Source organism: Streptomyces sp. NBC_01515 (genome assembly GCF_045040345.1).
Taxonomy (GTDB): domain Bacteria; phylum Actinomycetota; class Actinomycetes; order Streptomycetales; family Streptomycetaceae; genus Streptomyces.
Window position 1 is genome coordinate 9,762,800 of sequence record NZ_CP109416.1, and the last position, 57,671, is coordinate 9,820,470.

The following is a 57,671-nucleotide window of genomic DNA, read 5'->3' on the forward strand; positions in this document are numbered from 1 at the left end:
AGCCCCTGAAGCAGATCCACCTGGCCGCCCACTTCCCCGGTGTCAACAACACCACCGTGTGGAGCGACCCCGCGGCCGGCAGCCACATCGAGTTCAGCTCCTTCGCGAAGTTCGCCCGCACCGCCGAACGCGCCAAGTTCGACTTCCTCTTCCTCGCCGAGGGGCTGCGGCTGCGCGAACAGGGCGGAAAAATCTACGACTTGGACGTCGTCGGCCGCCCCGACACCTTCACGATCCTCGCCGCGCTCGCCGCCGTCACCGAACACCTCGGCCTGACCGGCACCATCAACTCCACGTTCAACGAGCCCTACGAGGTGGCCCGCCAGTTCGCCAGTCTCGACCACCTCTCCGACGGTCGCGCGGCCTGGAACGTCGTCACCTCCTGGGACGCGTTCACCGGCGAGAACTTCCGGCGCGGCGGCTTCCTGCCGCAGGACGAGCGCTACTCCCGCGCCAAGGAGTTCCTCGCCACCACCCAGGAACTCTTCGACTCCTGGCACGGTGACGAGATCGTCGCCGACCGGGCGAGCGGCACGTTCCTGAGCGACGCCAAGGCCGGTGCCTTCGTCCACCAGGGCCAACACTTCGACATCCAGGGCCAGTTCAACGTCCCGCGCTCCCCGCAGGGCCGCCCGGTGATCTTCCAGGCCGGCGACTCCGACGAGGGCCGTGAGTTCGCCGCGGCCGGCGCGGACGCCATCTTCAGCCGCTACAGCACCCTCGACGACGGCCAGGCCTTCTACACCGACGTCAAGTCCCGCCTCGCCAAGTACGGCCGCAGGTCGGACCAGTTGCTCATCCTCCCGGCCGCGACCTTCGTCCTCGGCGACACCGACGCCGAGGCCGAGGACCTGGCCAAGGAAGTCCGCCGCCAGCAGGTCAGCGGCGCCACGGCCATCAAGCACCTGGAGTTCGTCTGGAACCGGGACCTGTCGTCCTACGACCCGGACGGCCCGCTGCCCGACATCGACCCGGACGTCAGCGACAACCACATCTCCAAGGGACGCGCCCAAGTCCGCATGTACCGGGACCCGTTGGCGACCGCCCGGGAATGGCGCGAACGGGCGGAGGCGAACGGCTGGTCCATCCGCGACCTGGTCATCGAGACCGGCAACCGGCAGGCCTTCATCGGCTCCCCGTCCACGGTCGCGAAGACCATCAACGACTTCGTGCAGGCCGACGCCAGCGACGGCTTCATCCTCGTCCCGCACATCACGCCGACCGGCCTCGACCCGTTCGCGGACAAGGTGGTCCCGCTGCTCCAGGAACAGGGCGTCTTCCGCACCGAGTACGAGGGCCCGACCCTGCGCGACCACCTCGGCCTCACCCACCCGGACGACGTGCGCGAGGAACGGGCGGCCTCGTGAAGTTCCTCGCGATCACCCTCATCGTCCACCGCCCGGACCCGACGACCGGCATACAGAAGTCGACGCACGAACGCTTCCGCGAAGTCCTCGACAACGCCCTGCTGGCCGAGGAGTTGGGCTTCGACGGCTTCGGCGTGGGGGAGCGGCACGAGCGGCCCTTCATCTCGTCCTCGCCGACGGTGGTCCTGAGCCACATCGCCGCACTCACCCGCCGCATCCGCCTTTTCACAGCGGTCACCACCCTGAGCCTCCTCGACCCGGTCCGCGCCTACGAGGACTACGCCACGCTCGACCATCTCTCCGGCGGACGCCTGGACTTGATCATCGGCAAGGGCAACGGCACCGCCCAGCGCGAGCTGTTCCACGTCACGCCCGAGGACCAATGGGAGCGCAACGCCGAGAGTTACGAGGTGTTCCGGCAGCTCTGGCGCCAGGACAAGGTGACGGCGAAGACGCGCTTCCGTCCGGAACTGAAGGACGCGGAGGTGTGGCCGAAGCCGTACCAGCAGCCCATCCGGGTCTGGCACGGCAGTGCGACGAGCAAGGAGAGCGTCGACCTGGCCGCCCGCTACGGCGACCCGCTGTTCTCCGCGAACGTCACCAACCCCATAGAGCCCTATGCCGAGTTGATCCGCTACTACCGCGAACGCTGGGAGCACTACGGCCACAACCCGGCGGACATCGCGGTCGGCGCGGGCACGGCCGGCCTCTACGTCGCTCCGACGACCCAGGAGGCGCTCGCCGTCTACCGGCCGATCTTCGAGAGCAACCTCGCCTTCCAGAAACAGGTGGGCCTGCCCGTTGTCTTCGAGACCCTGGAGGACTACGTCGAGCGCAGCTCCGCGCTGATCGGCAGCCCGCAGCAGGTCATCGACAAGGTGCACCGCTACCACGAGCAGTTCGGCCACACGGTGCTCCATCTCCACGCGGACGCCGCCGGCTTGACGGACCGTCAGCACAAGGACTCGCTCGAACTGTTTCAGTCGGCGGTGACTCCCGTGCTGCGCAAGGACATCCCGGACCCGCCGTTCGCCTGGGGACCGGTCCTGCCCGAGCCCGTACCCGCCGACCACTGAGGAGTGAGCGAGCACATGTCCATCCCCCTCGGCGTCCTCGACCTGGTCCCGATCTCCTCCGGCTCCACAGCGCCCGAGGCTCTCCGCAACTCCATCGAACTCGCGCGCCGGGCCGAGGAGTTCGGGTACACCCGCTACTGGTTCGCCGAGCACCACCTCAACCCGGGTGTCGCGGGCACGTCCCCCGCGGTGGTCCTGGCGCTGACGGCTTCCGCCACCTCCACGATCCGGCTCGGCTCCGGCGCCGTACAACTCGGCCACCGCACCGCGCTGTCCACGGTCGAGGAGTTCGGCCTGATCGACGCGCTGCACCCCGGCCGCTTCGACCTGGGCCTGGGCCGCTCCGGCGGACGTCCGTCGCCCCCGCTGCCGGCGGCGACCCCGATCGTCGACGGCCGGGCCCCCAACGGCCTGCGCATCCCGCCCCGCTTCTCCTTCGAGCGCCTCCTCGGCTCACCCAGGATCGCCCTCCAGCACAAGCTGCTCCTGCTGCCCGATGCGAAGTCCCAGGACTACGCCGAGCAGATCGACGACGTCCTCGCCCTGCTGGCCGGCACCTACCGTTCACCGGAGGGCGTCGAGGCCCACGTCGTGCCGGGCGAGGGAGCCGACGTCGAGGTGTGGATCCTGGGCAGCAGCGGCGGCACGAGCGCCGAGGTCGCGGGCCGCAACGGCCTCCGCTTCGCGGCGAATTACCACGTCAGCCCGGCCACCGTCCTTGAGGCGGCGGACGGTTACCGCGCCGCGTTCCAGCCCTCCGACACCCTCGACAAGCCGTACGTCACCGTCTCCGCCGACATCGTCGTCGCCGAGGACGACGAGACGGCACGCGAACTCGCCACCGGCTACGGCCTGTGGGTGCGCTCCATCCGTACGGCAGAGGGCGCCATCCAGTTCCCGGCACCGCAGGAGGCCCGCGCCCACGTCTGGACCGACGAGGACCGCGAGCTGGTCCAGGACCGCGTCGACACCCAGTTCGTCGGATCGCCCGGCCATGTCGCCGACCAACTGGAACAACTCCAAGAGGCCACGGACGCCGACGAGTTGCTCATCACGACCATCACCCACGACCACACGGACCGGGTGCGGTCTTACGAGCTGCTTGCCCAGGAATGGAGCCGGCGGGGTCACTCCTCCCAGTCGAGCTGATGCTCCGGGGTCCCCACCGACCGCTTCGGCGCGGCCCGCTCCATGGCCGGGCCGGAGCGGACCTGCTCTCTGCCATGATCGATGCCATGGACGTCCGTATCGAACCCGCCGATGTCACCGACCTCCACCAGGTCCTGGAGGACCACGCACGCTACTGGGGAGAGCGGGACCTTCGCGCCCTCCATCTCACCGCGCTGGTGCAGGAGTTCGGGTCCACCTGTCTGGTCGCCCGTGCCGACGACGGCATCCGTGGATACCTCTTCGGGTTCGTCACGCCCGACCACACCGGATACGTCCACCTGGTGGCGACCCGGGACGACGCGCGCGGCACCGGTCTCGGACGGAGTCTCTACTCGGCCTTTATCGAGGCCGCCGCACGGCAGGGCGCGGTCCGCCTGAAGGCCATCACCTCGGTCACCAACGGGGGTTCGATCGCCTTCCATCGCTCGCTCGGTTTCGACGCGCGCATCGTGGAGGACTACGACGGTCCGGGCAGGCCCCGCGTCGTCTTCACCCGTGAGCTGCCGCCCCGCTAGCGCCGCACAGGTCCAGCAGGCGCCGTCCGCTCTCCCCGGCGAACCACTCCGCGTGGCCCACGTAGTACTCGTACGCCAGCCGGGTGTTCTCCGCCGACCGCGTCACGCCGTGGAAGTAGCCCAGCTCGGAGAGCGCGAACTCGGCGTGGACCAGGGGGAGCAGAGCCGGGAGCGCCTTCGACTCGGTGGGGCTGAGCGGGCGTACCGACCGATAGCCGTCCAGCAGTGCGAGCGCGTCCGTCTCGCAGACCGGGAAGCCGGGCTGGAGCCACTGGACGGTGTTGCGCTCGATGGCCGTGGCCAGGTCGTGCACGGCGGTTGTGCGGTCGCTCATGCCGAAGTCGAGGGCCGTCGCGACCGAACCGTCCTCGTTCCAGAGGAGGTTGGAGGCGTGCCAGTCGTTGTGGGTCCAGAGAGGGGTGAGGCCCGGGAGGTGCGGCGCCAGTTCCTCGTAGAGCGGGAGCAGGGCGCGGCGGGTGTCCTCCCGCCAGGGGAAGTCCGCGAGTCCCTTTGCCAGTTGGGGGCGTTCCTCGACGTAGCGTTCCAGCTCCGCCTGTGGGTCGTCCGAGGCGAACACCGTGAACGACGCGACCAGCGGCTGTACTTGGCGGCGCGGTGCGTCGAAGCCCTCCGCCGCCAGGTGTAGGCGGGCCAGTGCCTCGCCGGCCGCCCTCGCGTGGGCGGGGGAGCGGAACGGGGACCAGGACAGGGCGTCGCGGTAGAGGTCGGTGCCGACTCCGGCGGAGTGCACCTCGTACGTCCACTCGCCGCGCGTCGTCGCGTCCAACACCTCGACGACCGGGGCGCCGTGCCGCCGCAGGTGTCGTAGGAAGGCGTGTTCCTCGGCCAGGCCCTCCGGCGTGCGGACGGAGGTGTGGTGGCGTTTCACGAAGAGGCGGCGGTTGGACCGTTCCACGACGGCCGCCGCGGACAGGGGGCGCGGGCTGCGCCACACCACCCGGGCCGGGCCCACGATGTCGGTGACCTCGGTGTCCGTCAGGGGTGGCCAGTCGGGTTCGACCGGGTCGTTGCCCAGACCGTGGGAGAGGTGTGAACTCACGCTGTCCGCACCGCCGTTGTGCCGCGCAGGGCGTCCAGGACGCGGCGTTCGGTCGTGGCGAAGTCCGGGTTCGTGAAGTCGTCGGCGCCGCGCGGGCGGGCCAGCGGGACCTCGACGCGGTCGACGATCGTGGCCGGGCGCGGGGACAGGACGTGCACGGTGTCCGCGAGCAGGACCGCCTCGCGGATGTCGTGGGTGACCAGGACCACGGTCCAGCGGTGGCGTTGCCACATGCCGGCCAGCCACAGCTGCATCTCGGTCCGGGTGAGGGAGTCGAGCGCGCCGAAGGGTTCGTCGAGCAGCAGGACCGGTCGCTCCAGAACCACCGTACGGAGCAGGGCCGCTCGTTGCCGCATGCCGCCGCTGAGCTGGGACGGGTACGCCTTCTGGAAGCCGTCGAGACCGAAGTCCGGGAACAGGGCGTCGGCCCGGCGCCGTGCCTCCTTCTTCCCAACTCCCTGTGCCTCAAGGCCCAGTGCCGTGTTGTCCAGCACGGTCCGCCAGGGGAACAACAGGTCCTTCTGCGGCATGTACGCCACCTTGCCGGACTCGACCCCGGCCGGTTCGCCCTCCACCAGGACCCGGCCCGTCGTGGGGCGGTCCAGCCCGGAGACCAGGTTGAACAGGGTGCTCTTGCCGCTGCCGCTCGGGCCGATGACGGCCGCGAACTCGCCGGGTTCCACGGCCAGTTGGAGGTCCCGGAGAACCTCCAACTGCCCGAAGGACTTGCCGACGCCCTCGATACGCAGACTGCTCATGACGACGTGTCCTCCTTCAACGCCCGCTCCCACGGGAGTACCAGCCGTTGCAGCAGATAGGTCGCCCCGAACAGGGCGATGCTCAGCGCCGCCGTCACCGCGACCGCCGCGAACACCAAGTCGGTGCGGAACGCGCTCTTCTGCGCCTGCATGTAGATCCCGAGACCCGCCTCCGCGCCCGCGTACTCGGCGAACACGGCGCCGACGACGGCGTAGGTGATGCTCACGCGCAGCCCGGCGAAGAAGTACGGCATCGCGCTCGGGACCCGGACCAGCCGGAACGTCCGCCAGCGGCCCGCGCCCAGCGAGCGCAGCAGCCGCATCGCCTCGCGGTCGGTCGCCGCGAAGCCGGCGGCGAGGTTGGCGGCGAGCGGGAAGAACGTCGTCAGGGTCACCACCAGCATCTTCGGCAGCAGTCCGAAGCCGAACCAGATGATCAACAGCGGTGCCACGGCCACGATCGGGATGGTCTGCGAGGCGACGAGCAGCGGGTACAGGCCCCGGCGGGCCGCCGAGGAGAAGTCGAGGAGGACGGCGACCAGCCACGCCGCCGCGAACGACAGCGCGAAGCCGAGCAGCGTCTCCTGGAGGGTGGGGAGCGTCTGGTCCCACAGGTCGTGGCGGTTCAGCCAGCCCTGCTCCACGACCCGGGCGGGGGAGGGGAGCGTCGTGGGATCGACACCGGCGGCGGTGACGTACAGCTGCCAGCCGCCGAGGACCACGGTCAGGACGAGGAGCGGCGGCCACAACGACCGCAGGAGCGGCCTCACTTGGCGTCCGGGAGATAGGCGTTGGTGAAGAACGTCGACGCCTTCGGGCTCGACGTCAGCTTCTTGCCGTTCGCGTCGACCAGCAGGCCCGCCTTGTACTCGAAGTCCGCGAAGGCCTGCCAGCGTGCGGCGCTCTGCGTGCCGATCGAACCGTCCGCGCCCTTGTAGTACTCCTTGGCCAGCAGCGCCTCGCTCTCCTTCACCAGCTTGGTGTTGGTGAGGACGCTCCTGTTGGCGGAGATGAGCAAGTCGGCTGCCTGGGACGGGTGTTCGGCGGAGTAGCGGTAGCCCTTGTCGACGGCGGCGAGGAACTTCTTCGCGACCTCCGGGTTCTTCTTCAGGAACTGGTCCGAGGACGCGACGAGGGTCGAGTAGATCGCCGGGAAGCCGTAGTCGGAGAGCTGGAAGTTCTTCAGCGGCTTGCCGCTCAGCTTCGCCTCCAGGCCCTCCCAGGTCGGCATCGGCATCGCGAAGTCGGCCTGGCCCGCGTAAAGCGCCGCGTACGCCGAGGTGTTGAGGGTGACCTGCTTGAAGTCGCCCTTCCCGCCCGCGTTCTGGATCACCTTCTGCAGCAGCGGCTTCTCGTACGGGGCGCCGAAACCGGCGTACGTCTTGCCGTCCAGGTCCTTCGGCGTGGTGATGTCGTCGCGGTCGGCGCGCACGGCGATCGTCACGTCGGTCTTCTGCGTCACGGCGTAGACGGAGGTGATGTCCTGGCCCGCCGCACGGGCGGTGGTGATGCCCTCCTGGTACGAAATCCCGAAGTCCGCCTTGTGGTTGGCGATCAGCGTCTCGGGCGCCGTCGAGCCGTAGGGCACGATCTTGACGTTGATCCCGGCGGCCTTGAACCAGCCCTTGGCCTGGGCGACGTAGATCCCGGTGTGGTTGGTGTTGGGCGTCCAGTCCAGGGCGAGGGTGACGGTCGTGGTGCCGTCCTTCGTGGCGGCCGTGGAGTCGGCGGAGCAGCCGGTGACGGCGAGGAGGGTGGCCGCGGCTAGGGCGGAGAGGGCGGTACGGCGATGCATGTCGGGTCCTTCGAGGGGTGGGAGGGCTGGTGGGTCGGGCCGGTCACGGCCGACACAGCGCGCTGCCCACCCGCATGAAGTCGACGGCGAGACGCCGGGTCAGCGTCCGTGCCTGGCAGGCCAGGGCTCTCATGTGGCCACGTCCAGCAGGCCGTTGGTGAAGGACCTCGCCCAGTCGTGGTCGTCCGGGATCGCGCCGTTCTCGGCGAGCCAGTGCGCGTACGGGCCCATCCGGCCCTCGTCGATCACGCCCCAACGGCCGTCCGTGTCCGTCCAGGTGGGCGCGATCAGTGCCAGGGAACGGGCGATCAGCGGGCGCGGGAAGTACGGGATGACCCGCTCCAGCAACTCCAGCGTGGCGTCCGGCTCTTGGGTGGCGGCGGCGTAGCCGCGAGCCGTCACGGCGAGGAAGTCCCGTACGAGAGAAGGGTGTTGGGTGAGCAGGTCCTCGTTCGTGCCGAGCAGGTAGCTGTGGTAGCGCGGGGCGCCGATCTCGTCGACCGGCCAGGTCAGCCGCTGCTCCTCGGGCAGATCGCCGCGCAACGCGTCCCAGGACCAGTAGTTGCCGAAGGTCGCGTCCGCCTCGCCCGCCGCGATGTCGTCCACGGTCAGCTCGCGACTGCCCGCGTCCACGCCGATCACGGCGTCCGGGTCACCGCCGTCGGCCGCCACCAGGTGGCGCACCATGGCCCGGCCGCGCGGGGTCGGGTTGTAGGCGATACGGCGGCCGGCCAGCTCGCGGGGGCGGGTGATCCCGGTCGACGTGGTGGTCTGGATCGCCTCCAGACCCCGGTGATTGATCGCGGACACGGCGATCAGCGGCTGGCCGTGCTCCGCGCGCCGGGCGAGCAGCCGGTTCGGCGGGAAGATCCCGAAGTCCACCTCGCCCCGGGCCAGGTACTCCAGCGTGTCCCCGCGTCCCGGATCCTGGACCACCAGCTCGACATCCAGACCGGCCTCGGCGTACCAGCGGCGGGCGCGGGCGACGTACAGACCGGCTGAATTCGGCCAGGGGTGGAAATAGTCGAGCATGACCCGTATGTGCGGCATGGGGGTACTCCGGAATATGCGCAGGCGTGACGGCGCCTGAAGGGAGAGGGAGAGGTGCGCGGAGGCGGTGGATCAGTGCATGCGACGACAACAGGAGCGGCGCGCCGGGGTGTTGACCACCGGAGGCATGGGCTCGACTGTTGTAGACACGTGAACTCCTACGCGGGCGCTGAGGCGCGAGTGGTGCGGTCGGCGTCCCCATGGGGGCCGGACTCTCGACGAGCCGGTCCCAGACGCCCTCTCAGCCCAACCGGGTAGGGGCTCCCGCGTAGATGGCCGAACGATAACCGCACTACCCGGATTCTGTGCAAGCTGGGTCCGATATCTGAGACGGTCCTGCCCGAGGGGTGAGACGCCCAGTCCGCGGGCGTACGATCGGCCGCCATGACCACCTCCCTGCTGCCCGGCCCGCTGGTCGACGACACCTGGCTCGCCGCGCATCTCGACGATCCCCGGCTGGTCGTCCTCGACGCCACCGCGCTCCTGCCCTCACCCCGCGAGGACGGCGACTACCGCTCCGCGAGCGGGCACGGGACCTGGGCCGAACGGCACCTGCCCGGATCGCGACACGCCGACCTGACCGGCGACCTCTCCGACCACGAGGCGCCGTACCACTTCGCCGTGCCGTCCCCCGAGGCCCTCGCCGCCGCACTGGCCCGGCTGGGCGTGGGGGAGGGCAGCGAGGTCGTCTCCTACGACAGCGGCGGCGGCATCTGGGCGGCGCGGCTGTGGTGGATGCTGCGGGCGATCGGGGTACCGGCGGCGGTCCTGGACGGCGGTCTCGAAGCGTGGGCTGCGGCCGGCCGTCCGCTGGCATCAGGCGACGACACCGACCCGGCGACGGCTGGGCGGGCGGGGCCTTCGGTCGTGGCGTCCGCCGACGCGGCCGGGGCTCTTGGACCGGTCCCGGCCGTCCGGCCCGTGACACCCGTCGTCCGTCCGGACCTGTGGGCCGGCATCGAGGACGTGGCCGCCATCAGCCGCGGCGAACGCCCCGGCACCCTCGTGTGCGCCCTTCCCACCGGCGGCTACGACGGCTCGGCCCCGACGCGCTACAGCCGTCGCGGCCACATCCCGGCCAGCCGCAGCCTCCCGGGCCGGGGTCTCCTCGACGAGGCCGGACACGTGCTGCCCACGGACGAACTCGCCGCGCGGGTCGGCGCGGTCCTCGACACCGAGGACTCACCGGTCGTCCTGTACTGCGGCGGCGGCATCTCGGCGGCGGGCGCCGCACTCGCGCTCACCCTGCTCGGCCGTACGGACGTGTCCGTCTACGACGGTTCGCTGGAGGAGTGGTCCAAGGACCCCGCACGGCCACTGGAGTTGGGGAACCAGGGCACAAGTGCCCCGCATGCCAGGTGAGTTGGGCATGGCGGCGTGGCCGAGGTTCGTATCCCTCCCCCGAAGGCTACGAACCTCGGCCGTTTCCCCCGGCGCCGGACAGTGGTCCGTCCGTCCGCGTGCGGCTGTACCCATGCTGAGTTACCAGCACATCACCGCGGTGTCCCCCGACCCCCACGTGGAGTACAGGCGCACACGGACGAAGTAGCGGCGGCCCTTGACGAGCCTGACCTTGAGTGTTGCGTTGTGCGGCGTGCCCCCGTCGTCCTGCCCGGCGAGGAAGCGCGGTTCGCCGTCCCGTTCCTCGAAGACCACGACGACCGTGTCGCTGTCCCCGAAGGCACCGACGGCGTACTCGCGCGTCTGTGTCGGCTCGATCGCGAAGTCGGCCTGCTCGCCCGGTCCCAGACGCAACGGCGCCGACCGGAAGGGCACCAGCTCGGCCGGCCGGGGAGGGCCGGCGGGCGGGTACCAGCGCAGGACGAACTCCTTGTCGGAGGGGGAGAGGCTGCCGTGCGGGTGCAGGCCCGTGCGGTACTCCTCCGGCTCCAGGATCAGCCCCGACGCGAACGGGAACTCCATGACCGACTGCGGGTCCCAGACGGAGCCGTTGACCTCGTCCGGGTCGAGCTGGCGCAGGATGTTGAAGCGGGTCCTGTCCCGGCTCCAGAAGTTCGGCGGGCCCGCCAACTCGGTGTAGACGGCCTCGTCGTCCCAGTGGATACCCGCGAACGGGCTCTGGTGCTCGTGCAGCAGCCCCAGCGCGTGCCCGATCTCGTGCAGGGCCGTACCGCGCTGTCCCGGTGCGGTCAGGTCCCAGCCGAAGTTCATGGTGCGGTCGGACAGACCGACCGTGAGCGCGTCGCGGCCCACCGCCGACCAGGCGCCGTCACCGGGCTGGAACCCGATGCGCAGCTCCGCCTCCGAACGGTCCCCCACCTCGGCGAAGCCGACACCGATGCCGAGGCCCCGCCACTCACGGAAGCACTCGCGTACGACGTCCTGCTGCTCCTTGGCGCCGGCCCACGGCACCCGCCGCATCTCGCCCGTCCCGGGGACCGGGATGACGGAGGTGTCGGTGGCGGCCGCGTTGTCGGCGTCGAAGAAGTAGTAGTGCAGGACTGTTCCGTTGACCCACATGCGGCTTCCGCCGATGAGCGCACTGCGTCGCTCGGCGGTCAGTCCCGGTGCGAACTCCGGGGCCGACTGCTGCGCGAGGGAGCAGTAGCGGGTGGTCATGCGAACCAGATTGCCGGTGACCGCTCGCGGGCGCCTGAGTCGAGGGCTACTCAAGTCACCCTGTATCAGGGGTGAGTAGCCGGGCTCATATCTGTGTGACGACTTTCGAACAGGACGCGAAGACCCTGGAACTGCCCTGGCCGTTCACCGGCCGGGCGGACGAACTGGAGCTGATCCGCGGTTCGTTGACGGCCGGGCGGCACGGCATCGTGGTGACCGGTCCGGCCGGCCGGGGCAAGACCCGGCTGGTGACCGAGGCCGTCCGGGGCGGCGACTGCGCCAAGGTCACCGGGACGCCCGAGACCCGCTCGCTCCCCTTCGCCGCGTTCGCGCACCTGCTCCCCGAGAGCGTCACCCTGCACCGCGCGGTCCAACTCCTCTCCGGCGTCCGGCTGTTGCTCGTGGACGACGCCCATCTGCTCGACGACTCCTCGGCCGCGCTCGTCCACCAACTCGCCGTCCACGGCCGGACCCGGCTGGTGGTCGTGGTGGCCGACGGCCACCCGGTACCGGGTGCGGTGTCGCGCCTGTGGACGGGCGAGCTGCTGCCGCGCCTCGCGCTGGAGCCGCTGCCCCGCGAGGAGACGGCCCAGTTGCTGGCGCTGGGCGCCGGGGGACCGCTGGAACCCCTCACCGTGAATCGCCTGTACGGCCTCTGCCGAGGTGATCTGCGGCTGCTGCGCGACCTGTTCGGCGCGGTGCGCGAACGCGGGCTGCTGACCCGGACGGCCGACTCCGACGAGTGGGCGTGGCGCGGCCCGGTGCCGGTCACCGCGACGGTCCGCGAACGCACTGCCCAAGTCCTCGCCCACACCGGCCCCGAGGAGCGCGAGAGCCTCGAACGCCTCGCGTTCGCCGAGCCGTTGGCGTCCTCGCTGGACGACTTCGACCTCGACGTCCTCGAACGCCTGGAGACCGAGGCCCTGATCCACGTCGACGACCAGGGCGCCGTCCGCCTCGCCCACCCCCTGCACGGCCCCGCGCTGCGCGCCGCGGCCGGCCGGCTCCGGGCCCGCCGACTGGCCCGCACCCCGGACCAGTGCGTCCCGGCCCTCGCGGCCGAACGGTCCGCGCTGACCGACCGCATCGACCGCACCGACGTACGCCCGCTGCCGACGCCCGTGGGGGAGTGGCTGGTGGCGGAGGGCGCACCGGTACCGGCCGGGTACGCCGCCGTCCGCGCCCGGTTCGCGAGGCTGCGGGGCGAGCTGCGTGAGGCGGCGGCCTGGGCACGGGAGGGACTGCGGCAGGCTGCGGGCAGCCGCGCCTGCGCGGCCGAACTCGCCCTGGCCGCAGCCCAGTCGGGCGACGTACCGGCCACCGACGAGGCCCTCGCCCACCGCCCCGCGTCCGGCGACGCGGGCAGCTGGCTGGCGGCGGCACGCGGTGATGTGGAGGCGGCCCGCGAGATCGCCGACGGCAGATGGAGAGAGGGCGAGGAGCCCCGCGGCCTCACCGCCGAGGACGCCAGGCCCGCCGCGTACGTCCTCTACGACGCCGTACGCCTCGGCGCCCCCGAACGCGTCGCCGACCGGCTCGCCAAACTGCCCGGCGACGGCCCGGCCGTCCTCGCGAGGCACGCGGAGGCGCTGGTCGAGAGCGACGGCCCCGCACTGGACCGGGTAGCAGGGGAGTTGGAACAGCGCGGCTTCTTGCTCTTCGCAGCCGAGGCACACGCCCAAGCTGTCCGCGCCCACCGAGACCCCCGCGCCGCCCGCATGTCCCGCACCCGGGCGGTAGCCCTGGCCCGCCGCTGCCAGGGCGCCCGCACCCCGGCCCTGTCCGGCCTCGTCCTGGGCGAACTCACCGCCCGCCAACGCCAGATCGTCACCCTCGCCGCCGCAGGCCTCACCAACCGCCAGATCGCCGACCGCCTCACCCTCTCCATCCGCACGGTCGGCAACCACCTCTACAGTGCGTACGCCCGCCTCGGCGCGAGCGACCGCGGGGCGCTGCCGTGGCTGGTGGAACTGCCTGCGGCGCAGTCGGCGTAGGAGAGGGGACCCCTCAAGCCGCCCCGAACGCCGAGAACGCCCACCCCGTCGCCTGATGCACCGCGTCACCCGGCAACGACGCCCGCGCATCGCGCAGCGCCTCCGCCAGAGACAGGCCGGCGCGCAGGCCCTTGTGCAGGGCGAGCATCAGGGGGACGACCGCCGCGTCGTTGACCGGGGCGCTGCTCGCGATCACGCCTGCCGTGCCCAGGGGGAGCAACGCCGTTACCAGGCCTAGGAGTTCGTCCGCGCCGACCGAGGCGAGGCGGGCCGTGTCGCAGCTGGAGAGGATGATGCGGTACGGGCTGCGGGCGAGGCGTTCGAAGTCGTGGACGATGAGCGGGCCGTCGGCCATGCGGAGGGACGAGAACAGGGGGCTGTCCGCGCGGAACGTGCCGTGGGCCGCGATGTGGGCCAGGGTCGCGCCGTCCAACTCGGCCAGCACGCGCGGGACTTCGGCGTCGTCGTGCTCCAGGACCGTGGGCCTGACGTAGCGGTCGGCCAGGTCCGGGACCTCGGCGCCGCCGGTCGCGAGGCCGGGACCGCGCACCAGGACGTGCCGGCCGCCGGACGGCGGTTCGGTGTCCAGGGCGCGCAGCCAACTGCCCGCCGACGGCGACACGCTGAGCACACGGTCGCGCAGCGAGGGCAGCAACGCCCAGGGCACACGGTGGAGTCGGCCCGGCGGAACCACCACCACCGGGCCGGAGCCCAGGTGTTGAGCCGCCTCGCCGAGGAGGAGTTCCTCCAGGCGTCGGCCCGCCGCCTCCACCACCGGGAGCCTCGCCTCCGCTCCGGGATGCGCCAGACGCCGTAGACCCGCCTGTACGTGTTCCGCCTCGGCCATCGCCTCCGCGAGGAGGCCTGCCTCGAAGCGGCGGACCCGGCCGTCTCCGCAGAGCAGAGCGTGCACCTGGCCGTCCACCACGGCCAGTTCCACCAGCCGTGTCCCACCGAGGCGTGCCAGCAGGCGAGTCGGGTCGAAGCGGTCGCCCTCGCCGGGGGCGTCGCCCCGCATCCGGAGGGTGCGGGAGCGGATCTCCCGTTCCAGGCGCCGCTGTTCGCGTTCCAGGGGCGGCAGCGGGCGGCCCTTGCTGCGGGCCTCCTCCGCGCGGGCGGCGATCACGCGGAACGCCGTCAAGTCGCTGAGAAGAGCCGGATCGGCCGGTGGCCGGGCGGGTGGGGTCGACAGGGCGGTCGCCCGCCAGCGTTCGCTCCAGACCAGGAGGCGCCGCGGGCCGCCGGACGTCAGACTCGCGCGCTGGGCCAGCGCCGCCAGTTCGGCGCCCTGCGCGGTCGCCCGCGCTCTCAACTCCGAGGCGCCCAGGGTCGTACGGTGGTCGTCGAGGACGTCGAGCCCGCGTCGGCACGCCTCCAGCACCCCGCGACCGGAGCCTGCCGCCTGTGCGCGCAGCGCCTGTGCCGCCCAGCCCGTCATCCGGGCCAGCGGCGGGCCGCCGCGTCTGCTGCGGGCGGCCACCGCCAAGTGCCGTTCCGCGTCCGCCGTCCAGCCGAGGGCCAGTGCGATACGGCCCGCCAACAGCGAGGCTTCCGGTGCGGACGGCGAGCCGAACACGGTCAGTCGGTCGGCCACCGCGGCGGCGTCCGCCACCAGCCGCCCGGACGCGCGCCCGGCCGCCAACCTGGCCTCGATCAGCACCAGTTGGGCATGTGTCTCCCACCAGGTGCGCCGCTGCGCGGCGAACAGCCGTACCGCCACGGCCGCGCGCGCGATCGCCGTGGGCGGATCGTCCGCGAGCCGCGCGGCCCGGGCGGCCACGAGCAGCAACTCCGCCTTGCGGGTGGACTGTCCGCCGATCCCGTCGAGCAGCCCGATCGCCGTGTCCGCGTACGTCAGGGCCTCCCCGGCCAGGCCCGCGCTCATCAGGACCTCGCAGCGGCGGATGGTGAGCATGAACGTCGGGATGGCGAGTTTGGCGTACATCACCTCTGCCTCGTCGAGGAGTTGGAGCGCCACCGGGATGTCGCCCGACCGGAACGCCGCGAGCCCCCGGCTCTCCACCACGTCCGCCTTGTCGTGCTCCTGGCCGGTGGTCTCCCACAGCCGCTCGGCCGTCGTGAAGTCGGCGTCGGCCCGGTCCACCGCGCCCAGCGCGAGATGCACGGTCGCGCGCAGGGTGATCGCCCGCGCGATCCAGATCACGTCATCCGCCTGCCGCAGCACGGCGATCGCCCGCCGAACGTCCTCCAGCGACTCGCGGTGCCGGCCCAGCACCCACCAGACGTACGCCCGCCGGTACAGCACCCGCGCCCGGGTCTGTCCGGTGCCCCGGGCGATACCCCGCTCGAAGGCATCCAGGCCCTGCCGGGTGCGGCCCGCGTGCACCAACGCCACGCCCAGCGTGCCGAGTACGTCCGCCTCGCGGTCCGCCGAATCGGCGCGGGCCGCCAGGTCGCGGGCGCGCCGCAGATGGTGCAGGGCGAGCCGGAGATCGCCGAAGTCCCGCTGCCACATGCCGATCGCGTGGTGCGCCACCGAGGCCCGGAACGGCGTCGGATCGCCGTCGAGAACCTCCCGCGCACCGGCCAGCGCCTCGTTCGGAGCCGCGAACACCATCGGCAGCAGTTCGAGAATCGAGTCGCTTCCCGCTGTCACTTCTCCCATGCTAGTGGTCCCAGGTGCAGACCACACAGGTTTGGAGCTGTATCAAGAAGCGGCCCGGCGGCTCTGATTGACGACCGCCGCCGCAGTGGGAGGAACACGCCATGGCGCCACAGCGATTCCACGAGCAGTTCGACCAGATCCAGCGCTCGATGCCCGACGTCGTCCTGGCGATGGGGCCGGACGACTCCGCCGAGTTCTTCTACGAGAAGGGCGTCGTGCTCGCCCGCGACGGCGAGGAGGCCCGCGTCGTCGAGGACACCGTGCGTACGCACTTCACCGCGGCCACCGGCCTCAGCGCGGACGCCGTGCGCCGGGCGGGCCCCGAGACCAACCGGTCCGGCATCACCCGCATCCAGGTCGGCGACCCGGGCGTCGGCGACCGGAACGGCGACCACGCCGTGGCGAACGCGCTGCGCGCACTGCGCGAACCGGAGGGCCGCGCCGGACGGCGACTGGTCAGCCGCAACCACGTGGTGTCGATCGCGGTGAACGCCTGCCCCGGCGACGAGCCCGTGCCCGCCCCGCTCACCGAAGGCTCCAACCCCGCGCCCGCGGAAGCCGGTTACGACGCCGACACCGCCGTGGGCGTCCTCGTCATCGACACCGGTCTCATGCACGACTACCGGTCGTACCCGCTGCTCGCCCACGTCCAGGGCGACGCGCAGATCCGGGAGACCGACGACGCGGGAGTGCTCCAACAGTACGTAGGGCACGGCACGTTCATCGCCGGGCTCGTCGCGGCCGTCTCGCCCAACACCGAGGTCACGGTCCGCAACACCCTCAACGACGCCGGCGCCATCCTCGAATCCGACTTCGGCGAGGCCCTGTTCGCCGCCGTCGACCAGAACGGCTGGCCCGACGTCATCAGCCTCTCCGCCGGCACCTCGAACGGCCGCACCGACGGACTCCTCGGCGTCGAGGGCTTCATGCAGGAACTGCGCGGACAGCGCACCCTGTTGGTGGCGGCAGCCGGCAACAACGCCAGCGCCACGCCCTTCTGGCCCGCCGCCTACGCCGACCTCCCCGACTACCAGGACGTCGTCCTCTCGGTCGGCGCGCTGCGCAGCGACGGCGAGTTCGGCGCCTGCTTCAGCAACCACGGCGCCTGGGTGAAGGCCTACGCCCCCGGCGAGCGGCTCATCGGCCCCCTCACCGGCTTCGGCGCACCCACGCCGTACGCCTACCAGCACTCCACCTACGACGCCTGCCGGTTCGGCTTCACCTACAGCTGCACCTGCCAATCACCCACCCACAAGGGCGTGTTGAGCCAGGCCGGGGACACCGAGCCGGGCAGCCCGGACCAGGCGACGTTCGAGGGGCTCGCCCGCTGGAGCGGGACCTCGTTCGCCGCGCCCGTCGCCGCCGGCATGGTCGCCGCCTTCATGACGGCCAACAAGGAGACCGACGCGCGCGCCGCCCGCACCCAACTCCTCACGGGGAACACCGAGTACGCCGAAGTGCGCGGGGCGCACGTACCGGCGCTGCGCCCACCCACCTGGCGCCCGGTCCCCGTCGTACCGCTCTCCCCTCCGGCATGACGGCCGGAACCCTCCCCTCCACGGCGTACGATGACATGCCGTACACGAGGGGTGGCACCGTGGAACGTGCAGAAGTCGGCGCGCTCGTCCAGTCAGCCGTCGACGGCGACGCGGCGGCCTGGAAAGCGCTCGTCGAGGGGTTGAGCCCACTGGTCTGGTCAGTGGTGCGCGCCCACCGGCTCTCCGACGCCGACGGCCACGAGGTCTACCAGACCGTGTGGCTGCGCTTCTCCCAGCACCTTCGGCGCATCCGCGAACCCGAGAAGGCCGGCTCCTGGCTGGCGAGCACCGCACGCAACGAGTGCCTGAAGGTCATCAAGTCGCTACGGCGGCTCATGCCGACGGACGATCCCCAACTCCTCGACCGCATCAGCGAGGAGCGCACCCCCGAGCAGTCGCTGATCGACTCCGAGGAGGCCGCCTCCGACGCCGAGCGCATCCGGCGGCTGTGGCAGGAGTTCGAGCAACTGGGCGAGCGCTGCAGGCAGTTGCTGCGGGTACTGATGGCCTCGCCGCCGCCCAGCTATCTGGAGGTGTCCGCCGGCCTGGAGATCGCCGTCGGCAGCATCGGCCCGATGCGGCAGCGCTGCCTGCGCCGGCTGCGGGCCCGACTGGACGCCCGGGGGGCGCTGTGAACGGCATGCACGACGACGGTCCCGACGCGTTCGACGCCTTCGGCCAGGAGCCCTTCGACGACGAGGAGTTCACCGAGCAGGAGGATGAACAGGGCGACGGCGCCGGGGAGTTCGAGGACGCGCTCCTTGAGGAGGAGCTGCGTCAGGCCGCCGCCGTCCTGGACCCGGTCCCCGCGGACCTGCGCCAGTTCGCCATGGACGCCTACGCCTTGTACGACCTGGACGCCCGGCTCGCGGAGCTGACCTTCGACTCCCTGGTCGACGCGATCCCGGTCAGAGGGGCCATGGACGTGCCCCGCATGCTGACCTTCACCGCGGGGGAGCTCAGCATCGACGTGGAGGTGACGAGCGAGGGCCTGATGGGCCAGGTGATGCCGCCCCAGCCGGCCGGCATCGAGGTCCTGAACGGCCTCCAGGCCCTGCGCCCCACCACCCTCACGGCCGACGCCATGGGCCGCTTCACCAGCGACGCACCCCCGACCGGCCCCTTCGCGCTACGGCTGCGGGCCGGCGGCGAGGTCGTCGTCACGGAGTGGCTCCGGGCGTGAACTCCGGTGCGCGAGGCGGGTGTTGAGCAAGGCCAGGGCACCCGCCCTCGCGCACGGCGATCCACGCGCTGCGAGCTACCAGGTCACCGGCAACGTCTGCGGCCCCCGGATCATCGTCTTCCGGCGCCAGACGATCTCCTCGGCGGGGACGGCGAGTTGGAGTCCCGGGAGGCGGTCCAGCAGGGTGTCGACGAGGAGTTCGGTCTGCAGGCGGGCCAGGACGGCGCCGGTGCAGTAGTGCGAGCCGTTGCCGAGGGCCAGGTGGGGGTTGGGATCGCGGTCGACGTCGATGCGGTCCGGGTCCGGGAAGACGGCCGGGTCGCGGTTGGCGGCGAGGTAGGAGACGTAGACCGGGTCGCCCGCACTGATCCGCAGGCCGTGCAACTCGACGTCCTCCAGGGCGATCCGGGCCAGGCCCACCGAGGAGCGGTGCGGGATGTACCGCAGGAGTTCGTCCAACGCGGCCTCCCTGCACTCGGGTTGGGCACGCAGGCGTTCCAGCAGTTCCGGGCGGGTGAGCATCAGGTACAGCATCTGGCCGCAGTTGTGGGTGACCGCCTCCCCGCCGATCTGCAGCGGGCCCGCCACACCGGACGCCTCCTCCTCGCTGATCTCGCCCCGGGCCACGGCGCCGCCGAGCAGCGAGTACACGTCGGTTCCGTCGCTGTCGGCGCGGGCGCGGATCGTGTCGGTGATCCACGCGTACATGCCCTGCTTCGCACGGTCGGCGGCCTCGGCGCCACCGGACATGGAGATGATCTGCCGCGTCCAGGCGTGCACCTGCTCCCGGTCCCCGTCGGGAACCCCCATGACCTCGCTCACCACGGCGATCGGGAACGGCTCCAGGACCCGCTCGATCAGATCAGCCGGAGGCCCGTCCGCCACGACTCCGTCGACCAGCGAGTCGAGCAGTGACTGCGCCCGGGGCCGCAGCCGCTTCATCGCGCCGACCGTGAACGCGCCCGCGATCGCCTTGCGCAGCCGGTTGTGGTCCGGCTGGTCGGCGAAGGCCAGTGACCCCGGGCGGGGCTTGAAGTGCGGGGCCATGCGCGTCACTTGACGTGTGGTGACCTCCGCGCGGCCGAACCGCGGATCGTTGGTGATCATCTTCACGTCGTCGTAGCGGGTGGCCAGCCACGCCCAGCCCTCGCCGTGCGGCAGCCGGATCCGGGTCAGCGGGCCCTCGCGCATCAGCTCCACGAGGACCGGGTCGAACTCCGTCCCGGCCAGGTCGAGCGGGGGCCAGTCCCGGACGGGGGGCGGGGCCTGGCCGGTCAGCGTGGTGGTCTCCTCGGTCATGCGTCCACCCTCGTACGCCCCCGACCGCCTGTCCTGCGGGAGTGCGCCAGCCGGAGGTCGGTCGCGGGGGCGTACGTCATCCGGATACGGCGTTCACCAGCGTCGTCAGTGCGGAGGCGAGCCGGGCGACCCCCGGGCCGTCGGGCGGGCCACCGGGCTCCGTCATGTACGTGTCCCGGCGGATCTCCACCATCAGGGCGCCGACCGCGGGCTCCTTGCCGTAGAACTCCAGCGGCACGTAGGTACCGATGAACGGGCTGTCGAGCCCGATCTCCCCGCACCCCGCGAACGCCTCGCGGGCCGCCGACAGCAGTGCGGGCGGGGTGTGGAGGGTGTCCGTGCCCAGGCAGACGGCCGGGCGGGGGTCGGTGCCGTGGAGTTCGTAGGGGAGCGGGGCGGTGGGGTAGGAGTGCAGGTCGATGACGACGGCTCGGCCCGTCGCGGCCAGCCGGTCGGCGACGGCCGCCGTCATCGCGCGGGCGTACGGGCGGAAGCAGCGGTCGATCAGCGGCTCGGGGTCGTGGTCGGCGGGCCGTAGGTCGGCGTGGTGGGTGGTGCGGGTGTAGACCGCGCCCATGCCCACGGCGAGCATCTCCTCGCGCTCGTCCGGGAAGCGCTCCGGATCGACGACCAGGCGGGAGAGCCGGTTCACGAACCGCCACGGGGTGACGGCACACCCGCGTGCCGCCTCGACGGCGATCCGCGCGGTGTGGCTGTCGGTGATGTGGTCCAGTTCGCGTTCCAGCGCCGGGTCGTCCAGCAGGATGTCTGCGCGGACGTCGGCCGGTATCTCCCGCGCGGAGTGCGGCACATGGAGGATCACGGGCGAGCAGGCGGCGCCGGGCAGCAGCTCGAAGGACGGCGTGGAGGACGGCCTGGAGGTCGGCGCGGTGGGGGACACGGGCGGCTCCCGGAGGCGTTGTCAGTGGCGTGGTGCAGGATCAAGGTATCCGCACAGACGATCACGGACCGGGGGAGCACCACCATGCCCGTCAGCAACCAGCAGATCACCGAGCACGCGTTCCTGTCCGCGCTGTACCGGGACGACTACTACCCCGACCACGTCCTGGATCTCGGCAGGGCCATCCTGCTGCGCCTGTGCGAGCGCATCGAGACCGAACACCCCGCCGACCTGCCCGCGCTGTACGCCCTCACCGAGGTCGCCACCGAGGAGTTCAACGCCCTGCAGGCCGACTTCGAGGCCGCCGACAGCGAGATCGAGACCGTGGCCCGCGAGGAGATAGCCGAGGACTTCGGATTCGTGGCCGACGCGTACGGCTTCAAGGACGCGGACGTGGAGGAGCTGATCGCCGTACGGGACTGGTGACGCGGGTGGGTGCGGGCTGGTGGGGGACAGCGCCCGGGGATTGGTGAGCGCGGCGGGTCGAAGTCCTGGCCGGAACGGGCGGCGGGCAGTGGTTCTCGCGCGGGTGGCCTGCGAGCCGGTCGGGTTGCCAGCGCCTGACGTGCCGTCTCCTGCCGGGGCTCAGCACCCGCCCGCCCCACAAACACCTCCGCCCCGGCCGGAGAAGATCCCGGCCGGGGCGGAGGGGCAGGCGTCCTCCAGGCTTCGTGCGTCAGCTCAGGGAAGCCAGCGCCTCGTTCCACGTCGTCGACGGGCGCATGATCTTCGCGGCCTTGGCCGGGTCGGGCTGGTAGTAGCCGCCGATGTCGACCGGGCTGCCCTGGACCGCGCCGAGTTCCTCGATGATCTTCTCCTGGGCGCCCGCGAGGGTCTCGGCGAGCGGGGCGAAGGCCTTGGCGAGGTCCGCGTCCTCGGTCTGCGCGGCCAGCTCCTGGGCCCAGTACAGGGAGAGGAAGAAGTGGCTGCCGCGGTTGTCGATGCCGCCGACGCGACGGGTCGGGGACTTGTCCTCGTTGAGGAAGGTCGCCGTCGCGCGGTCGAGGGTGTCCGCGAGGACCTGCGCGCGGGCGTTGCCGGTGAACGTCGCGTACTGCTCCAGGGAGGGGACCAGCGCGAAGAACTCACCGAGCGAGTCCCAGCGCAGGTAGTTCTCCTTGACCAGCTGCTGCACGTGCTTCGGCGCGGAGCCGCCGGCGCCCGTCTCGAAGAGGCCGCCGCCCGCCATCAGCGGGACGACCGACAGCATCTTGGCGCTGGTGCCCAGCTCCAGGATGGGGAAGAGGTCGGTCAGGTAGTCGCGCAGCACGTTGCCGGTCACCGAGATGGTGTCCTCGCCGCGGCGGATGCGATCCACCGACAACTGGGTCGCCTCGACCGGGGCGAGGATCCGGATGTCCAGGCCCTCGATGTCGTGCTCCGGCAGGTACGCGTTGACCTTGGCGATCAGCTGCGCGTCGTGCGCGCGGGTCTCGTCGAGCCAGAACACCGCCGGGTTGCCGGTGGCGCGGGCGCGGGTGACGGCGAGCTTCACCCAGTCCTTGAGCGGGGCGTCCTTGGTCTGGCAGGCACGGAAGATGTCACCCTTGGCGACCGACTGCTCCAGGACGACGTTGCCGGCCTGGTCGACGAGGCGGACCGTGCCGGCCGCCGGGACCTCGAAGGTCTTGTCGTGCGAGCCGTACTCCTCGGCCTTCTGCGCCATCAGACCGACGTTCGGCACCGAGCCCATGGTGGACGGGTCGTAGGCGCCGTGGGCGCGGCAGTCGTCGAGGACGGCCTGGTAGACGCCGGAGTAGGAGGAGTCCGGGAGCACCGCGAGGGTGTCGGCCTCCGCGCCGTCCGGGCCCCACATGTGGCCGGAGGTGCGGATCATGGCCGGCATCGAGGCGTCGACGATGACGTCGGACGGCACGTGCAGGTTGGTGATGCCCTTGTCGGAGTCGACCATCGCGAGCGCGGGGCCCTCGGCGATCTCCGCGTCGAAGGACGCCTTGATCGCGTCGCCCTCGGGCAGCGCGGCCAGGCCCTTGAGGATGCCGCCGAGACCGTCGTTCGGGGAGAGACCGGCGGCGGCGAGCGTCGCGCCGTACTGCTCGAAGGTCTTCGGGAAGAAGGCGCGGACCACGTGGCCGAAGATGATCGGGTCGGAGACCTTCATCATCGTGGCCTTGAGGTGCACGGAGAACAGGATGTCCTCGGCCTTGGCGCGGGCGATCTGCGCGGTGAGGAACTCGCGCAGCTCGGCGACGTGCAGCACGGAGGCGTCGACGACCTCGTCCTTGAGGACGGGTACGGACTCGCGCAGCACGGTCGTGGTGCCGTCCGCGGCGACCAGCTCGATCCTCAGCGCGCCGGCCTCGGCGATCGTCACGGACTTCTCGGTGGAGCGGAAGTCGTTCTCGCCCATCGTCGCGACATTGGTCTTCGAGTCCGCCGACCAGGCGCCCATGCGGTGCGGGTGGGTCTTGGCGTACTTCTTGACCGAGGCGGGGGCGCGCCGGTCGGAGTTGCCCTCGCGCAGGACCGGGTTGACCGCCGAGCCCTTGATCTTGTCGTAGCGGGACTGGATGTCCCGCTCCTCGTCGGTCTTCGGGTCGTCCGGGTAGCTCGGCAGCGCGTAACCCTGCTCCTGCAGCTCGGCCACCGCGGCCTTGAGCTGCGGGATGGACGCCGAGACGTTCGGCAGCTTGATGATGTTGGCCTCGGGCGTCTTCGCCAGTTCGCCCAGCTCGTGCAGGGCGTCCGGGATCCGCTGGTCCTCGGTGAGATACTCCGGGAACACGGCGATGATGCGCCCGGCCAGCGAGATGTCCCGCGTGGTCACGGCGACACCCGCCTGCGAGGCGTACGCCTGGACCACCGGCAGGAAGGAATACGTCGCCAGGGCCGGGGCCTCGTCAGTGTGCGTATAGATGATGGTCGAGTCAGTCACCGGTGCTCCGCTCCACGTCTGCAACATTGCTCGACATCAAGATATCTCCTGATCCGGTCCCACTCGACAGCGGTCTGTCCGCACTGCGCGAACACACGTGCGCGGATCAAGGGCAACCCATCGCCCGATTCCGTAGTCGGTAAGGGGTGGATCACCTTCACCGACCGACGGCCGGAGCCGACCACCCGGCCGCCCGAACGAAAGCGGATCATGAGATATCGCAGCAGAGTGACGGCCCCGGTGGCCGCCCTGATCGGTACGGCCGCGGCACTGACCGCGGGTTCCCCGGCCTTCGCGGCCGGACGGGGGAACGGCGACGAGGCAACCGCACGGGGGTACGGCGACGAGGGCGGCGAGACCCTCGGCGACCCGGTCTTCCCGACCCTCGGCAACGACGGATACCGCGTCCTGTCCTACGACCTCGACCTCGCCTACGACCCGACGACCCGGCTCGTCGACGGTACGGCGACACTGGAACTCCGCACGACCGAAGCCCTGACCCGCTTCTCCCTCGACGCCCTGGGCCTCGACATCCGCACGGTGCGCGTGCAGGGCCGTAGGGCCGACTTCGAGCAGGCCGACGAGAAGCTGCGGATCACGCCCGCCGGGACGCTCCCGGCGAGGGCCCGGGTCACCGTGTGCGTGGAGTACTCCGTCGACCCGGGCCGCGCCGCCGCGCCGACCGGCGGCTGGGTCGTCACCCCCGACGGTTTCGCGGTGTGCGGTCAGCCGAACCTGGCGCACACCGTCTTCCCCTGCAACGACCACCCCAGCGACAAGGCCGACTTCACGTTCCGGATCACCGTCCCGGACGGGCTGCGCGGGGTCGCGAACGGTCAACCGGTGTGCACCGAGCGGCTGGACGGCGCCCGGACCGCGTTCAGTTACCGCTCCCGTTCACCGATGGCGACCGAGCTGGTGCAGATCACCGTCGGCGACTACGTCATCAAGGACCGGAGTGGCCCGCACGGGCTGCCGCTCCGGGACGTCGTGCCGACCGCGCGCGCCGCCGCCCTGGAACCGGCGCTCGCGCTGACCCCCGGCCTCGTCGACTGGCTCGAACAGCGCCTGGGGGCCTACCCGTTCGAGACGTACGGACTGCTGCCCTGCAACTCGGACGACCCGAACGCCTTTGACTTCACGGGACTTGAGACCCAGACCCTCACCCTGTACAAGCCGAACTTCCTGCTCCAGGCGGAGAGCAAGATCGGCTCGCACATGATGCACGAGCTGGTCCACTCCTGGTTCGGCAACAGCGTCAGCCCCGCCACCTGGGCCGACCTCTGGCTGAACGAGGGCCACGCCGACTTCTACGGACTCCTCTACCGCTACGAGCGCGGCTGGCCCGACTCCCTCGGTCTCACCACGATGGAAGCCCGCATGAAGGACACCTACGCGCGCGGCGACCAATGGCGCCACGACTCGGGACCGGTCGCCGCCCCGAACGCGGCCGACCTCTTCGACAACCAGCGCTACTTGGGCGGCGTCCTCGTCCTCTACGCGCTCCGTCAACTCATCGGCGAGGACGCCTTCCACGCCGTCGAACAGGCATTCCTCGCCCGGTACCGCGACTCCTCGGCGACGACCGAGGACTACATCGCCGTCGCCTCGAAGGTCGCCGGCCAGGACCTGTCCGGCTTCCTGCGGGACTGGCTCTACGGTACGGCGACGCCGCGCATGCCCGGTCATCCGGACTGGACGGTGACGCCGGTGAACCCGTCCCTCACCGTCCCGCACAGCCGGACCGGCGGGCACCACCGCGACAACTCCGCGACACTCTGAGGGAGTTGACCGGCCAGATCAGGTCAGATCAGGTCAGATCGGATTAGGTTGGGTCAGGTCAGTCGAGCCGGGTGGAGGGGACTTCGCCCGGCTCGTCCTCGGGGATCCGCTGTTGCGGTATGCCGACCGCCCCCTGCGGGACCAACCCTTGTGGGAGCGCCCCCTGATGGAGTGCCACCGTGCGGGTCGGTGCCGGGATGCGGATGCCCTCGGCGCGGTACCGCTTGTGCAGGCGCTTGATGAACTCGTGCTTGATGCGGAACTGGTCGCTGAACTCCCCGACCCCCAGGATCACCGTGAAGCCGATCCGGGAGTCGCCGAACGTGTGGAAGCGGATGGCCGGTTCGTGCTCCGGGAGCGCGCCGGTGATGCCGGTCATGACCTCGGCGATGACCTCCATGGTCACCTCCTCGACATGCTCCAGGTCACTGTCGTAGCCGACGCCCACCTGGACCAGGATCGTCAACTCCTGCTCCGGACGCATGAAGTTGGTCATGTTCGTCTTGGCGAGCTGGCCGTTCGGTATCACGACGAGGTTGTTGGAGAGCGCCCGTACCGTCGTCTGGCGCCAGTTGATGTCCTCGACGTACCCCTCCTCGCCACTGCTCAACTTGATGTAGTCGCCGGGCTGCACGGTCTTCGAGGCGAGGATGTGGATGCCCGCGAACAGGTTGGCGAGGGTGTCCTGAAGGGCCAGCGCCACGGCGAGACCGCCGACGCCCAGGGCGGTCAGCATCGGCGCTATCGAGATGCCCAGCGTCTGCAGCATCACCAGGAAGCCGATCGCCAGGACCAGTATCCGGGTGATGTTGACGAAGATCGTGGCCGAACCGGCCACCCCGGAGCGGGAGTTGGTGACTGCCCGGACCAGTCCCGCTATCACCCGGGCCGCCGCCACCGTCACGGCGAGGATGATCAGCACCTTCAGGGTCTGGTTGACCTGGTGCTGGACCGTGTGCGTCAACGGCAGCACCGCCCCCGCGACCGCCGCGCTGCCGATGACCGCCGACCACGGCAGGACGCTGCGCAGCGCGTCGACCATCACGTCGTCGCCGCTCCAGCGGGTGCGGTCCGCGTGCTTGCCGAGCCAGCGCAGCAGTATCCGCAGCAGGAACGCCGCCAAGAGGCCCGAGGCCAGTGCTATTCCGGCGAGCATGAAGTCGTCCAGGGTCGGCGTGCGGTTCACCGGTCACCTCCGGGGAGAGAAACGGTGGCGAAGAGCGCCGCCGACGGCCGGATGTGAAGAGTCGTCACGTTGTCCACCTGCTCGAAGTGCGGGCATTGCCGGTACTGCCGTCGCGCCGGCCGGAACGATTCCCCACACCGGCGCGACCGCTCATCCTGCCGTATCCGGACGGGGAGTTCGTACCTCGCCCGGGGCTGTGAGCACGGCTTTCGGACGATTCCCCCGGCGAGTTCGGCCTGTTCGCGGGACGGCGGCGGTCGAGGAGAGCGCGTCGGTCCGCGGTCACTGCAGGGGCGCATGTTCCGCATCACCGCTGGTTTCCCGATCGTCCCCAACTCGGCGCATATATCTGCGAGTTGACCGATGATCAGAAATGCTTGACGTGCGGTGCGGACCGGCGGCAGTCTGTCGCGCAGTGATCTACGGGAGGGGTGGTATGACGGGTCCGGTACTCGCCGTCGACCAGGGAACATCCGGCACGAAGGCCCTGGTGATCTGTCCCGAACGCGGCGTGATCGGCACCGGGTTCGTCTCGGTCGGGACCCGCCGACTGCCGGGCGGCCTGGTCGAGGCCGACCCCGAGGAACTGTACGAGTCGGTGCTCGTCGCCGGCCGCCGCGCCCTCGCCGAGGCCGACGAACCCGTGGCGGCGCTCGGCCTCGCCAACCAGGGCGAGACCGTCCTCGCCTGGGACCCCGACACCGGAATGCCGCTCACCGACGCACTCGTCCGGGAGGACCGCCGCGCCGAGAGCGTCCGCGCCGAACTCGTCGAGCACGCCGACGAGTTGCGCCGGCTGACCGGCCTGCCGCTCGACCCGCGTTTCGCCGCACCCAAGATGGCCTGGATCCGCCGCCACCTCACCCGCGACGGCATGGTCACCACCAGCGACTCCTGGCTCGTCCACCGCCTCACCGGCACCCATGTCACCGACGCGGCGACCGCGGGCCGCACCCAGCTCCTCGACCTCGACAAGGCAGCCTGGTCACCCCGCGCCCTCGACCTCCACGGCCTGTCCGGAGAACGCCTCCCCGGTGTCGTCGACTGCGCCGAACTCATCGGTACGACCACGGCGTTCGGCGCGGAGATACCCCTCACCGGCCTCGTCGTGGACCAGCAGGCAGCCCTCCTCGCCCAGCGCATCACCGCGCCCGGCGGCGCCAAGTGCACCTACGGAACAGGGGCGTTCCTCCTCGCGCACACCGGCGACACACCCCGGCGCGGGGACTCGGGACTGGTGAGCAGTGTGGCGTGGCGGCTCGGCGGGCGGACCAGTTACTGCCTCGACGGTCAGGTCTACACGGCCGCGTCCGCCGTACGGTGGCTCACCGACCTCGGCATCATCAGCGGCGCCGCCGACCTGGACCGGGTGGGCGGCGCGGTTCCGGACACGGGCGGTGTCACCTTCGTACCGGCCCTCGCCGGACTCGCCGCCCCCTGGTGGCGCGGCGACCTGCGCGGCTCGCTCACCGGGCTCGGCCTCGACACCACCTCCGGACACCTGGTCCGCGCCCTGTGCGAGGGCCTCGCCGCGCAGGTCGTCGCACTCGCCGAAGCCACCGTGACCGACCTCGGCACACCCCTGAACGTCCTGCGGGTCGACGGCGGCCTGACCCGCTCCGCCCTGCTCATGCAGACCCAGGCCGACCTCCTGCAATGCCCCGTCGAGGTCTCCGCACTGCCCGACGCGACCGCCCTCGGCGTGGGCGCACTGGCCCAACTCGGCGCCGATCCCGGCCTGTCACTCGCCGACGCCCTGCCCGACTGGAAACCCGCCGCCGTCTACGAACCGCGCATCACCCCCGACCACGCGGCCGAACGCCTCGCCGCCTTCCGCACCGAAGTGACGGCACTGCTCGACCGGACCCCTGCCTGACGAGTATCCGTATGTCCCGTGGACCTAGGCCCCGTTGAAGCGGCCGGTGCTGAAAGTCGTCCAGGATGGGCAGCGAAGTTCGGACAGCCGGGCGGTCAACTTGCCGTAATAGGGGCCCACTTCGCGCATTCCGCGCTCGCCGCGCCCTCCCGTGTCCCGATACGACGATGACCGACGCAACCGCGACAACGACCGTCCGGGCCGTTCAGGTGCGCGACCGGGCCACCTGGGCGGAGCTCTTCTTCGATCTGGTCCTCGCGTTCGGCGTGGGCCAGATCGCGCATCTGCTCGCCGGGCACGCCACCTGGCCCGTGCTGGGACAGTGTCTGCTCGTGCTCGTCCCGCTGTGGTGGGCCTGGGTGGACGTCGTCATGGCGATGAACGCCGTGCACGAGACCAGTCTGCAGCGGGTGTTCCTGATGCTGACCGCACTCGCCGTCTACGGCATGGCAGTCGCCGCGCCGCAGGCCTTGAACGACCGGGAGCAGGCCCTGCTGTACGCGGGCAGCTACCTCGCCCTGCGCCTGCTCATCGGCGAGGCCATCCGCAGGGAGTGCGCGCTCTACACCATCCACCCCTACCGGGCCGGACTCGCCTTCGCCCTCGTGCTGTTCGGCGCCGCCACGCTCCCCGCCCCCTGGCGCGAGGTGTGCTGGGCGTTCGCCGTGGTCGCCGAACTGGCGGCGCCCGTCCTGCTCAGCGGCCATCTGCGACGGCTGGCCTTCGGCGTCAACCATCTCCCGGAAAGATTCGGGCTGTTCATCATCATCGCCCTCGGCGAGAACATCTTCTCCGTGGGCGCCGGAGTCGCCAAAGGACCGCTCGACCCGGTCAGTCTGACCGCGCTCGTCCTCGCCTTCCTCATCGGCTGCGCCCTGTGGTGGCTCTACTTCCACCTCGTCGCCTCGGCCGTCGCCCACGCCCTGCGCACCCACCCGACCCCCGCGATCGTCGTACGGGACGTCCTCAGTTACGGCCATCTCGTCCTGGTGGCCGGGCTGTTGCTGGTCTCCGTCGGCGCCGTGCGGACCGTCCACGACCCGCTGCGCATCCCGCACTCCGGTGCCGCCGGACTGCTGCCCGTCGGCGCCGCCCTGATCCTGCTCACGTTCTGCTACACGCGCCGCCGGATGTTCGGCGCCGCGTCCGCCACACGTTTCTACTGCGGCCTCGTCCTGCTGGCCGCCGCCGTCGTGGCACCGCTCGTGCCCGCTCTCGCCGTGCTGGCCTTCACCGCCCTGGTGCTCCTGCTGGTCAACGCCGTGGAGCACTGGCTGATCAGCTCCGGCCGCAGCGTGCCGCTGGTACTGCGCTCACGCGCTTTCGGCAGTTCCTTCGGCACGACCTGACGTAGTGCGGGGACCGACCTCGGGCAGTGCCGGGGTCCTCCTCGCCGCGCGCGCGAGGGCCCACGGGCCGCTCCTACGGTCGCCGTATGCACCTTTCCCGCTCGGAAGAGGAGGTGGCGTGATGCCGTCCCGCACCAGCGCCTTACCGGCCTTGCTGTCACTCTCACTGGGCTACTTCAGCCTGGGGACGATCTCGCTGGCGGTCGTCGGCCTGAACGGTCCGATCGGGGACGATCTGCACGTCCAGCCCGCCTCGGTGGGCATACTCGTCACCGTCTTCGCGCTGACCTTCGCGGTCTTCGCGCCCTCGGCCCCCATCCTGCTGCGCCGCTGGAACCGCAAGCGGGTCCTCCTCGTCGGCATCGGACTGCTCACCGTGGGCGCCGCGCTCGGGGCCGTAGCCCCCAACTACGGCTTCCTGACGGCCACTCGGGTCCTCGGCGCGATGGGCGCGGCCGTCTTCGGCCCCGGCGCCTCGGCGGCCGGCGCGCTCATCGTCCCGCCGGAGCGCCGGCAGCGGGCCCTCGCCACCGTCTTCGGCGGGATGACGGCCGCCGCCGTGCTCGGGGTGCCGCTGGCCTCGTTCCTCGGCGGCAGTCTCGGCTGGCGTCCGGCGCTGCTCGGCGTGGCCGCGCTCTCCGCGATCGCCTTCGTGACGGTGTTCGTGTTCGTCCCCGAGATCCCGGCCGGCGAACCGCCCACCGTGCAGGCCTACCGCGGAGCGCTGCGCACCCCCGCCACCGTGGCCACGGTCTCGACGACCCTCCTCTTCATGGCCGCCCAGTTCACCGTCTACGGCATCGCGGGCGCCTATCTCAAGGACCGCTTCGACGCGTCGTCCGGACTGATCTCGGTGACCCTGCTCGCCTTCGGCGCGATCGGGGTCGCGGGCAACGCGTCCGCGCCCAGGATCGCCGAACGGCTGGGCGGCGAACGGACAGTGGGCCTCGCCGTCATCGGACTCGCCCTGGGCTTCGCCCTGTTGCTGGTCGCCCCGCACTCCACCGCCGGGCTCGTGTTCTTCGCGTTCTGGGCCTTCTTCAGCCAGCTCTACCAGGCCCCGCAGCAGGCCCGGCTGGTCGAACTGGTGCCCCTGCAACCGGGGTTGATCCTCGCCCTGAACGCCGCCGCGCTCTACCTCGGCATGAGCCTCGGCAGCTTCATCGGCAGCTCCCTGCTGCCGGGTGTGGGCGCCGGACCCATCCCGGCCGCTGCCCTGGGCGTCCTCGTCCTCGCCGCGCTGGCCCATCTGCTGTCCGTCCGGCAGGCGTCGGCGGCCGAGGTCGCCGAGCAGTCCGCCACACCTGTACACATCGGTTAGCCAAGGAGAACTCATGAGCAGCCACCAGGTGCACTTCGTGCGCGACTACCTGGAGACCGTCTGGAACCAGGGGCAGACCGACCTGGCCGACAAGTACCTGGCCGCGGACCTCATCCAGCACAACCCGAACCTGCCCGACGGACGCAAGCCGTTGGTCGAGTTCATCGAGGGCTTCCGCAAGCAGCTCCCCGAGGCACGGTTCGAGATCAAGCGCGCGGCGGGCTCCGGAGACCTGGTCTTCGTGCACACCCACTTCCGCGCCACCTCGACGGACCGGGGCTCGGCCGTCGTGGAGATCTTCCGGCTCGAAAACGACCTGATCGCCGAGCACTGGGACGTCCGCGACGAGATCCCGGAGACCACGGTCAGCGGACACGACGTCGTCTGACGCCGGCCCACCTCAACTCCTGCCGCCCAGAAGGCTCCTGGCCTCCTGGGCGGCAGCTTTTTCACGAAAGAAAAGGAGACAGCAGTGACACGACAGCAACCCGACTCACGCCCCGCCGCCGGCCTCACCAGGCGTGGACTCCTCGGCACCGCGACCGCCGCAGGCATCGGCGCGGCCGTGGTCCCCACCCGCGCCCTGGCCGCCGACAACACGGCCACGGACACCACCACCCCCGCAGCGGTCATCGTAGGAGCATCGGACGCCCGCTATCTCGACCTCACCTCCCGCGGCTACAACGCGAGATTCGTCGCCGCCCCCGACTCGATACGGCTCGTCCACACCACCGCGCAGGTGGTGTCCGTCGTCCAGGAGGCGGTCGACGCGGGCAAGCGCATCGGCGTACGCGGCGGCGGCCACTGCCTGGACTCGCTGGTCGACGACCCCGACGTACGGATACTCGTCGACATGTCGGAGATGGACGCGGTCCGCTACGACCCCGCCCGCCGCGCCTTCCTCGTCGAGGGCGGCGCCACCCTCGGCCACGTCTACCGCACCCTGTACCTGGAGTGGGGCGTGTCCCTGCCCGGCGGGACCTGCCCGACCGTCGGCGTCGGCGGACACGTCACCGGCGGCGGCTACGGCGCGATGTGCCGCCAGTACGGCGCCGTCGTCGACCACCTCTACGCCGTCGAGGTCGTCGTGGTCGACGCCTCCGGCACCGCCCGTGCCGTCGTCGCCACCCGCGAGCCCGACGACCCGCACCGCGACCTGTGGTGGGCCCACACGGGCGGCGGCGGTGGCACCTTCGGCATCGTCACCCGCTACTGGTTCCGCGCCCCCGACGCCACCGGCAGCGACCCCTCCATCCTCCTGCCCAGACCGCCGAAGACCCTCCTGAAGTCGACGGTCGCCATCAAGTGGACCGACCTCACGGAGGCCGCCTTCACCGCGCTGATCGCGAACCACGGCGCCTGGCACGCCCGCAACAGCGTCGCCGGCTCCTCCTACGACAGCCTCCACAGCGTCCTGATCCTCTACAACCGCGTCCAGGGCAGCCTCGTCCTCAACACCCAGATAGACGGCACCCGTTCGGACGCCCCGGCCCTCCTCGACGCCTACGTCGCCGCGGTCACCGGCGGCATCGGCGTCCCGTACACCGACGCCCGCTCCTCCTGGCCCTGGCTGAAGACCACCCTCAAAGACCCTTACGACACGGGCCTTTACAACCGCACGAAGTCCAAGGGCGCCTATCTACGCCGGGGTTGGTCCGCCGCGCAGGCCAAGACGCTCTACGGCTACCTCTCCGACGCCGCCTACGACGGGCACGCCGGCATCCTGCTCTACTCCTACGGCGGCAAGGTCAACACCGTGTCGCCCACGGCCACCGCGCTGGCCCAGCGGGACTCGGTGCTCAAGGCCAACTTCACGACGTACTGGCCGGATCCGGCACAGGACGACCGGCATGTGGCCTGGATGCGCGCCCTGTACCGCGATCTGTACGCGGACACCGGCGGGGTGCCGGTGCCGAACGACACCAACGACGGCTCCTACATCAACTACCCCGACACCGACCTCACCGACCCGGCCTGGAACACCTCCGGCGTGCCCTGGCAGACCCTGTACTTCAAGGGCAACCTCGCCAAGTTGCGGCAGGTGAAGGCCATTTGGGATCCGGGCAACGTGTTCCACCACAAGCTGTCCGTCACCGCGAACTAGCACCCGCACACCACGAAGCCCCCGCCTCGCATGCACGAGGCGGGGGCTCGGTGTTGCGGTCGACCGCTCAGCCGCTCAGGTCGGCCGGGAAGCTCACCCCGGTCAGCGACTCGCTCAGTGCGCGCAGCCGGGCGCGGTCGCGCTCGTCGTAGGCCTGGGCGCCCGCCCGGGACCGCTGGGTGCGGTTGAAGTAGGCGCCCGTGACGTCGTCGAGGGACGGGTCGGTGATCATGCGCAGGGTGCTGTGCACACCCTCCTCGACCGTGGACTGCGGGGTGAAGAGGTTCACGACCATCTTGGTCGGCATGTACGACGCCGGGTGCAGGGCGTTGGCCGTCACCCCGGTGCCGCGCAGCCGCTCGGCCAGGTCGAAGGCCAGGCTGATCTGGGCGAGCTTCGCCTGGCAGTAGGCCTGCACCCCGTCCCAGTTCCGCTCCAGCATCACGTCACGGAAGTCGATCGGCGCCTGGCCCGCGGAGCTGACGTTCACGATGCGGGCCGGGGCCGAGCGCACCAGCAGCGGCGCGAGGCGGCAGCTGAGCATGTAGGCCGCCAAGTAGTCGACCTGGAAGGTGAGTTCCAGGCCGTCCTGGCTCTCCTGGCGGGCCAGCTCGACCCCGATGCCGGCGTTGTTCACCAGCGCGTCGAGCCGGTCGTGCGTGGAGAGGACTCGGTCGGCGAGCTTGCGGATGTCCTCCAGCGAGGAGAAGTCGGCCAGCTCGTAGCTGAGTTTGTCGTTGCCGGTGGACGCGCGCAGTTCGGACAGCAGTGCCTCGCCCTTGGTCGCACTGCGGCCGTGCAGGATCAACGACGCCCCCTGCGCGGCGAGTTCACGGGCCAGCTCACGGCCCATGCCGTCGGTGGCGCCGGTGAGGAGGATGGTCTGGTCGGGGACGGGCCTCATGGTGGGGGACTCTCCTGTCAGGCGTACGTGGCCAGTTCGTCGGTGGACTGATCGGTGTATCCCTGGCTGACCTCCAGCACGATGCCGTCCGGGTCGGACACCCACACCGTCTTCCAGCCGGGGATGAAGTCGTCGAAGGTCAACGGGCCGAGCAGCGGCTCCAGTTCGCCGTCGGCGGCGGCGAGGAACGCGTCCACGTCGTCGACCTGGAAGGCGAGATGGCGTGCCGTGCCGGGGTTGTCCGGGCCGTCCTTCGCCGTGGTGAACAGGGCGTCCGCGTCGGTCGCGAACAGCTCCAGGTACACGGGGCCGTTGCGCAGGAACACCACGCGGACCCCGTCGGCCTCCACCACCCGGGCCCGGGCGAACCCGAAGTGCCGGGTGTAGAAGTCCTCCGTGGCCTTCTGGTCACGGCAGTTGAGGCCGACGTGCGACCAGCGCGGGCCGGCCGGCGCGGAAGTCGTCATCGCCGTCACGTCCCGGTGACCGGGGCGAACGGCACGCTGTCGTGGAAGTTCGCGAAGTAGGTGATGAGGCCGCCGGTGACGCGGAAGTAGTTGCACACCTTGGCCTCGACGGTGATGCCGTCGTGGGTGCGGCCCGTGATGTCGGAGACCACCGCGGCCTGCTCGCCGTCCACGACCACGTGCCGGGGGACGTTGGCGAAGGAGACGTACATCTCCGGGAAGCCCTTCATCATCTCCCGGAGCGTCTCGCGGCCCTCGACATGTCCGGCCAGCTGCTCGTCCATGGTCTGGTCGGCCGCGAACAGGTCGCACCAGGCGTCCCACTCGCCCGCGTTGGCCAGCCGGTAGTACGTGTCGACCACTTCTCGGGTGTCCATGCGCCCGTCCTTTCTGTGGCTGTCTGAGGTGCGGGAACGATCAGGGGAGGGGTACGCCGACCTGGCGCATCAGGCCCGCGGTGTCGGCCTGCACCCAGCGCTCGACGACCTTGCCGTCCTCCAGCCGGTAGACCTCCAGGCTGGTCCAGGAGACCTCCTTGCCGGTCGGCTCCTGGCCGAAGAACGGCGCGATGTGCTTGCCGTGGAAGGTGATGTGCATGATCACCTTGTCGGGCGAGGCCGGGTAGAGCGCGTCGAGGCCCACGGAGAAGTCGAGCCCGTCGTACGCGCCCTGGATGATCCCCTTCAGCTCTTCCAGGCTCTCGCAGCTCCACGCCGGGTTGTTGTCGTGGAACGTCGGCCCGAACAGGTCGTCGAGGTCGTCCAGGCGGCGATGGTTGACGGCGTCGCTGACCTGCCGGACGACGGCCAGGTTCAGGGCGTCCGAGGAGATCTGCTCGCGCAGGCCGAGCATGTCGTCCTGCGCCCAGCGCTCCACGAACAGGCCGCCCTGGACCCGCCAGATCTCGGTGGTGGACCACTCCACCTTGCGGCCCGTGGCCGGGAAGCCGAGCAGCGGCGCGAGATGCGTGCCGGTCAGTTTGACCCGGGTCAGGACCCGGTCCTCGCCGAGCGCCGACAGTTCCGCCAACTCGCCTTTCAGATCGAGGGAGTTGTACGCCCCGCGCAGCGCCTCCAGGTAGGAGTCGAGGCCGGTGATGTCGAACCCGGGGTGGTGGTCGGTGAAGTCGGCGGCGATGACCCGGGGGATCTCCGCCAGGTCGCCGGAGTTGAACGCGTCGAGGAAGCGCCGGTACAGCGCCAGGTTCTCCTGCTGGGTCTGGTCGAGGTCGGACATGCTGCATCCCCTAGCTCAAGTGGACGTCGGACAGGGACGGTTGGGAGAGAGACGGCACGGACGCCGAAGGAGCGGACCGGGACGGGCCGGCGGCCTCGCGGACGAACGCCGCCGCGCGCTCGCCGATCATCACGGCGGGCGCGTGCGTGTTGCCCGCGGTGATCGACGGCATCACCGACGCGTCCGCGATCCGCAGCCCCGCGATGCCGTGCACGCGCAGCTCCGGGTCCGTGACGGCGTCCGCGCCCGTGCCCATCCGGCAGGTGCCGGCCGGGTGCCACAGGGTGGTCGCGTTCGCGGCGACGTACCCGCGCAGCTCCTCGGGGCCTGTGATGTCCTTGCCGGGGCCCAACTCGTCGCCGCGGAACGGGTCGAAGGCCCGGGTGGCCGCCAACTCGCGGGCCAGCCGCACCCCGTGGACGAGGACGTCGACGTCGGCCGTGGAGGTGAGGTAGCCGGCGCTGACGACGGCGTTGGACTCCGGGCTGCTGTTGCGCAGCCGTATCCGGCCCCGGCTCTGCGGCCGCAGCGCGATCGGCGCGAAGGTGAACCCGGGCCCCTCCCACTGGTCGGCGGGGGCGTCGGCCGGAAGGAACTTGATGGGGCCGAACGTGAACTGGAGGTCGGGGGAGTCCTCCGGGCCCGCCTCGCGGGTGTGGGTGAACAGCCCCGCCTCGGACAGCAGCGCCCCGTCCGGGTGCTCCCGCAGCGACTGGTAGCAGATCGGCACGAACAGGTGGTCCTGGAGTCCCGCGCCGACGCCCGGCAGATCCTGGACGCAGCGGATGCCGTGCTCCCGCAGGTGCGCGGCCGGGCCGATCCCGGACAGCATGAGCAGCTTCGGCGTCTCGAACGCCCCGGCGGACACGACGACTTCACCCTCGGCGCGCAACTGGCGCCGGATGCCGTCCTGGACGTACTCGACGCCCGCGACCTGAGTCCCGTCCAGCAGCAGCCTGGTGACCAGGGTGTCGGTGAGGACGGTCAGGTTGGAGCGGTCCAAGGCCGGGCGCAGATAGGCGTCGGCGGTGCTGCACCGGTGGCCCGCGTCGTCGCGGAACGTCTGGTACAGGAAGCCGAAGCCCTCCTGCCGGACGCCGTTGTAGTCGCCGTCGGTGTCCGTGGCGTAGCCGAGTTCACCGGCGCCTTCCACGAACGCCCGCGCGATCGGGGCGGGTCGGTCGAGCCGCCGGACCCGGACGGGACCGCCCGCGCCGCGGAACGCGTCGGCGCCGCCCGAGTAGTCCTCGGCCCGGCGGAAGAACGGCAGGACGTCGTCGTAGGACCATCCGGTGGCGCCCTCGGCGACCCAGCGGGTGTAGTCGTGACGGCTGCCGCGCACCCACATCAGGGCGTTGACGGAACTGCACCCGCCGACGACCTTGCCACGGGCCACGGGGACTCGGCGGCCCTCCATGCCCGCCTCGGACTCGGTGACGTAGCCCCAGTCGATCTCGCTCCGCCACTCGGCGGTGAGCAGCGAGAGGACCGAGGCCGCGTCGGCACGGTGGATCTCGGGGCGCTCGTCCCAGCCGCCCGCCTCCAGCAGGACCACGCTCACGGACGGGTCCTCGCTCAGCCGGGCCGCGACCGCACAACCGGCCGAACCCGCGCCGACGACGATGTAATCGGCCCCTGAGGGCACCGACTTCGACGGCATGACAGCCTCCAAAAAGTGACGGGGGATCAGATGGCGGCCGGCTCGCCGACCCGGTAGTCGACGATCAGCGGACGGGCGCCCGGCGTGGAACGTTCCAACTGCCACTTCTGGTTGATCCGGAAGGACGAAACGGTGCCGTCCGTGGTCGACTTGGCGGTCCACACCACCGTGACGTCGAGGCCGACACGGGTGCCGTCCTCGTGCTGAGTCAGCTCCTCGACGGTGTGGCTCTGGTCGCTGAACGCCACGCCCACGGCCGCGTACCAGTCCACGAAGTCCGCGTGGCTGTACAGGGTCCGCTCCGGGAAGGCCATCACCAGGCCCTTGTCGGCGACGAAGGGCAGCAGCTCCTCGACCGGCGCGTGCTCGCTCAGCAGGTCGTACCAGCGCTGCACGAACTCGGCGATCTCCCGGTCGGAGCCGGTCTGTTCGCTCGGCATGAATGTCTCCGCTCATCGGGGTTCCGCTCCCGGGGTCCGGAAGCGACACACGTCCGATGACCCCACAACCGCGCCCGCCCCGGCCGCTCGCGCACGGGGACCGGCCGCACTGTGCGAAGTCGCCGCGGGAGCTGCGGCAACTCCCGGCAGGAGCCCCCGCGTTCACAGGTCGGCGACCGATGGCCAGGACATGCCGTAGTGCGTTCGGCCACTTGAGGATGTGCGGCGACCAGGGCCCCGCCGACGACCGGCGCGAACTCCGCGGACGTACACAGGAATTCGCCAGTCGGCACCGTCCCGCCGAACGGGAGGAACCCCATGAGCAAGCGCATTCTGGTCGTCCTGTCCGAATACGGTTACTGGGGTGAGGAGTTGATCGGCCCCCTGGAGACCTTCGACCAGGCCGGCTATCACCTCACCTTCGCCACCGCGACCGGCAAGCGCCCGCACGCGCTGCCGCCGAGCATGGACCCCGAGTACGTCGACCCGCCGCTCGGCCGCTCCGTCACCACGCCCGAGATCGCGGACAAGGTGCGGAAGGTCGAGGCCTCGGACCGGCTCGACAACCCCCTCGACCTGTCGTCCTGGCTGCCCGACCGGCCCTACCGGTCCAAGCCGTACTTCCTGCGCGACTGGGAGGCCTACAACACCCGCCTGGAGCAGGTGCGTTCGCAGATCGCCGACCGCTACGACGCGCTGCTGATCGTCGGCGGCAGCGGACCGATCGTCGACCTCGCCAACAACTGGCGCGTCCACGACCTGATCCTCGCCTTCCACGCCCTCGACCGGCCGATCGCCGCCGAGTGCTACGGCGTCGCCTGCCTCGCCTTCGCCCGCGACCAGGAGACCCGCGTCTCCCTCATCCGCGGCAAGCACGTCACCGGCCACTGCATCGAGTACGACTACAAGGACGGCACCGGATTCCTCGGCACCGACTTCGTGATGGGGCCGCCGCCGTACCCGCTGGAGTACATCCTGCGCGACGCCACCGCACCCGGCGGCGCGTACCACGGGAACTTCGGCAAGACGACCTCCGTCATCGTCGACTACCCGTTCATCACGGGCCGTTCGACGCCCGACTCCTACCTGACCGGACAGAAGACCGTCGAGGTCCTCGAAGAGGGCCTGCGGCAGTGGGGGTTCACGGCGACCGCCTGAGGCCGCCCGACGCCCTTTGCTCCGACGAGAGGTGAGCACGATGGACAGCAGGCCCGCGCGGATCGCGCTGCTCGAACAACTGCAGGCCGAAGGGGTCCGGTTCATGTTCGGCAACCCCGGCACGGTCGAGCAGGGGTTCCTCGACGAACTGCGCTCCTTCCCCTCGATCCAGTACATCCTGGCCCTGCAGGAGTGCACGGCCGTCGGCATGGCGGACGGCTACGCACGCGCCACCCGCACCCCGGCGGTGCTGCAACTCCACTCCGGAGTCGGGCTCGGCAACGGCATCGGCATGCTCTACCAGGCGATGCGCGGCCACGCCCCGATCGTCACCCTGGTCGGCGAGTCCGGACTGCGCTACGACAGCATGGACGCGCAGATGGCCGCCGACCTGGTCGGCATGGCGAAGCCGGTGACCAAGTGGGCCACCCGCGTGGTCGATCCCGACTCCACGCTGCGGGTGCTGCGCCGCGCCTTCAAGGTCGCCGCGACCCCGCCGTACGGTCCGGTGCTGGTCGTGCTGCCCGCCGACGTGATGGACCACGAGACCGCCGAACCGGTGGTGCCCGTGTCCTACCCGGAGACCCGCAGCCTGCCGGCCCCGGACACCGTGGCGAAGGCCGCGGCGCTGCTCGCCGACGCCCGCAAACCGCTCGTCATCGCCGGTGACGGGGTCCACTTCGCGGGCGCCCAGGCCGAGTTGGGGCGGCTGGCCGAGGTGTGGGGCGCCGACGTGTACGGCGCGGACTGGGCCGAGGTCAACCTCTCCGTCGAACACCCCGCCTACGCGGGCCAGTTGGGCCACATGTTCGGCGAGCAGAGCCGGAAGATCACCGGCGCCGCCGACGGTGTCCTCATCGTGGGCACCTATGCGCTGCCCGAGGTGTATCCGGCGCTCGACGGCGTCTTCGGGGCGGGTGTCCCGGTCGTGCACATCGACCTCGACTCCGGCGCGATCGCCAAGAACCACCCCGTCGACCTCGGCATCGTCGCCGACCCGAAGGCCACCCTGGGTCTCCTCGCGGACGCGCTGGGCCGGGAGATGGGCCTCGGGCGGCGGACCGCGGCGGTCGAGCGGCTGCGCCGGCACGCGGCGCAGCGCTCGGCCGCCCTCGCCAAGGCGGACGAACGGGCCGAGGCCGCCGCCGAGGCCGCGGAACTGCCCACCATCGCCCTCGCGCGCGAGTTCGCCCGCCGGCTGCCGTCGGACGCGATCCTCTTCGACGAGGCGCTGACGGCGTCCCCGGCGCTCTTCCGCCGGCTCCCGCCGACCGTGCCGGGCCAGTGGATGCAGACCCGCGGCGGCTCCCTCGGCGTCGGCATCCCCGGCGCACTGGGCGCCCAACTCGCCCACCCCGACCGCACGGTGGTCGGCTTCACCGGCGACGGCGGCAGCATGTACACCTTCCAGGCGCTGTGGACGGCGGCCCGCTACGGCCTCCCCACCAAGTTCGTCATCTGCAACAACGGCAGCTACCAGCTCCTTGAGGACAACATCGAGGAGTACTGGCGGGAGCAGCGCATCCCCGCCCACGAACAGCCCGAGATCTTCGACCTGAGCAGCCCGGCCGTCGACTTCGTCTCCCTCGCCGGCTCGCTCGGCGTGGCCGCCGTCCGGGTCGAGAAGCCCGGGCAGGCGGAGGAGGCGGTCGCGCAGGCGCTCGCGCACCGCGGGCCGTTCCTCATCGACCTGGTCACCGCGAAGGGGAAGGGGTAGCCGCCGTGCGACTCTCCGGTCACAAGATCGCTGTCCTGATGGAGAGCGACTTCTACGAGCCCGAGATCCTCTACTACCGCTACCGCTTCCCCGAGGAGGGAGCCGAGGTCCACTTCCTGTCCCGGCTGTGGGGCAACGAGCAGATGACCTTCCAGGGCCATGAGCACCGCATGCCCTTCGAGGTCACCGAGTCCTTCGAGGACCTCGACGAGTTCGCGCTGAAGGAGTACTCGGCGGTGATCGTCCCCTCCGGGATGGTCGCCGACCGGCTGCGCTTCACCGAGGACCCCCAACTGCTGCCGCCCGCCTCGCAGTTCCTGCGCCGTGCGTTCGCCGACCCGGCGATCCTCAAGGGCATCATCTGCCACGGCATGTGGCTGGCCGCGCCCGTGCAGGGACTGATGCAGGGCAGGCGCGCGGTGGTGCACAACAACCTGCTGGGCGATCTGCGGAACATGGGCGGCGAGTACGTCGACCAGGACGTCGTCATCCACGACGACCTGGTCACCGGCCGCACCGGCAACCACTGCCACCTCTTCGCACGGACCATCATCGACCTGCTCGCAGCCCGGACGCCGGCCCCGACCGGGCTCCGCTGACGGGATCCGAGCGGGGAGGAGTCGACCATGACACCGGTGACCGGGCGCATCCCCGTCCTCGACGTCCAACCACGCGTGCGGGACGGGGAGTTGCCCGCCAAGGCCGTGACGGGAGAACACCTCGACATCACGGCCACCGTCTTCCGCGAGGGCCACGGCGCCGTCGCCGCGGACGTCGTCCTGCACGACCCCGCGGGGCGCCCCGCCCACCGGGTCCCGATGACCCTCGTCGACGAGGACGCCGACCGCTGGCGGGCGACCGTGGTGCCCGACACGGAGGGTCCCTGGACCTTCCGCGTCGAGGCCTGGGCCGACCCGCTGGAGAGCTGGCGGCACGACGCCACGCTCAAGATCGACGCGGACGTCGACACCGAACTCACCCTGGCCGAGGGCGCGTTGCTGCACGAGCGGGCAGCGCTCGGCATCACCGCATCGGACCGCCGGGAGGCGGTCACCGCGGCCGCGGCCGCGCTCCGTGACACCCTGGGCTCCCCTCCGGCCCGGCTGTCCGCCGTCACCGCCCCCCGGGTGACGGCCGCCCTGGGGCGCTACGCGCTGCGTGACCTCGTCACCGCCTCCCGGCCCCTTCCCCTGCGCGTCGAACGCAGGCGCGCCCTCGTCGGCTCCTGGTACGAGCTGTTCCCGCGCTCGGAGGGAGCGGTGGTCCGGGCGGGCAGCCGCCCGGTCGGCGGCACACTGCGGAGTGCCGCCGAGCGGCTGCCCGCCGTCGCCGCGATGGGCTTCGACGTCGTCTATCTGCCACCCGTCCACCCCATCGGCACCACGCACCGCAAGGGCGCGAACAACACCCTCCACGCCGGCCCCGACGACGTCGGCTCGCCCTGGGCCATCGGCTCCCGGCACGGCGGCCACGACGCCATCCACCCCGACCTCGGCACCGAGGACGACTTCCGCCACTTCGTGGCCACGGCAGGGGAGTCGGGCCTCGAAGTAGCCCTGGACCTCGCCCTCCAGTGCTCACCCGACCACCCCTGGCTCACCGAGCACCCCGAGTGGTTCCACCACCGCGCCGACGGCTCCATCGCCTACGCCGAGAACCCGCCCAAGACGTACGAGGACATCCACCAACTCGACTTCGACGGCGACCCCGAGGGCCTGTACGCCGAGGCACTGCGTGTCGTACGGCACTGGATGGACCTGGGCGTGCGGATCTTCCGCGTGGACAACCCGCACACCAAACCCGTGCAGTTCTGGGAGTGGCTGATCGCCGAGATCAACGCCACCGACCCCGATGTGCTGTTCCTGGCCGAGGCGTTCACCCGGCGGGCCATGGTGCACGCGCTGGCGCAGGCCGGCTTCCAGCAGTCGTACACCTACTTCACCTGGAAGAACACCAAGGAGGAGCTGACCGCCTACCTGCCCGAACTCGCCCTGGACAGCGCCGGGTTCCTCCGGCCCAACCTGTTCGTGAACACCCCCGACATCCTGCACGCCTACCTCCAGCACGGCGGCAGACCCGCCTTCGAGGCCCGGGCCGTGCTCGCCGCGACCGCCGCGCCGAGCTGGGGCGTCTACGCCGGCTACGAACTCTGCGAGAACACCCCGCTGGCCGAGGGCGCCGAGGACTACCTCGCCTCCGAGAAGTACCAACTCCGGCCCCGGGACTGGGCGTTGGCGGAGGCCGAGGGCCGCACCATCACCCCGCTGATCACCCTCCTCAACCGGCTCCGCCGACAGCACCCGGCCCTCCAGGAGTTGCGCAACCTGCGCCTCCAGAGCACCGACTCCGACCAGATCCTCGCCTACACCAAGAGCGTCGAACTCCCGCACGGCGGCACCGACTTGGTGCTCGTGATCGTCAACCTCGATCCGCACCACGCCCACGAGGCCACCGTCACCTGCGACCCGGCCGCCCTCGGGCTGCCCGCCGACGGCACGCTCAAGCTGCGCGACGAACTCACCGGGGCGACCTACGCCTGGGGCGAGTCCACCTACGTACGCCTCGACCCGGCCCACCAGGTCGCGCACGTGCTCACACCCGCGGAGGGATCATGAGCGACGGCATCCTCGAACCCCTGCTCCCGGCCCTCGGACCCTGGCTGGAAGGCCGCCGCTGGTTCGACGCCCGCTTCACCGGCGCCCGCCTCGAAACCCGCGCGGCCTCCGTGCTCGGCGACGAACCACCCCTGCTGCTGCACGCCGTCGTCTCGGCCACCCGCCCCGACGGACAGACCCTGCACTACCAACTCCTCCTCGGCCTGCGCCCCGAACTCCCCGCCCGCCTCGAACCCGCCGCGATCACCACCGTCCCGGCCGGCCCCTGGCAGGGCTGGCGGGTCTACGACGCGCTCGCCGACGGCGCCCTCCTCGGACTGCTGCTGCGCAAACTCGCGGGCGGCGGCACGGGTACCGGCCCCCGCCTCGAACGCACCGGCCGCTACCCGCTCCCCGTCGGCCTCGTGCCCCACCCGCTCGACGGCGAGATGAGCAACACGGCGGTGGCGTACGGCGGCCAGATCCTCCTCAAGATCTTCCGCCGCCCCGAACCCGGCCCGCACACCGAGGTCGAGGCCCTGCACGCCCTCACCCGGGAACACTGCGCCCGCACCCCCCGCCTCTACGGCGCCCTGCACAGCGACGCCCCCGGCGCCGAGGGCCTGGTGCTCGGCCTCGTCGAGGAGTTCCTGCCCGACGCCCGGGACGGCTGGGAGGAAGCGGTACGGCACGCGAGCGACTGCATGGACGACGCGGGCCGCGGCGTACCGACCGGCGGCGGGTTCACCCCGCACGCCCGCAGCCTGGGCCGGGCCGTCGCCGAGGTGCACGGCGCGCTGGACAAGGCGTTCGGCCGCAGCCGGCTTGCCGCGCAGGACGTGGCCGAGGAGGCGGCGGGGATGAACATGCGGCTCAAGGAGGCCGCCGAGGAGGTCCCGGCGCTGGCCCGCTACACCACCCGGATCGGCGCCCTCTTCGACGACTACGCCCGGATCGCCGGGCGCGGCAACCCCGTCTTCGCCCAGCGCACCCACGGCGACCTCCACCTGGGCCAGGCGCTGCGCGCCCCGGACGGCTGGCGCATCGTCGACTTCGAGGGCGAACCGGCCCGCACCGCCGCCGAACGCGCCCTCCCGCAACCGGTGTTGAGGGACGTCGCCGGCATGCTGCGCTCCTTCGACTACGCGGCCCGCACCGGCCTGGCCGGCCTGGAGTCCGCCGACCCCGAGGACGGCTCGCCCGCGCGACGACTGCGCCGGCGCCGGCGGGCGTCCGCGTGGGCGGTGCGCAACCGGCGCGCGTTCATCGAGGGCTACGCGGCGGCCGGCCGGGAGGACCCGCACTGCCACCCCGTGGTGCTGCGCGCCTTCGAGGCGGACAAGGCCGTATACGAGGCGGTGTACGAATCCCGGCTCCGGCCGGACCGGCTGCCGATCCCGCTCGCGGCCGTGCACCGCTTGGCGAACACCTCCCGCTGACGGCCTGCGCCGCCGGGAATTCCCTTGCGCCGAACGGGAATTGACGACCCGGGCCGTATTCGGAATTTCCGTCGGCGGTGCGCGGCGGTAATTCGCGCGGCAGAGAGGAGCACCGCCCGGGCTGCCCTGTTCCGGCGAACGGCGCGGTAATTCGGGGGAGTTCATCGGCCGGCCGCCGGCGCCCCGACCGGAGACCCGACGAACCCCCCGGCCCGGACACTCTTCCAGGCGGGGGGTTCGGAGGGCTCTGATCCGGCCCGAAACGGAACCGGGCGACCTGCTCTGCCGGTCTGTTCGACGTCGAATGGTCCATGCCTTTACCAGGCACGACGGCGATTGGTCCATGTCTTCGCGCGGCGCCGCCAGCGAGCCGAACTCCACCTGGACGGTAGGGAACTCGGGCGGATTCGGGAATACGGCCGGGCGCTCAGGAACGGTGGTGCTCGGTGAAGATCTGGCTGGGGTCGCGGTGCGGTGCCATCCCTGCCGCCGACAGGGCCCGGTCGTACGCCTTGAGGGCCTCGGCGGTGTTTCCCTGCCGCTTCCACAGGTCGCCCAGGTAACGCCAGTTGAGCGCGACCTGGTGGGAGGGCCGGAACTGGCGCAACTGCCGGGTGGCGGCCTGGAGATACTGCGCGGCCTGGTCGAAGTTGCCGCGCATCAGCTGGATCTCCGCGAGGGTGCCCCGGGCGCCGACGGCCTGGATGCGGGACTCGGTACCGGTCAGTCCGAGAGCGCGCTCGGCGTGCGCCGCGGCCTCGTCCCACTGCCCGAGCATCGCGTCCGCGTCGGCCAGACCGATCTCGCACTGGGCCAGCTCCGGCGCGTTGCCCACCTCGGCCAGCAGTTGCTGCGCCTCCTCCAACAGCTGCTTGCCGCGCGCCGGTTCGGGCTCGTCGACCTGGAGGAGCAGTGAGCCGTAGTTCATCTTGAGCATCGCGAGATGGCGCAGGTTGTCGTCCTCGGACATCAGTGCGAGGGCCCGCTCCACCAGGGCCATGGCCTCGTTCAGCTGGCCTCGGGAGCGGGCCACCAGACCCGCGTTCCAGTACACGGCACCCCGCGCGGCCCGCGCGCCCTGCTTCTCGGCGGCGTCGAGGAGCTTGCCGCCCATGAGCTGGGCGCGGGTCAGGTCACCGCGCATGTGGTACGACGCCATGAGCGTGGCGCCGAGCTGGACGTGGTCGACCGTCACGTCCAGGCCGAGGGCGTCCAGCCGGGACATGGCCCGCTCGCCGATCTCGATGCTGAGCGTGATGTCGCCGGCGTCGCGGTAGCAGCGGCACAGGGCGACCGCGGTCTGGCACCACTCGGTGGAACCCGGGGCCAGGTCGGGGTCGCGGTACAGCTCTTCCAGGACCGCGATGGCGGCCTCGGTACGGTCCAGCTTCTCCAGCGCGGAGGCCTGGCCCATGCGGGCGCGCCGGGTCATGGAGACGTCCAGGAGGCTGGGCCTGGTCAGCAGTTCGCTGAGGGTTTGCAGTGCCTCGCCGTTGCTCCCGTTGCGCAAAGCCATCTCGCCGAAGGCCAGTCGCAGCCGTGCCTCTTCCAGCTCGTGGTCGTCCCGGCCGCTGCGCAGGTACTCCGCGGAGCAGCCGAGGCGCTCCGCGAGCGCGGCGAGCACGGACTCCGAGGGGGCGCGTTTGCCGGATTCGATCAAGGAGATGTAGCTCGCCGATATCTCGCTGGACGCCAGATCCTGCTGCTTGAGGCCACGTTTGCCGCGCAGCAGCCGGATGCGCTCGCCCAGCCCTGTCGTCGTCGTGTTTTCGAGGGGGTCCATGTGGGCTCCTTGGAGGTGGCTATGACCACCGGGATGACAGATCAACGTTACCAGTAAGTCGCCTACGATCCAATGAAGTTGGCGTGATCGATTCGCTGGCGCGAAGTGGTCTGGGCAGGCATTTTTTGAATTGACACCAATTCAGATTTCATATGGGTAAGGGCATTCCGCTTTTCGAGATCGTCTTTTGCGAGATTAATACTTGACTGATTGAGTAAGTTCTTGTTGACTCTTCTTGTCAACGTGTCATCCGTAAATGCTCGGAGAGGAGATTTTCATGAGCATCAAAGTATTCACGCTCATAGCAATCGTCGTCTTCGTCGGTGGACTTGTGACGAGCGGGCTCTGGTTGAACGGATCGGGTGCCACCACCCATCCCCTGCGCGAAGGCATCGCACAGTCCAGCGGTGCGAGCGGTGCCTGCTGCTGAGGCGAGGCCCGTACGGACAACGCACTTCAGGCTCAGTGGACCGGTGGACGGTCCGGCGGTCAGTACCCCGGCCGGCCGGACGTCCCCCGGTCTGTCCGTATGTGCTGCCAGGGCATTCCACCGTGCGGGAAATGACAGGCCACGGTGTGCGTGCCGGCGACGCTGACCTGAGTAGCCCGCGGAATCTCCTTCTCGCACCGCGTACGCCGCCCCGGCGCGAGCAGCGCGGCGACCGGACAACGGGCCAGGAACCGGCACCCCGCCGTGACCGGAACCCCGGACGGGGGGTCGCCGGGCAGCACGATCCGGCGCCGGGCACGTTCGGCGACCGGGTCCGGCAGCGGGACGGCCGACAGGAGGGCCCGCGCGTAGGGATGCCGGGGCGCGTCGAACACCTCGGCGACGGGCCCCGTCTCCACGGTCCGCCCCGCGTACATCACCGACACCCGGTCGGCGATCTGCCGCACCACGGCCAGATCGTGCGACACGAACAGATAGGCCGGCCCCAACTCCCGCTTCAGCCGCAGCAACAGATCCAGGATCTGCGCCTGCACGGACACGTCCAACGCGGACACGGGTTCGTCGAGCAGCAACAACGCCGGCTCGACGGCCAGCGCCCGGGCGATGGCGACCCGCTGCCGCTGCCCCCCGGAGAACTGATGCGGATACCGCTCCGCGTCCGCCGGATCCAGGCCCACCTGGCTGAGCAACCGAGGAACCCGCGCGGCTACGACGTCCCGTGGCACCCGCCGGGCGTGGAGCGGCTCGGCGATGATGTCGCCCACGGGCATCCGCGGATCGAGACTCGACATGGGATCCTGCGGCACGATCTGTACGGCCCCCCGCAGGAGCCGTGCCGTCCGCCGGGTCAGCCGCGAGACGTCCTGCCCGAGGATCTCCACGGTCCCGGTCCCGGGTGCGGCGAGCGACACGATCTCCATGAGCACCGTGGACTTACCGGCGCCGGACTCGCCTACGAGCGCGAGGGTCTCACCGCGGCGGACCTCCAGGTCGACCTCCTCCACGGCGACGACCGTGCGCTCGTGACGGCGGCGGCCGCTGGGTGGGGTGAAGGACTTGGCCAGACCGGTGACGCGGAGGACGAGTCCGGGGGAGGGGGGAGCGGGCGAGGTCGGTGGGGTGCGTCTGTGCGGCTCCGGGTTTCCGGTGCCGGGTGCGGATGGTGCCGGTGACTCCAGGTCCCCGTGGCTGAGTTCGGAGGGGGCGGCCTGTCCGTGCCGCGCGGGGTTCCCGTGGTCGGATGTGGACGGCGCGGTGCGTTCCTGCGGCCCTGGGTTCTCGTTGCCGGGGGCAGGAGGTGTGCTGTGTCTCCGTAGCCAGAGGTTCCAAGTGCCGGGTGCGGACGGTGCGGTAGGTCCGTGCGACTCCGGGTCACAGTGGTCGGGTGCCGACGGTGCGGTGTGTTCGTGCGGCGCCGGGTTCCCGTGGTCGGGTGTGGAGGGTGTGGACCCTGGGCTCTCGTTGCCAGGTGTGCGCGGTGTGTTGCGCTTCCATGGCCACGGGTTCCCGGTGCCGGGCGTGGACGGTGTGGTGTTTCTGTGTCGCCCTCGGGTCCTGTCGCCCGGTGCGGACGGTGGGGTGTGTTCCCCTGACCCAGGGGCCCCGTTGCCCGGTGCGGGCGGCAGGGTCCGACTCCGCGACCCCAAGTCCCCGTCGCCAAGGCCGAACGGCGCCGGGTTCCCCGACCCGCCCTCACCCCGCGCACCCCCACCCACCTCCCCGCCCGGCGGGAACAGTTCCACCGCCGTCCGTTGCGCCACCAACCGGACCCGGCGGCAAGCCGCCTCGTGGGCGTCGAAACCCGCGAGGCCGGCCCTGGACGGGCTGTCCACGCCCAGGAGTTGGATGTCCGACGTGACGCAGTCCGGCTCCATGAGGGGGCAGCGTGGGGCGAAGGCGCAGCCGGGGGACGCGGTGCCCGGAGTGGGGGCCGTGCCCGGGATCGGGGTGAGGGGGGAGCGGGTGTCGGGGCGGGGTACCGAGCCGACCAGGCCGAGGGTGTACGGCATCCGGGGGCGGGTGAGGACCGCCTCTACCGGGCCCGTTTCCACGATACGGCCTGCGTACAGCACCGCGACCCGGTCCGCCGTGCCCGCTACCACCCCCAGGTCGTGAGTGACGAGGAGCAGCGCCGCGCCCGTTTCGCGCCGGGCGGCGGCCAGGGACTCCAACACCTGGGCCTGGACGGTCACATCGAGCGCGCTGGTGGGCTCGTCCGCGACCAGGACGTCGGGGTTGTTGGCCATCGCCATCGCGATCATCGCCCGTTGGCGCATCCCGCCCGAGAGCTGGTGGGGGTAGGCACGCGCCGCCCACCCCGGCCTCGGCACGCCTACGAAGTCCAGCAGTTCCACCGCCCTCCGCTGCGCCGACTCCCGGCGTGGGCGAGGGTGTTGGTGGATGCGCAGCGCCTCCGCGATCTGGTCGCCGACCCGCTGCACCGGGGTGAAGGCGTGCAGCGGGTCCTGGAAGACCATCGCGATGCGGCTGCCGCGGAGTCGTGCCAACTCCCTGACCGGGAGGTCGAGTAGCTCCTCGCCCAATAGCCGTACCGAGCCGGTGACTTGAGCACCCGGCGGTGCGAGACCCATCAGGGCCAGCGCCGTGAGTGTCTTGCCGGTGCCCGACTCGCCCACCAGGCCCAGGACTTCACCGCGTCGGAGGGTGAGGTCGACGCCGCGCACCACGGGCAGCGGGGGACGCCGTTTCATTCCGACGGCGACCGTCAGGCCACGGACCTCCAGGACGGCGGTCAACTGGGTATCCCGCACAGGTGAGTTCGGGACGGCCGTGCCGAGTCCGTCGTCGTCGGGTCCAGCGCGTCGCGCAGGGCTCCGCCGACCAGGTTGACCGCCAGCACGAACGCGATCAACAGGCCCGTGGGGAAGAAGAACATCCACGGATACACCAGCGCCACATCCGTCGCGTCCGCGATCAGCGTGCCGAGGGAGACGTCGGGCGGCTGGACGCCCAGGCCGAAGTATGACAGCCCGGTCTCGCTGATCACCGCCCCGCCCACGGCGATCGTCGCGTCCATGATCAGGAACGACGCCGTGTGCGGCAGCACATGCCGCCAGATGATCCGGAGAGAGGAGACCCCCATCAGCCGTGCCACCACCACGAACTGACGCTCCTTCAGAGACAGCGTCATGCCGCGTACCGCCCGAGCCGTGACCATCCAGCCCAGCAGGGCCAGCAGCCCGACCAGTGCGATCCAGCCCCGGTCGCGCAACTTCGGGGCGACCACCACCAGGACGAGCAGGCCGGGGAGGACCAGCATCAGGTCCACGACGAACATCAGCACCCGGTCCGTCCAGCCGCCGAAGTAGCCGGCGCAGGCACCCACCGCCGCCGCCAGCACGGTGGAGAACAGGGCGACCAGCAACCCGATCAGCAGCGACTTCTGCAGCCCCCGCACCACCTGCGCGAACACGTCCTGCCCGATCCGGTTCGTGCCCATCCAGTGCCGCGCGTCCGGGGGTTGCCGCAGCGCCGTGTAGTCGACGTCCGTGTGCGTCCACGGGCTGATGAACGGCCCTGCGAAGGCCAGCGCGAACAGCACCAGCAGGACCGCGAGTCCGCACAACGCCCCCGGCCGCCGCACCATCCGCCGCAGCACCGTCCGGCCCCGGCCTCCCCGACCGCCGACGCCCGTCACGGCTGCCGTACCCGGGGATCGAGGAGCGCGTGCACGACGTCGGCCAGCAGCCCGGCGAGCAGCACGACGGCCGCGGCGAACAGGTCGATCGCCACCACTGAGTTGACGTCGCCCTTCTGCACCGAGTCGACGAGCCAACTGCCCATACCGGGCCAGCCGAAGATCTCCTCGGTGAACACGGCCCCGGTGAACAGGGTCAGCATCCCGAAGGAGAAGAACACCGACACCGGGACGAGCGAGATCCGCAGCCCGTGCCGCAGCAGCGCCCGCCCCGGGGTGAGCCCCTTGGCCTGGGCGGTGCGGAGATGGTCGGCGCCGAGTACGTCGAGGGTCGCGGCGCGCTGGTAGCGGCTGTACGAGGCGATCGCGGGGATGGCCACGCAGATCGCCGGGAGGAGCAAGTGGGCCGCCGTGTCGCGCAGTTGGGCCACCCAGTCGCCCTGCAGCGCCGGTGTGTGCTCGCCCGTGTACAGGATGACCGTGCTGCCCGCGGCCCGGTTGACCGCCAGCGCCCCGGTCTTCAGCAGCAGCGCCAGCACGAACGTCGGCACGCACAGCACCGCGAACGAGAACACCGTGAGCGCCCGGTCGCCCGGCCCGCCGCGCCGTACCGCCGCCCACACGCCGGCCAGCACCCCGACCGCCGTGCCGACCGCGGTCCCCACCAGCAACAGCCGCACGGACACCCCGACCCGGCGGCCGAACTCGGCGTTCACGGACTCGCCGTCGATGGTCCGGCCGAGGTCGCCGTGGACGGCCCGGTCCGCCCAGCGCCCGAAGCGTTCGGGCAGCGGGGCGCGGTCGTCCATGCCCAGCCGGGCCAGCTCGTCGTCGACGACCCGGCTGGGCGGGGGCGGTTGCCGGCCCTCGAAGTAGGCGCGCGGATCGAGCGCCGTGGAGGCGAGGGCGTAGGTGAGGACGACGGAGGAGAGGAAGAGGATCGTGCAGTGGACCAGGCGCCTGAGGATCAGGGTGAGCATGGAACTCGTTCCGCTTCATGTGGGTGACACATCGTGATGTTAAGCTCCGGCTCCGCAATTCGCGGGACAGGTCGGGAAGTTGACGGTTCGTCCGTACTGGGAGGGCCGTTAGGTGCAGCGATTACGGGTCCGGTCGGCGTGGGCGGTGGCCTGCGCACTCACTCTCTTCGTGGCCGGCTGTTCCGGCTCCCCGGACCCCGACGGGCGCCCGGCCCTGCCGACCTACGGTACGTACGACATCAACTCCCAGCCCGCGAGCGCCCTTCGCTCGGGCGGGACGCTGACCCTGCCGATCTCGCAGATGGTCACGCAGTTCAACTTCGACCACGTCGACGGGGCGTTGGACGACGTGTGGACCGTCGACAGCATGACCGAGCCCCGGCTCTTCGCCCGTGACGTCAAGGGCGTCCCGCACGTGGTCCCCGAGTACCTGGTCTCCGCGTCCGTCACCGGCACCTCGCCCCAGGTCGTCACCTACCGGCTCAACCCGAAGGCCCGCTGGTCCGACGGAACGGCCCTGGACTGGCGGGACTTCGCCGCCCAGTGGCACGCGCTCTCCGGCTCCGACCAGCGCTACCTGGTCGCCGACACCAGCGGCTACGACCGCATCGCGAGCGTCCGCGAGGGCGCCGGCCCGCACGAGGTCCGCGTCACCTTCAAGCAGCCGTACGCCGACTGGCGCAGGCTGTTCACCCCGCTCTTCCCGGCCGCCGGCTATGACACCCCGCAGCGCTTCAACTCCGGCTGGCAGGGTCAACTGCCCATCACGGCGGGCCCGTTCAAATTGGACGCGATCGACGAGACCGCGCAGACACTCACCTTCGTGCCCGACCCCCGCTGGTGGGGCACCAAGCCCCGGCTCGACCGGATCGTCTTCCGTGTCCTCGACGCCGACGCGGCCCTCCAGGCCTTCCTGAACGGTGAGGTCGACGCGGTCAACGCGGCTACCAGCGAGGCCTATGCCCAGTTGAAGAAGGCGCGGGACAGCGACATCCGCATCGGGTCCGCGTGGGACGAGGTGCACATCACGCTCAACGGCGCGGGCGGCCCGCTGGCCGACCGGGCCGTGCGCAACGCGGTCCAACAGGCCGTCGACCGCACGGCGTTGGCCGACGTCGCCGCCGAGGGGCTCCCGGTGAAGGTGCCGCTGCTCGGCAACCACTTCTTCATGACCAACCAGCCCGGATACACCGACAACTCGCGCCCGTATGGGAGTTACGATCCCGGCGCCGCCGAACGCGCCCTGGACGCGGCCGGGTGGAAGAGCCTGGGGAGCGGCAAGACGCGGGTCAGGAACGGCCGTAGCCTCACCCTTCGCTTCGTGCTCAGCGAGGGCACCAACCGGCTCGGCGAGGATCTCGCCCAGCTCGTCCAGCACATGCTCGCCCAGGTCGGCGTCCAGGTCGTCATCCAGCAGGTGCCCGCCTCCGCCTACGCGCCGCAGTACCTGGAGAAGGGCAACTTCGACCTCGCCATCTTCCGCTTCACCGGCCTGACTTACCCCAGTTCCGCCTACGCCATCTACCGCCGCCCCGAGAAGGGACAGGCCTTCCAGAACTACGGCGGGGTCGGCTCGGCCGAGGTGGACGAGCTCCTCGCCCAGGCCGTCGGGACCCTCGACGAACGGGCCGCCGAGAAGCTCTACGACCGGGCGGACGCCGAGATCTGGAAGCTCGGCCACGACATCGAGCTGTATCAGCGGCCTCAAATCCTCGCGGTCCGCGAGGGGTTGGCGAACTACGGGGTGCCGGGACTCGGTGACGTCGACTTCAGCCGGGTCGGCTGGGAGAAGTGAGCGTGCGCAGGCCCCGTACGGACGGATCCGTACGGGGCCTGCGCGGCGCGCGAGTTCAGGCACGCGTCCGGGTCAGCGCTCTCTCGTCGGCCTGCTGGCGCACCATGTCGTAGCCGAACGCGGCCGAGGCCAGCGTCACATGGTGGTGCCAGCCGCGGAAGGACCGGCCCTCGAAGTCGCCGAGCCCGAACTCCTCGTGCATCCGGCCCAGCGCCTCCTCGGCGAACCTGCGCAGTTGCGCCAGCGGCACGATCTCCGCGAGCCGGCGGGCCGGGAGGTTCGTCAGCCAGTAGGCGCGCGGCCGGGGGCGGCCGTAGGGCCAGTCCGCGAGGAGCAGGCGCGGACGGGGGACCGCACCGGCGGCCGGGTCCGCGCGGAGCAGGACCGGGCCCGTCACGAACTCCGAGTGCCGCATGCGTTCGGTGACCGGGTCGTGCCAGGTGACCGAGGTGCGCTCACCGTGCCGGGCCGCGTGCGCGGCGAGTTCGGCGAGCGTGCCGCGCGTCCCGGGGGTGGTGGCCTGCCGCCGGGGCAGCAGGACGGGGGTGTGCGGCGCGGCCCGCACGAGATAGCCCAGGCCTCGCGCCTCAAGGCCGCGTAGGAGCGGGTCGGGGTCGCTCTCGCAGCGCCAGTCGGCCAGCACCGGCAGGGGTTCCAGGGACCACTCGTCGAGCATCTCGTCGAGCGCCTCCAGGACGTAGCTCCAGCGTGGCCTGCAGCGTTCCTGCACCGGTACGTGGGCCTGGCCGCGCAGCCGTTCGTCGCGGTCCCAGCGGGCCGGCAGCATCAGCCGCCAGTTCACCGGGACCCCGCCGGCCTGCCCCACCAGGGAGGCGGCGAGGGCCAGTTGGCAGTTCACCGTCCGCTCCTGGGAGGCCGCGTACTGGCGGGCGACGCCCACCGACCGGTCGCCGTTCTTGGCGAAGACGACCTCGTCGACGGACCAGGCCTCGGCCCGCGAGGCCCGCACCACCTGCCGGGCGAGCCGCCCCCGTACGGGAGCGGACGCCCACGGACTCTGGTTCACGAACTGCTGGATCTGCTGCACAGCCCGCCTGCCGAGGACCTGCTCGGAGATCCGGGCGGGCGTCTTGCGCCCGGGCACGTCCAGCAGCCCGCGCACATACACCTCGCCCCAGCGCCGCTGGTCGGCACGGGTGAAGTCGCCGAACAGGTCACGGCAGTAGGCGGGGAGGCCGGCGGAGGTCCCCGGCGGGGCCCCCGGGGCGTGCATCGGGGGTAATGGGAGGGTGAAGGTCGCGAGGTCAGTCATGGTTGCACTCGTCACCCCCAGCCAGCAGGAAGGCGTCCGTCGCGAGCAACGCGTCCGCCACGTCCGGCAGCGCGCAGCCCACGATGACGAAGTCGACGTCCAGGCCCGCCTTGGTGCGCTGGAACAGCAGCTCGTTGATGGCGGGCCGGCACATGCCCCCGACCTCGCAGAGATGGAACTCCACCCGGCGCGGGGTCGCGGCCATGACCTCGGCCAATATGCGGCGGAACTTGCCCAGTTCGGCCGCGTCGATCACCCCGTGGCAGACGACGTGCGCGGTGCCGCCGTCGAACGTGGTGCGCATCCGCAGCCGCATTGCGGCCGGCTCCAGTTCGACGCGGACCCGGACGGGTTCGTCGCCGCGCGGCAGCCGGACGGTGAGGGCCTTGCCGTCGAAGTCCTGGTGCGGCCGGTCGTCGATCCACACCCGGGTCAGCTCCACGGTGCCCGCGGGCAGCAGATCGGGTGCGACGCGCAGCACCCGGTCCGGGAGGTCCTCCGGGCGGGGCTTGAAGTGCAGGGTGATCGGGTCGTTGCTGAGCAGCAGCCCGGTGTAGGTCGCCGCGAGGTAGCACAGCTCCAGGGCGTGGTAGCCGGCCATGGCGTGGCTGCCCTTGAGCCGCTCGGTGCCCAGCAGGTAGGGGATGCCGCTGGCGAGCACGTTGAAGTAGACGCCGCCGTCCTGGTAGTCGAGGAAGAAGGCGTTGTAGAACGCCGCCGCCTCGCGCCCCAGCCGCAGCTGTTCCGGGTCGCCGGTGGTGCCGGCCAGGATCAGATAGGCGAGGATCGCCTGCTCCTGCTGCCACCAGGCCTTGCGGTCGTGCCACACCATGCGGTGGATGCCGCTGTCCGGGTCGGGCTGCCGCTCGACCACGTCCAGCCAGCCGCCGCGCAGCCCGTCGCTGCCCACCGCCGGCATGATCTCGGCGATGCGCTCGGCGGTCGTGGCGTACTCGGGCTTGTCGAACAGGGCCTTGATGCGGGTCAGGTTCCAGGCGATCTTCAGGTTGTGGCCGACGACCGCCCGGTCCTGCTGCCAGCCCCAGGTCCGGTCCGGACTCCAGTCCGCGTGGAACCGCTCCTGCACGAACGGGCTGTTCGGCTCGTCGGGGAACCGCTCCACGATGGTGTCCGCGGTCTCCTCAAGCAGCGCGGCGAAGTCCGAACGGCCCGTCGCCAGATAGGCGTTGATCAGGTACGCCGGTGCGTGGTCGCCGACCGAGTTCCAGTTCTTGCGGGCCCGGTTGCGGCCGAGCGAGTCGGCGTTCGGGTCCAGGGTGATCGGGTCGAGGTGCGAGAAGAACCCGCCGCGCACCGGGTCGCGGAAGTACTTCTGGAACAGGGCGGACGTGCGGTCGATGTCCTCCAGGATCCGCGGGTCGCCGGTGATGCGGAACGTCTGGGTGGGGCCGGCGAGCGCGTAGATCTGCTCGTACATCGGGATCGCGTCGACGTCGTCGCCGAACTCCGAGGCGAAGACGGGGCGATGACCGGACGAGGTGATGTCGATGCCGTGGTACCAGTAGGTGATGCCCTCGGCCCGGTCGTCCACCCGCATGTGTTCGCGCAGGTACAGGGTGCCGGCCTCGGCCGCCTCCAGGAAGCGGTCCTTGCCGGTCAGCAGATACGCCGTGGACAGGCCGTAGACGAGCCGGGAGATGGTGTCCGTCTCCTGGCGCACGTCCCCGCCGGCGAAGTCCGGCAGGTGGGTGCCGCTGAGGGTGAGGTGGGTGCGGAACCCGCGCCAGTCGTAGACCCCGTCGGGGAACTGGCCGCGCAGGTAGAAGTCGGCGATGGCGGTGGCCTGTTGGACCCACCAGTTCGGGTGCTCGAAGACGTACTGGCCGCGCGTCTCCTCCGGGAAGGTGATCTCCTTCGCGTCGAACCGGGAGCCGCCCTCCCACTCGTAGAGGATGCCGTACGCGAAGACGAACCGGCCCTCGGCCAGCATGTCGACGGTGTCGGCGGTGGTGTCGCGGTAGTCGTCGCCGAGGTTGCGGACGATGCGGGAGACGGCGTTGGACGCCAGGTGGACGGTGAACTCCCGTTCGTCGGAGGTGCGCAGGCCGAAACGGCGGCTGGTCGGGCTGTAGTACGTGACGTAGCCCGCGAGGGTGTCGGAGTGGATGCGTCGTTGGGCAGGGGTAGTCATCTCAGGTGCCCTTCTCGTCGGGCAGGGCCGCCAGCAGGACGACGCTGCGGCCCTGGGCGTGGTGGGTGGGACCGTCGACCAGCTCCTCTTCTCCGGGCGGCGGGATGTCGTCGGGGCCGGGGCGGGCCGTGTCGAGCACGCGGTGCCAGCGGTGACCGGGGATCTCGGGCAGCTCGAAGTCGAGGCCCAGGTGGTACATGTTGAGGATCAGATGCAGGTCGGGGTCACCGTCGAAACCGCCGTACGTGCAGGCCAGCACCCGGGCGTTGGGGTCCTCCCAGCCGGGTTGGTCGAGCCGGGTGCCGTGCCACGTGATGTCGGGCAGGGAGCGGGAGTTGAGGCGTTCGGAGAAGAACTGCGGTTCGCGCAGGGTGCGGTAGCGCTTGCGGAGCTGGATGACGCGCCGGGTGAAGCCGGTGGTCTCCTTCTCCTTCCTGGCCTGGTTCCAGTCGAGCCAGGAGACCGGACTGTCCTGGCAGTAGCCGTTGTTGTTGCCGCCCTGGCTGTTGCGGAACTCGTCGCCGGCCAGCAGCATCGG

47 protein-coding genes (2 of these 47 running past the window's edge) are annotated in these 57,671 nt (G+C 71.1%); 23 read left to right on the forward strand and 24 right to left on the reverse strand.

The features are described from left to right. From OG407_RS43175 to OG407_RS43190, 4 genes are all read left to right on the forward strand, one after another. On the forward strand, positions 1-1,367 hold the 3' portion of the coding sequence (locus OG407_RS43175) for an NtaA/DmoA family FMN-dependent monooxygenase (protein ID WP_405865973.1). It extends 7 nt beyond the left edge of the window; the window shows 1,367 of its 1,374 coding nt (coding positions 8-1,374); its start codon lies off the left edge, out of view; its stop codon occupies positions 1,365-1,367. Then, positions 1,364-2,443: an LLM class flavin-dependent oxidoreductase gene (locus tag OG407_RS43180; protein WP_405865975.1), complete on the forward strand. Its 1,080-nt coding sequence runs from the start codon at positions 1,364-1,366 to the stop codon at positions 2,441-2,443. Before OG407_RS43175 ends, OG407_RS43180 begins: the two co-directional genes overlap by 4 nt. Positions 2,444-2,458: 15 nt before the next feature. Further along, a complete protein-coding gene (locus tag OG407_RS43185) occupies positions 2,459-3,592 on the forward strand; it encodes an LLM class flavin-dependent oxidoreductase (protein WP_405865977.1) in 1,134 nt (377 codons plus the stop codon). A gap of 86 nt (positions 3,593-3,678) precedes the next feature. Continuing rightward, positions 3,679-4,128: a GNAT family N-acetyltransferase gene (locus OG407_RS43190; protein ID WP_405865979.1), complete on the forward strand. Its 450-nt coding sequence runs from the start codon at positions 3,679-3,681 to the stop codon at positions 4,126-4,128. On the opposite strand, the gene OG407_RS43195 is transcribed toward OG407_RS43190, so the two are convergent. The 5 genes from OG407_RS43195 to OG407_RS43215 form a co-directional block, all read right to left on the reverse strand. Then, positions 4,103-5,188: a phosphotransferase enzyme family protein gene (locus tag OG407_RS43195; protein ID WP_405865981.1), complete on the reverse strand. Its 1,086-nt coding sequence runs from the start codon at positions 5,186-5,188 to the stop codon at positions 4,103-4,105. The genes OG407_RS43190 and OG407_RS43195 overlap by 26 nt on opposite strands. Then, entirely contained in the window at positions 5,185-5,946 is a 762-nt protein-coding gene (locus tag OG407_RS43200; RefSeq protein ID WP_403586176.1) for an ABC transporter ATP-binding protein, read from the reverse strand. Before OG407_RS43200 ends, OG407_RS43195 begins: the two co-directional genes overlap by 4 nt. Next, positions 5,943-6,716, reverse strand: a complete 774-nt coding sequence (locus OG407_RS43205) for an ABC transporter permease (RefSeq protein WP_405865983.1) — start codon at positions 6,714-6,716, stop codon at positions 5,943-5,945. The genes OG407_RS43200 and OG407_RS43205 overlap by 4 nt, the downstream gene beginning before the upstream one ends. Next, a complete protein-coding gene (locus tag OG407_RS43210; protein WP_405865985.1) occupies positions 6,713-7,741 on the reverse strand; it encodes an ABC transporter substrate-binding protein in 1,029 nt (342 codons plus the stop codon). The genes OG407_RS43205 and OG407_RS43210 overlap by 4 nt, the downstream gene beginning before the upstream one ends. A 129-nt stretch (positions 7,742-7,870) precedes the next feature. Further along, positions 7,871-8,791, reverse strand: coding sequence for an ABC transporter substrate-binding protein (locus tag OG407_RS43215; protein ID WP_405865987.1), 921 nt, complete (start codon positions 8,789-8,791; stop codon positions 7,871-7,873). 384 nt (positions 8,792-9,175) lie between these two features. Between OG407_RS43215 and OG407_RS43220 the strand changes: the two genes are divergently transcribed. Beyond that, a complete protein-coding gene (locus tag OG407_RS43220; protein ID WP_405865989.1) occupies positions 9,176-10,153 on the forward strand; it encodes a sulfurtransferase in 978 nt (325 codons plus the stop codon). Positions 10,154-10,273: 120 nt separating this feature from the next. Here OG407_RS43220 and OG407_RS43225 read toward each other — a convergent pair whose 3' ends face one another. Then, entirely contained in the window at positions 10,274-11,371 is a 1,098-nt protein-coding gene (locus OG407_RS43225) for a M12 family metallopeptidase (protein ID WP_405865991.1), read from the reverse strand. A gap of 95 nt (positions 11,372-11,466) precedes the next feature. Here OG407_RS43225 and OG407_RS43230 point away from each other — a divergent pair, with 95 nt between their 5' ends. Continuing rightward, positions 11,467-13,365 carry a LuxR C-terminal-related transcriptional regulator gene (locus OG407_RS43230; RefSeq protein WP_405865993.1) on the forward strand — a complete coding sequence of 633 codons (1,899 nt, stop codon included), beginning with the start codon at positions 11,467-11,469 and terminating at the stop codon, positions 13,363-13,365. A 13-nt stretch (positions 13,366-13,378) separates the two neighbouring features. On the opposite strand, the gene OG407_RS43235 is transcribed toward OG407_RS43230, so the two are convergent. After that, positions 13,379-15,982: a CHAT domain-containing protein gene (locus OG407_RS43235; protein WP_405865995.1), complete on the reverse strand. Its 2,604-nt coding sequence runs from the start codon at positions 15,980-15,982 to the stop codon at positions 13,379-13,381. Between the two features lie 110 nt (positions 15,983-16,092). On the opposite strand from OG407_RS43235, the gene OG407_RS43240 reads away from it, so the two are divergent. Genes OG407_RS43240 through OG407_RS43250 form a run of 3 tightly spaced genes read left to right on the forward strand, consistent with a single transcriptional unit; the run spans position 16,093 to position 18,712 of the window. After that, positions 16,093-17,529 (forward strand): S8/S53 family peptidase, encoded by a 1,437-nt coding sequence (locus OG407_RS43240; RefSeq protein WP_405865997.1) that lies wholly within the window; start codon positions 16,093-16,095, stop codon positions 17,527-17,529. After that, positions 17,526-18,164: an RNA polymerase sigma factor gene (locus OG407_RS43245; RefSeq protein ID WP_405865999.1), complete on the forward strand. Its 639-nt coding sequence runs from the start codon at positions 17,526-17,528 to the stop codon at positions 18,162-18,164. The genes OG407_RS43240 and OG407_RS43245 overlap by 4 nt, the downstream gene beginning before the upstream one ends. A gap of 5 nt (positions 18,165-18,169) precedes the next feature. Further along, on the forward strand, positions 18,170-18,712 hold the full coding sequence (locus tag OG407_RS43250; RefSeq protein WP_405866001.1) for a hypothetical protein: 543 nt from the start codon (positions 18,170-18,172) through the stop codon (positions 18,710-18,712). A gap of 75 nt (positions 18,713-18,787) precedes the next feature. On the opposite strand, the gene OG407_RS43255 is transcribed toward OG407_RS43250, so the two are convergent. Together OG407_RS43255 and OG407_RS43260 are read right to left on the reverse strand one after the other, a co-directional pair. Continuing rightward, complete coding sequence (locus tag OG407_RS43255) at positions 18,788-20,011, reverse strand: cytochrome P450 (protein WP_405866003.1); 1,224 nt, start codon at positions 20,009-20,011, stop codon at positions 18,788-18,790. Between the two features lie 76 nt (positions 20,012-20,087). Beyond that, positions 20,088-20,912 (reverse strand): N-formylglutamate amidohydrolase, encoded by an 825-nt coding sequence (locus tag OG407_RS43260; protein ID WP_405866005.1) that lies wholly within the window; start codon positions 20,910-20,912, stop codon positions 20,088-20,090. 84 nt (positions 20,913-20,996) lie between these two features. Here OG407_RS43260 and OG407_RS43265 point away from each other — a divergent pair, with 84 nt between their 5' ends. Further along, on the forward strand, positions 20,997-21,338 hold the full coding sequence (locus OG407_RS43265) for a DUF5713 family protein (RefSeq protein ID WP_405866007.1): 342 nt from the start codon (positions 20,997-20,999) through the stop codon (positions 21,336-21,338). Positions 21,339-21,588: 250 nt separating this feature from the next. On the opposite strand, the gene OG407_RS43270 is transcribed toward OG407_RS43265, so the two are convergent. After that, positions 21,589-23,808: an NADP-dependent isocitrate dehydrogenase gene (locus OG407_RS43270; RefSeq protein WP_405866009.1), complete on the reverse strand. Its 2,220-nt coding sequence runs from the start codon at positions 23,806-23,808 to the stop codon at positions 21,589-21,591. Between the two features lie 210 nt (positions 23,809-24,018). On the opposite strand from OG407_RS43270, the gene OG407_RS43275 reads away from it, so the two are divergent. Next, the gene (locus OG407_RS43275; RefSeq protein WP_405866011.1) at positions 24,019-25,590 is read left to right on the forward strand and encodes a M1 family metallopeptidase; all 1,572 of its coding nucleotides are present in this window, start codon (positions 24,019-24,021) and stop codon (positions 25,588-25,590) included. A 58-nt stretch (positions 25,591-25,648) separates the two neighbouring features. Here the strand turns inward: OG407_RS43275 and OG407_RS43280 are convergent, their stop codons facing one another. After that, positions 25,649-26,776, reverse strand: coding sequence for a mechanosensitive ion channel family protein (locus tag OG407_RS43280; protein ID WP_405866013.1), 1,128 nt, complete (start codon positions 26,774-26,776; stop codon positions 25,649-25,651). A 436-nt stretch (positions 26,777-27,212) separates the two neighbouring features. Here OG407_RS43280 and OG407_RS43285 point away from each other — a divergent pair, with 436 nt between their 5' ends. From OG407_RS43285 to OG407_RS43305, 5 genes are all read left to right on the forward strand, one after another. After that, positions 27,213-28,652, forward strand: coding sequence for an FGGY family carbohydrate kinase (locus OG407_RS43285; protein ID WP_405866015.1), 1,440 nt, complete (start codon positions 27,213-27,215; stop codon positions 28,650-28,652). Between the two features lie 167 nt (positions 28,653-28,819). Beyond that, a complete protein-coding gene (locus OG407_RS43290; protein WP_405866017.1) occupies positions 28,820-30,001 on the forward strand; it encodes a low temperature requirement protein A in 1,182 nt (393 codons plus the stop codon). A 121-nt stretch (positions 30,002-30,122) separates the two neighbouring features. Beyond that, the gene (locus tag OG407_RS43295; protein ID WP_405866019.1) at positions 30,123-31,322 is read left to right on the forward strand and encodes an MFS transporter; all 1,200 of its coding nucleotides are present in this window, start codon (positions 30,123-30,125) and stop codon (positions 31,320-31,322) included. 13 nt (positions 31,323-31,335) lie between these two features. Further along, on the forward strand, positions 31,336-31,710 hold the full coding sequence (locus OG407_RS43300) for an ester cyclase (RefSeq protein ID WP_019060084.1): 375 nt from the start codon (positions 31,336-31,338) through the stop codon (positions 31,708-31,710). Positions 31,711-31,794: 84 nt separating this feature from the next. Then, entirely contained in the window at positions 31,795-33,426 is a 1,632-nt protein-coding gene (locus OG407_RS43305; protein ID WP_405866021.1) for an FAD-binding oxidoreductase, read from the forward strand. 67 nt (positions 33,427-33,493) lie between these two features. Here OG407_RS43305 and OG407_RS43310 read toward each other — a convergent pair whose 3' ends face one another. The 6 genes from OG407_RS43310 to OG407_RS43335 are packed head-to-tail and all read right to left on the reverse strand — an operon-like array spanning position 33,494 to position 38,133. Continuing rightward, positions 33,494-34,330: an SDR family NAD(P)-dependent oxidoreductase gene (locus OG407_RS43310; protein ID WP_405866023.1), complete on the reverse strand. Its 837-nt coding sequence runs from the start codon at positions 34,328-34,330 to the stop codon at positions 33,494-33,496. Positions 34,331-34,347: 17 nt separating this feature from the next. Then, a complete protein-coding gene (locus tag OG407_RS43315) occupies positions 34,348-34,797 on the reverse strand; it encodes a VOC family protein (RefSeq protein WP_405866025.1) in 450 nt (149 codons plus the stop codon). 5 nt (positions 34,798-34,802) lie between these two features. Then, positions 34,803-35,174 carry a nuclear transport factor 2 family protein gene (locus OG407_RS43320; RefSeq protein WP_405866027.1) on the reverse strand — a complete coding sequence of 124 codons (372 nt, stop codon included), beginning with the start codon at positions 35,172-35,174 and terminating at the stop codon, positions 34,803-34,805. A 40-nt stretch (positions 35,175-35,214) separates the two neighbouring features. Beyond that, the gene (locus OG407_RS43325; RefSeq protein ID WP_405866029.1) at positions 35,215-36,033 is read right to left on the reverse strand and encodes an ester cyclase; all 819 of its coding nucleotides are present in this window, start codon (positions 36,031-36,033) and stop codon (positions 35,215-35,217) included. A gap of 10 nt (positions 36,034-36,043) precedes the next feature. Beyond that, positions 36,044-37,693, reverse strand: a complete 1,650-nt coding sequence (locus OG407_RS43330) for a GMC family oxidoreductase (protein WP_405866031.1) — start codon at positions 37,691-37,693, stop codon at positions 36,044-36,046. Positions 37,694-37,719: 26 nt separating this feature from the next. Next, entirely contained in the window at positions 37,720-38,133 is a 414-nt protein-coding gene (locus OG407_RS43335) for a hypothetical protein (RefSeq protein ID WP_405866033.1), read from the reverse strand. Positions 38,134-38,451: 318 nt separating this feature from the next. On the opposite strand from OG407_RS43335, the gene OG407_RS43340 reads away from it, so the two are divergent. The 5 genes from OG407_RS43340 to OG407_RS43360 are packed head-to-tail and all read left to right on the forward strand — an operon-like array spanning position 38,452 to position 45,041. Next, positions 38,452-39,291: a type 1 glutamine amidotransferase domain-containing protein gene (locus tag OG407_RS43340; protein ID WP_019060076.1), complete on the forward strand. Its 840-nt coding sequence runs from the start codon at positions 38,452-38,454 to the stop codon at positions 39,289-39,291. Between the two features lie 40 nt (positions 39,292-39,331). Next, positions 39,332-41,008: a thiamine pyrophosphate-binding protein gene (locus tag OG407_RS43345; protein ID WP_405866035.1), complete on the forward strand. Its 1,677-nt coding sequence runs from the start codon at positions 39,332-39,334 to the stop codon at positions 41,006-41,008. Positions 41,009-41,013: 5 nt separating this feature from the next. Then, on the forward strand, positions 41,014-41,607 hold the full coding sequence (locus tag OG407_RS43350; protein ID WP_266865035.1) for a DJ-1/PfpI family protein: 594 nt from the start codon (positions 41,014-41,016) through the stop codon (positions 41,605-41,607). Positions 41,608-41,634: 27 nt separating this feature from the next. Beyond that, positions 41,635-43,623, forward strand: a complete 1,989-nt coding sequence (locus OG407_RS43355; RefSeq protein ID WP_405866037.1) for an alpha-1,4-glucan--maltose-1-phosphate maltosyltransferase — start codon at positions 41,635-41,637, stop codon at positions 43,621-43,623. Then, complete coding sequence (locus OG407_RS43360) at positions 43,620-45,041, forward strand: maltokinase N-terminal cap-like domain-containing protein (protein WP_405866039.1); 1,422 nt, start codon at positions 43,620-43,622, stop codon at positions 45,039-45,041. The genes OG407_RS43355 and OG407_RS43360 overlap by 4 nt, the downstream gene beginning before the upstream one ends. A gap of 427 nt (positions 45,042-45,468) precedes the next feature. Here the strand turns inward: OG407_RS43360 and OG407_RS43365 are convergent, their stop codons facing one another. Then, positions 45,469-46,824 (reverse strand): helix-turn-helix domain-containing protein, encoded by a 1,356-nt coding sequence (locus OG407_RS43365; RefSeq protein WP_019060071.1) that lies wholly within the window; start codon positions 46,822-46,824, stop codon positions 45,469-45,471. Positions 46,825-47,101: 277 nt separating this feature from the next. Here OG407_RS43365 and OG407_RS43370 point away from each other — a divergent pair, with 277 nt between their 5' ends. Then, positions 47,102-47,254 carry a hypothetical protein gene (locus OG407_RS43370; RefSeq protein ID WP_158697264.1) on the forward strand — a complete coding sequence of 51 codons (153 nt, stop codon included), beginning with the start codon at positions 47,102-47,104 and terminating at the stop codon, positions 47,252-47,254. Between the two features lie 59 nt (positions 47,255-47,313). Here the strand turns inward: OG407_RS43370 and OG407_RS43375 are convergent, their stop codons facing one another. Genes OG407_RS43375 through OG407_RS43385 form a run of 3 tightly spaced genes read right to left on the reverse strand, consistent with a single transcriptional unit; the run spans position 47,314 to position 51,913 of the window. Continuing rightward, positions 47,314-50,031, reverse strand: coding sequence for a dipeptide ABC transporter ATP-binding protein (locus tag OG407_RS43375; protein WP_405866041.1), 2,718 nt, complete (start codon positions 50,029-50,031; stop codon positions 47,314-47,316). Continuing rightward, positions 50,028-50,933 carry an ABC transporter permease gene (locus OG407_RS43380; protein WP_405866043.1) on the reverse strand — a complete coding sequence of 302 codons (906 nt, stop codon included), beginning with the start codon at positions 50,931-50,933 and terminating at the stop codon, positions 50,028-50,030. The genes OG407_RS43375 and OG407_RS43380 overlap by 4 nt, the downstream gene beginning before the upstream one ends. Further along, a complete protein-coding gene (locus OG407_RS43385) occupies positions 50,930-51,913 on the reverse strand; it encodes an ABC transporter permease (RefSeq protein ID WP_405866045.1) in 984 nt (327 codons plus the stop codon). The genes OG407_RS43380 and OG407_RS43385 overlap by 4 nt, the downstream gene beginning before the upstream one ends. A 112-nt stretch (positions 51,914-52,025) precedes the next feature. Here OG407_RS43385 and OG407_RS43390 point away from each other — a divergent pair, with 112 nt between their 5' ends. Then, positions 52,026-53,708, forward strand: a complete 1,683-nt coding sequence (locus OG407_RS43390) for an ABC transporter family substrate-binding protein (RefSeq protein ID WP_405866047.1) — start codon at positions 52,026-52,028, stop codon at positions 53,706-53,708. A 55-nt stretch (positions 53,709-53,763) separates the two neighbouring features. On the opposite strand, the gene OG407_RS43395 is transcribed toward OG407_RS43390, so the two are convergent. The 3 genes in view from OG407_RS43395 to glgX are tightly spaced (at most 31 nt apart) and all read right to left on the reverse strand, a layout consistent with a single transcriptional unit that may run on beyond the window. Further along, on the reverse strand, positions 53,764-54,942 hold the full coding sequence (locus tag OG407_RS43395) for an IS701 family transposase (RefSeq protein WP_405866049.1): 1,179 nt from the start codon (positions 54,940-54,942) through the stop codon (positions 53,764-53,766). Between the two features lie 31 nt (positions 54,943-54,973). Continuing rightward, the gene (locus OG407_RS43400) at positions 54,974-57,133 is read right to left on the reverse strand and encodes an AGE family epimerase/isomerase (RefSeq protein WP_405866051.1); all 2,160 of its coding nucleotides are present in this window, start codon (positions 57,131-57,133) and stop codon (positions 54,974-54,976) included. 1 nt (position 57,134) lies between these two features. Then, positions 57,135-57,671, reverse strand: partial view of a glycogen debranching protein GlgX gene (gene glgX, locus OG407_RS43405; protein ID WP_405866053.1) — the end only. The gene runs 1,611 nt beyond the window's last position; only the last 537 of its 2,148 coding nucleotides appear in the window; the start codon falls outside the window, past its right edge; it ends in the stop codon at positions 57,135-57,137.

Excerpts from the sequence above, each read along its gene's own strand:
- OG407_RS43265 (WP_405866007.1), top strand. The coding sequence starts at position 20,997 with ATGCCCGTCAGCAACCAGCAGATCACCGAGCACGCGTTCCTGTCCGCG.
- OG407_RS43400 (WP_405866051.1), bottom strand. The coding sequence starts at position 57,133 with ATGACTACCCCTGCCCAACGACGCATCCACTCCGACACCCTCGCGGGC.
- OG407_RS43340 (WP_019060076.1), top strand. The coding sequence starts at position 38,452 with ATGAGCAAGCGCATTCTGGTCGTCCTGTCCGAATACGGTTACTGGGGT.
- OG407_RS43395 (WP_405866049.1), bottom strand. The coding sequence starts at position 54,942 with ATGCACGCCCCGGGGGCCCCGCCGGGGACCTCCGCCGGCCTCCCCGCC.
- OG407_RS43275 (WP_405866011.1), top strand. The coding sequence starts at position 24,019 with ATGAGATATCGCAGCAGAGTGACGGCCCCGGTGGCCGCCCTGATCGGT.
- OG407_RS43210 (WP_405865985.1), bottom strand. The coding sequence starts at position 7,741 with ATGCATCGCCGTACCGCCCTCTCCGCCCTAGCCGCGGCCACCCTCCTC.
- OG407_RS43185 (WP_405865977.1), top strand. The coding sequence starts at position 2,459 with ATGTCCATCCCCCTCGGCGTCCTCGACCTGGTCCCGATCTCCTCCGGC.
- OG407_RS43295 (WP_405866019.1), top strand. The coding sequence starts at position 30,123 with ATGCCGTCCCGCACCAGCGCCTTACCGGCCTTGCTGTCACTCTCACTG.
- OG407_RS43290 (WP_405866017.1), top strand. The coding sequence starts at position 28,820 with ATGACCGACGCAACCGCGACAACGACCGTCCGGGCCGTTCAGGTGCGC.
- OG407_RS43300 (WP_019060084.1), top strand. The coding sequence starts at position 31,336 with ATGAGCAGCCACCAGGTGCACTTCGTGCGCGACTACCTGGAGACCGTC.
- OG407_RS43315 (WP_405866025.1), bottom strand. The coding sequence starts at position 34,797 with ATGACGACTTCCGCGCCGGCCGGCCCGCGCTGGTCGCACGTCGGCCTC.
- OG407_RS43225 (WP_405865991.1), bottom strand. The coding sequence starts at position 11,371 with ATGACCACCCGCTACTGCTCCCTCGCGCAGCAGTCGGCCCCGGAGTTC.
- OG407_RS43330 (WP_405866031.1), bottom strand. The coding sequence starts at position 37,693 with ATGCCGTCGAAGTCGGTGCCCTCAGGGGCCGATTACATCGTCGTCGGC.
- OG407_RS43325 (WP_405866029.1), bottom strand. The coding sequence starts at position 36,033 with ATGTCCGACCTCGACCAGACCCAGCAGGAGAACCTGGCGCTGTACCGG.
- OG407_RS43320 (WP_405866027.1), bottom strand. The coding sequence starts at position 35,174 with ATGGACACCCGAGAAGTGGTCGACACGTACTACCGGCTGGCCAACGCG.
- OG407_RS43220 (WP_405865989.1), top strand. The coding sequence starts at position 9,176 with ATGACCACCTCCCTGCTGCCCGGCCCGCTGGTCGACGACACCTGGCTC.
- OG407_RS43335 (WP_405866033.1), bottom strand. The coding sequence starts at position 38,133 with ATGCCGAGCGAACAGACCGGCTCCGACCGGGAGATCGCCGAGTTCGTG.
- OG407_RS43255 (WP_405866003.1), bottom strand. The coding sequence starts at position 20,011 with ATGACCGAGGAGACCACCACGCTGACCGGCCAGGCCCCGCCCCCCGTC.
- OG407_RS43345 (WP_405866035.1), top strand. The coding sequence starts at position 39,332 with ATGGACAGCAGGCCCGCGCGGATCGCGCTGCTCGAACAACTGCAGGCC.
- OG407_RS43285 (WP_405866015.1), top strand. The coding sequence starts at position 27,213 with ATGACGGGTCCGGTACTCGCCGTCGACCAGGGAACATCCGGCACGAAG.
- OG407_RS43200 (WP_403586176.1), bottom strand. The coding sequence starts at position 5,946 with ATGAGCAGTCTGCGTATCGAGGGCGTCGGCAAGTCCTTCGGGCAGTTG.
- OG407_RS43190 (WP_405865979.1), top strand. The coding sequence starts at position 3,679 with ATGGACGTCCGTATCGAACCCGCCGATGTCACCGACCTCCACCAGGTC.
- OG407_RS43355 (WP_405866037.1), top strand. The coding sequence starts at position 41,635 with ATGACACCGGTGACCGGGCGCATCCCCGTCCTCGACGTCCAACCACGC.
- OG407_RS43240 (WP_405865997.1), top strand. The coding sequence starts at position 16,093 with ATGGCGCCACAGCGATTCCACGAGCAGTTCGACCAGATCCAGCGCTCG.
- OG407_RS43385 (WP_405866045.1), bottom strand. The coding sequence starts at position 51,913 with ATGCTCACCCTGATCCTCAGGCGCCTGGTCCACTGCACGATCCTCTTC.
- OG407_RS43310 (WP_405866023.1), bottom strand. The coding sequence starts at position 34,330 with ATGAGGCCCGTCCCCGACCAGACCATCCTCCTCACCGGCGCCACCGAC.
- OG407_RS43250 (WP_405866001.1), top strand. The coding sequence starts at position 18,170 with ATGCACGACGACGGTCCCGACGCGTTCGACGCCTTCGGCCAGGAGCCC.
- OG407_RS43370 (WP_158697264.1), top strand. The coding sequence starts at position 47,102 with ATGAGCATCAAAGTATTCACGCTCATAGCAATCGTCGTCTTCGTCGGT.
- OG407_RS43360 (WP_405866039.1), top strand. The coding sequence starts at position 43,620 with ATGAGCGACGGCATCCTCGAACCCCTGCTCCCGGCCCTCGGACCCTGG.
- OG407_RS43365 (WP_019060071.1), bottom strand. The coding sequence starts at position 46,824 with ATGGACCCCCTCGAAAACACGACGACGACAGGGCTGGGCGAGCGCATC.
- OG407_RS43245 (WP_405865999.1), top strand. The coding sequence starts at position 17,526 with ATGACGGCCGGAACCCTCCCCTCCACGGCGTACGATGACATGCCGTAC.
- OG407_RS43215 (WP_405865987.1), bottom strand. The coding sequence starts at position 8,791 with ATGCCGCACATACGGGTCATGCTCGACTATTTCCACCCCTGGCCGAAT.